Below are 56847 nucleotides of genomic sequence, written 5' to 3' on the forward strand. Positions count from 1 at the left end.
GATCATCTCGTTGATGTTGTCCTTCAGGTAGGACACCTCGCCGCGCGCCTCCACCTGGATCGAACGCGAGAGGTCGCCGCGCGTCACCGCCGTCGCCACTTCGCCGATCGCACGCATCTGGTTGGTGAGGTTTGCCGCCAGCTGGTTGACGTTCTCGGTCAAGTCCTTCCAGGTACCCGCCACGCCCGACACGTTCGCCTGGCCGCCGAGCTTGCCTTCGGTACCCACCTCGCGCGCCACACGGGTCACTTCCGATGCGAACGAGGACAACTGGTCCACCATCACGTTGATGGTGTCCTTCAGTTCGAGAATCTCGCCCTTCACGTCCACGGTGATCTTCTTGGACAGGTCGCCGCGCGCCACCGCGGTCGTCACCGCCGCGATGTTACGCACCTGGCCCGTCAGGTTCGAGGCCATGAAGTTCACGTTGTCGGTCAGGTCTTTCCAGGTGCCGCCGACGCCCGGCACATAGGCCTGGCCGCCCAGCTTGCCCTCGGTACCCACCTCACGCGCCACGCGGGTCACTTCCGATGCGAAGGAGGACAGCTGGTCCACCATGACGTTGATCGTGTTCTTCAGTTCGAGAATCTCGCCCTTCACGTCCACGGTGATCTTCTTGGACAGGTCGCCGTTCGCCACCGCCGTCGTCACTTCCGCGATGTTACGCACCTGGCCCGTCAGGTTGCCCGCCATCGAGTTCACGCCGTCGGTGAGGTCCTTCCAGGTGCCCGCGACGCCGGGCACGTTCGCCTGGCCGCCGAGACGGCCTTCGGTACCCACCTCACGGGCGACGCGGGTCACCTCGGATGCGAAGGAGTTCAGCTGGTCGACCATGACGTTGATGGTGTTCTTCAGCTCGAGAATCTCGCCCTTCACGTCGACCGTGATTTTCTTGGACAGGTCGCCGTTCGCCACCGCGGTCGTCACGTCCGCGATGTTACGCACCTGGCCCGTGAGGTTACCCGCCATCGAGTTCACCGAGTCGGTCAAGTCCTTCCAGGTGCCCGCGACACCCTTCACCTGTGCCTGGCCGCCGAGCTTGCCTTCGGTACCCACCTCGCGCGCCACACGGGTCACTTCCGATGCGAACGAGGACAGCTGGTCGACCATGACGTTGATGGTGTTCTTCAGTTCGAGAATCTCGCCCTTCACGTCCACGGTGATCTTCTTCGACAGGTCGCCGTTCGCCACCGCGGTCGTCACCGCCGCGATGTTGCGCACCTGGCCGGTCAGGTTCGAGGCCATGAAGTTCACGTTGTCGGTCAAGTCCTTCCAGGTGCCGCCCACGCCCGGCACGTAGGCCTGGCCGCCCAGCTTGCCCTCGGTTCCGACTTCACGGGCGACCCGGGTCACCTCGGATGCGAAGGAGCGCAGCTGGTCCACCATGACGTTGATGGTGTCCTTCAGCTGCAGGATCTCGCCGCGCACGTCGACGGTGATCTTCTTGGAGAGGTCGCCGTTCGCCACCGCGGTCGTCACTTCCGCGATGTTACGCACCTGGGAGGTCAGGTTGCCCGCCATCGAGTTGACCGAGTCGGTCAGGTCCTTCCAGGTGCCTGCGACGCCCTTCACCTGGGCCTGGCCGCCGAGCTTGCCCTCGGTACCCACTTCGCGCGCCACGCGCGTCACTTCCGAGGAGAAGGAGGAGAGCTGCTCCACCATCGTGTTCGCGGTCATCGCCGCGCGCAGGTACTGGCCCTTCAGGGGGTGGCCGTCCACTTCCAGCGCCATGGTCTGCGACAGGTCGCCCTTCGCCACCGCGCCGATGACGCGCGCCATTTCCGTGGTCGGGCGCACCAGGTCGTCGATCAGGGTGTTGACCGAGCTGATGATCGTGTTCCAGCCGCCGACCACGCCCGGCACGTCGGCGCGCTGGGTCAGGTGGCCTTCGCGGCCGACCACGCGCGACACTTCGGTCACGGTCTCGACCATCTTCTGCTTGGTCTCGATGATGTCGTTGAGCGTGTCGGCGATCTTGCCCGACACGCCGGTCCAGTCGGAAGGCATGCGTACCGAGAAGTCACCCTTTTTCAGGGCCATCAGCGTGGCCAGCAGGAGTTTCACGTCCAGCTGTTCCGCCATGTCGGTCAGTGTGTTCATCGACGGTGGTTCCTCGTTTTGGATTGGGTGGTGCGGCGTTCTTGTCATCCTCGCCGCGGCGTATGCCTGGAGGCGAGCGTGTAGAAAACTGTTAAACAGAAAGTATTGAAAGATACTCTTGTGCGAAATCAAGTCAAGCTTGGTGGCGCCAGGATCTTGCACAGTTGAAATAAATATTGGACAAGCGCGCGGAGGTTAACGTAAAAAGGTCTTTCCAGTCGCACAGTTGATGTTGGCAAATAATTTACGTTGCGCACTTGCGACATGAAATTACCTGCCACAATTTCTTTGATATTGTTAAAATTGCCATAACGCATGCTTTTTTGGCCGGCTTGCACTAGCATATACAGGTCATCATCCCGGAAAGAAGCGAGCACGTATGGTCGAGACTGCACAATTGGTGCAGCTGATGGAAACCCCGGATTCTGGTGGCTGGAGCCAGGTCTTGTTCGGGCTGGCGCGCCAGCTCGGTTTCGATCAGGTGCTGTATGGCATGGTCGGCTCGCGCCATGCCCAGTTCGAACGCGCTTTCCTGCGCAGCAATTACTCGCCCGCGTGGCGCGAGCGTTACGACGCCGAGCGCCTGGCCTATGTCGACCCCACGGTCGGTCATTGCCTGGCCAGCACGCTGCCGATCGTCTGGGAGCCGGCCATCTTCGACGGGCCGGAGGGGAGTGCGCTCTACGAGGAAGCCTGCGCCCATGGCATCCGTACCGGCGTCACGCTGCCGGTACATGGGCCCAACGGCGAGTTCGGGGTGCTCAGTTTTGCTTCGGATGCGCCGGCCGGCAGGGAATTTTCACGCCATATTGCGCATGTGATGCCGGCCTTGACCCTGGTGCGCGATTACGCCTTCGCGTCCGCCGTGCGCTTCCTGGGCGGGGCCAGCCAGGCCGCCAACGCGGAGGCCCTGCCGCGCCTGACCCGGCGCGAGCTGGAAGTGCTCAACTGGGTCATGGCGGGCAAGTCGTCCTGGGAAATTTCAAAGATCACCAATTGCTCTGAGGCGACCGTCAACTTCCACCTGGCCAATGTGCGCCAGAAATTCAATGTCAACACCCGCCAACAGGCGGTGGTGAAGGCGATCGCGCTCGGGCTGATCAGCCCTGAAGATCGCCATCGTTGAGCTTGCCGTTGACGTAGAGCTTCAGCAGGATCGCGACCGGGGCCGGAATCGCCAGCCCGGTCTCGAAGCGGCTACCGCTGGACTGGGTCACGCCGAAGCGGCCCCAGAACTTTTCCTGGCTCTCACGCTTGCTGATGCGGAACTGTCGCAGGTCCACGTGCGTCGCACGCGGTGGTTGCGGCATCACGGCCGGTGGCATGGTCGGGCGGCCAAGCATGGATTCGCTCACGAAATCGTTCGGCATGGTGCGGTCTCCTCGTTGTTCAGTAGCAAAGCTTTAGTATTCCACCGTCGTTTCCCCCAGCCCACCTAGCAGTCCTGCTAGTTCCGTTTCTGCCCGGATTGCATGACGCTTTATGCGATTCGCATACTTTTTCATCAAAACACAGGGAGAACGAAATGGCACTGCAAATCAACATCGCAGCACGACGCGAATTCAAGTCCCGCGATTTGTGGGAAATGCATACCCTTCGCGCCAAAGTCTTCCAGGGCCGCTTGGGCTGGGAAGTGCCAGTCCTGTCCGGCATGGAGATCGACGGCTATGACGCGCTCGAGCCGCATTACATGATGATGCGCGAGCCCGGTGGTGGCGTCCTGCGTGGCTGCTGGCGCCTGCTGCCGACCGAAGGGCCCTACATGCTCAAGGATTCGTTCGCCCAGTTGCTGCACGGCCAGCCGGCGCCTTGCGACGAGCACATCTGGGAACTGTCGCGTTTCGCCATCGAAACCGAGGGCTGTAACCACTTCGGTTTCTCGGAAATCACGATGGAATCGATCGCGGCGATCATCCGCTACGGCCACGAACAGGGCATCGAACGCTACGTGACGGTGACCACCACCGCGATCGAACGCCTGCTGCGCCGCGCCGGCGTCGTCACCGAGCGCCTTGGGCCGCCACTAGTGATCGGCATCGAGACCGCGGTTGCGTTGTATGTCGACATCGAGCCGACCTGCCGGGTGTTGTTCGATACGCGGCTGGCGAGCTGATGCCGGCAGGGGCTGCGGCGTCGATCGTAGGGTGGGCACGCCGTGCCCACGCGTTACGCACGGCGCCGCAGTCCGAAGCGGGGAGGTGTCGCCCGCAAGGCATGCGACGGACAGTGCGTCGGCCAAGCTTGGCGTTTCGGGCGACAGGTCAAGGTCGACGCAGGAAGGACGCGCCCGTAACGCGTGGGCACGGTGTGCCCACCCTACGTCGGCGCTGCGGGTCCGGGTCGGGTTCGCGGCTTCGCGGACCCGACTCGCTTACTTCAACTGCCTGAGCAGGAAGGAATAGGTCAGCGCCCACATGCGCGCCTGCTGGGCGTTGTTGGCCGCGCCGGCGTGGCCGCCCTCGGTGTTCTCCCAGTACAGCACGTCGTGGCCCTGTTCCTGCATCAGCGCCGCCATCTTGCGCGCGTGGCCCGGGTGCACGCGGTCGTCGCGGGTCGAGGTGGTGAACAGCACGCGCGGGTAGTGCCTGTCCTTGAACACGTTGTGGTAGGGCGAGTACTTGCCGATGTATTCCCACTGCTGCGGGTCGTCCGGGTCGCCGTATTCGCCCATCCACGAGGCGCCCGCCAGCAACTGGTGGTAGCGGCGCATGTCGAGCAGCGGCACCTGGCAGACCACGGCGTTGAACAGGTCCGGACGCTGGGTCATCACCGCGCCGACCAGCAGCCCGCCGTTGCTGCCGCCCATGATGCCGAGGTGGCGCGGGCTGGTGAGCTTGCGCTTGATGAGATCCTGGGCCACGGCGATGAAGTCGTCATAGGCCTTCTGGCGGTGTTCCTTCAATGCCGCCTGGTGCCAGCGCGGCCCGAATTCGCCGCCGCCGCGGATGTTCGCCAGCACGTAGACGCCGCCCTGGTCGAGCCAGGCGTTGCCGATCATGCCGCTGTAGGAGGGCTTGAGCGAGACCTCGAAGCCGCCATAGCCGTACAGCACGGTCGGGTTCTTGCCGTCCATCTTCGCCTTGCGCGGCATGACGACGAAGTAAGGGACCAGGGTGCCGTCCTTCGATTTCGCCTCGAACTGCTCGACCTTGTAGGGGCTGGCGTCGAAGTAGGCCGGCATGGCCTTCACGCGTTCGCGCTTGTCGTTGCCGACCTGGCCCAGGTAGAGCGTGCTGGGATGGAGGAAGTCGGTCACGGTCAGGAAGTACTGGTCGGAGTCGATGTCGTCCAGGGCCGCCACGGCCAGGGTGCCGATGCCGGGGGCCTCGACCTCGCGCCGCTGCCAGGCGCCGTCCACGCGGCGCAGCTCGACCACGCGGTTCTTGACCTTGTCGAGGACGGTGAGCAGCAGGGCATTCTTCGTGACCGCAACACCGTCGAGCGAGGTGGTGGCGCTGGGCGTGAACAGCGCCTCGAAGCCGCGCTCGCCGCGCATGAAGGCGTCGAAGTCGATGGCCAGCAGGCTGCCCTGCGGCCAGGTGCGTCCGCCGGCCTGCCAGTCCGAGCGCAGTTCGACCAGCAGCTGGTCGCGTACCGCGTAGGCGTTGGCGTCCAGCGGCTTGTCGATCCTGATGAGTTTGCCGCCCTCGCGCAGGAACAGCTCGCTGGTATAGAAATCGATCTGGCGTTCCACGAACTCGCGTTCGAAGCCCGGCGTCAGGTCCCTGTGCGCCGAGGCCGACAGGTCGGTGGGCCGCGCCTCGAACACGGTGCGCGCGTCGGCCAGCGGCTGGCCGCGCTTCCATTCCTTGACGATGCGCGGGTAGCCCGAGGTGGTCATCGAACCGGCGCCGAAGTCGGTCGCGACGAAAATGGTGTCGCGGTCGATCCAGCCGGTGCCGCTCTTGGCTTCGGGCAGGGCGAAGCCGTTGGCGACGAAAGCGCGCTCCTTCAGGTCGAATTCGCGCACCACCCTGGCGTCGCCGCCGCCGCGCGAGAGCGACACCAGGCAGCGGTCGCCCTTCGGCTCCAGGCAGGACACGCCGGCCCAGACCCAGTTCTCGCCTTCGCTGCGCGCCAGCTCGTCGAGGTCGATCACGGTCTCCCAGGCTGGCGCCTCCTTGCGGTATTCGGCCAGCGTGGTGCGGCGCCAGACGCCGCGCACATGGCGGGCGTCGCGCCAGAAGTTGTAGAGGTAGTCGCCGTGCTTGCTGGCGTAGGGGATGCGGTCCCTGGCCTCGAAGATGGTCTGCAGGCGCGCACGCAGGGCCTCATGGGCGGCGCCGCCCAGTTCGCGCTCGGTGACATCGTTGTGCTGGCGCACCCAGGCCAGCGGCCTGTCGCCGCCGACGTCCTCGAGCCACTGGTGCGGATCGGGCGGCGCGCCTGGCGCCCCTGTTTGAGCCTGTGCCGGGGCGGCGCCGAGCGCCGCCAGACCGAGTACCACCTTTGCCACCATTTTGCGCATTCTTTTGTATTTACTGTTGAGCGCCCCATGGCGCGTTGATCGCGTATATTACCAATTATTCAAGCGAACCCATCCTGCACGTCACGGGCGATGACTCTCTCGATTACACGCAGCATCGGCGCGGCTTTCGGCGCGCGCGGCACGCGCGGCACCACGCGCCTGGTGCTGTGGGGCGCCGGGATCTGGCTCGCGCTGCTGGTCGGCGCGCTGCTGCACATGGTCGCCAGCCGCAATGTCGAGGAAGAGGCGCAGCGCCGCTTCGAGTCGCGCGCCCGCGCCGCCCAGGAGCGCCTCGCCGGCGCCATCAAGTCGTATTCCGAAGTCACGCGGGCCCTGGTTGCGCTGTTTTCCTCCAGCAAAACGCCGGTGACGCGGCTGCAGTTCCACAACTACGTCAGGCTGCTCGACCTGAAGACCCAGTATCCGGCGATCGAGGCCGTGTCGTATTCGCAGCACGTGCAGGACAGCGAGCGCGAGGCTTTCGTGGCCTCGGTGCGTGCCGACCGCAGCCTCGATCCACTCGGTTATCCCGCCTTCGACATCCGGCCGCCGGGGCGGCGGCCGAGCTACAGCGTGCTGACCTACATCGAGCCGCCCGAGAGGCTGCACGAGAAGTTCGGAATGGACATCACCGCCGTCGCGCCGGTTGCGGCGGCGATGGCGCAGGCGCGCGACACCGGCGCCATCAGCGCGTCCGGCAATCCGATCCGGGTCGAGGCGCCGGTGCCGCATATCGCCCTGGGCATGCGCGCCCCGGTCTACCGTGGCGACACGGCACCCGAGAGCGTCGAGGAAAGGCGCGCAGCCTACGTCGGCGCGGTCGGCATCGCGTTCTCGGTGCCGGAGCTGGTCGAGCGCGCGCTGGCCGCCGAGGAGGGGCCGGCGCTGTCGCTGTCCCTGTTCGCGGCCGCGCCCGCCTCCCCGCCGACGCTGGCGCTGGCCGCCGGCGACCGCCTGCTGTACGGCGACGACGGCGTGCGCACCGCGCCCCCGGCTGAGGCGCTTTTCAGCGAGGTGCTGCCGGTCGACTTCAGCGGCTCCTTGTGGAAGGCCCACTTCAGCGCCAGCAGGCGCGCGCTGTATTCGCCGTTCGACCGCTGGCTACCCCTGCTGGCGCTGGTTATCGGCTTCATCGGCACGCTGCTGGTGTACAGCCTGTTCCTTTCGCTGTACTGGTCCCGCCGCAGCGCGATCGACCAGCGCACCCTGCTCGATACGGTCCTCGACAATCTCGACGCCTTTGTGTACATGAAGGACCGCGACCGCCGTTACCGCTATGTCAACGCCAAGATGGCGCTGGCGCTGGGCCAGAGCGCCGAGCGCATCGTCGGCCGCGTCGACTGCGAGGTGATGCCGCCCGGGCAGGCCGACAGCGCCTGGGAGCGCGAGCGCGCCGTCTTCGACGGTACGCGGCGCGCGAGCCAGGTCGAAGTCAGGCTGCACGACGGCAGCACGCGCCAGCTATGGGAAGTGAAGGTGCCGGTGCGCCTGGACGGCGACGTCGGCGGCGTGCTGTGCGTGGCCACCGACGTTACCGAACTGCACCAGCTCAAGGCCCAGGCCGACGCCGCCAACCAGGCCAAGAGCGACTTCCTGTCGAACATGAGCCACGAGATCCGCACGCCGATGAACAGCATCATCGGCATGACCCACCTGGCCATGAAGACCGCACTCGACCCCAAGCAGCGCGATTACCTGGACAAGATCTGGCACTCGGGGCAGCACCTGCTGGGCATCATCGACCACATCCTCGATTTCTCGAAGATCGAGGCCGGCCGGCTGGAACTGGAATTGCTCGACTTCCGGCTCGACGCCCTGATGCACAACCTCGAGAACCAGCTCGGCGACGCGGCCGCCGCCAAGGGCCTGCGGCTGGTGTTCGACATCGCGCCCGAACTGGCGCGCCCGCTGCGCGGCGACCCCTTGCGCCTGGAGCAGGTGCTGCTCAATTTCACCGGCAACGCCATCAAGTTTTCCGAGCGCGGCAGCATCGTGATCCGCGCGCGCGCCGTGCGCGCCTTCGGCCACGAGACCGTGGTGCGCTTCGAAGTCCAGGACCGCGGCATCGGCATCGCGCCCGAGGAGCTGGGACGGCTCTTCACGTCCTTCCACCAGGCCGACCCCTCGACCACGCGGCGTTACGGCGGCACCGGACTGGGCCTGGTGATCAGCAAGCAGCTGGCCGAGCTGATGGGCGGCGAGGTCGGTGTCGAGAGCGTCCAGGGGGAGGGCAGCACCTTCTGGTTCACGGCGCGCCTCGGACAGGGAGGGCGCGAATCGCGGCGCGCTACGTCCCAGGCGCCGGCGCGCGCCACGCCGGCGGCCCCGGCGCGTCTGGACGGCCGGGCCATCCTCCTGGTCGAGGACAATGTCTTCAGCCAGCAGGTCGGACGCGAACTGCTGGAGCAGGCGGGGGCCGGCGTGGCGGTGGCGAACAACGGCCAGGAAGCGCTCGAAGCCCTGCGCCGCCAGGCCTTCGATTGCGTGCTGATGGACGTGCAGATGCCGGTGATGGACGGCTTCGAGGCCACGCGCCGCATCCGGGCCGACGCCCGCTTGCGCGACACCGTGGTGATCGCCATGACGGCCAACGCCGGCGTCGAGGACCAGGCGCGCTGCATGGCGGCGGGCATGAACGACTTCCTGACCAAGCCGGTCGCGCCCCAGCACCTGGCGGCGGCGATTGCGCGCGCGATCCGGCGCGGCCCGGCGGCCCGGGACGACGCCGAGCGCGGGAGGGCCGAATCGCAGCATGGCAGCATGCCGGAGCAGGCCGTCGAAGACGCCGCCGGGCAGGATGCCGTTCCACCCGCAGCGCTGCCGCTTCCCGCCGCCAGCCCCTCACCCCCGGCCCCGACGGCGGCGCCGGGCGGGCCCGCGCCGCTGCTCGATATCGGCGTGCTGGCCAGCACCTTCGGCGACAACCCGGACAAGATGCGTAAATATGCCTTCATGTTCCTCGACAACGCACGCGAGGGCCTGGCCGAGATCGACATCGCCCTGGTATCGGGCGACCTGGCGCGCGCCGGCGCCGTGGCGCACCGCCTGAAGTCCGCGGCGCGCGCGGTCGGCGCGATGGGTTTCGGCGACGTCTGCGACGAGCTCGAGCAACAACAGCAGCGTGGCGCCCTGGCCCAGGGGCGGGCGCTGGCGGCGCGCCTGCGCAGCCTGTTCGCGCGCCTGGAGCGCCAGGTGTCGACCGAACTTGGCGCCCGCGCCACGGATACGCGTTGAACGGCCCGCTGCCTTTCCCCGCCAGTCCAAAAAGAGTATCCTGTGGCGCCGAGCCGCCCAACCATATTTCGATCTCTCCACCGATGTCCTCCACCATTACGCCCGGCCTGCTGATCCTGCATGGCAACCAGATGGAAATGCTGCGCGAAGCCGTCTTCGACTGGCTGCGCAACCATCCGCTCGGACCCCTCGAGCAGGAGACCATCCTGGTGCAGTCGAACGGCTTTGCCGAGTGGCTGAAGATCGCACTGGCGCAGGACCTCGGGGTGTGCGCGGCCACGCGCGTGGCCCTGCCGGCGCGCTTCCTGTGGGAAGCCTACCGCGCCATGCTCGGGCGCGAGCGGGTGCCGCCGCGTTCGCCTTTCGACAAGGATCCGCTGACCTGGCGCCTGATGCGCCTGCTGCCCGCGCTGCTGAAAGAACCGGTGTTCGCGCCGCTGACCCATTTCCTCGGCGACGGCTGCCCGGAGCGCCGCCTGCAGCTGGCCGAGCGCCTGGCCGACTTGTACGACCAGTACCAGGTCTACCGCGCCGACTGGCTGACCGACTGGGAAATCGGGCGCAACCAGTTGCGCCGCGCCGGCGGCGAGCCGCTGCCGCTGGCACAGGACCAGTGCTGGCAGGCGCGCCTGTGGCGCTGCATCCACGAGAGCATCCCGCCGATGCAGCGCGGCACCGGGCGCGCCGCGATCCACGAGGTGTTCGTCGCCAAGATCCTGTCCGGCGCGCCGCCCGTCTCGCGCCTGCCGCGCCGCGTGGTCCTGTTCGGCATGTCGGCCCTGCCTTACCAGACCCTGCAGGCGATCGCCGCGCTGTCGCGCCACACGCAGGTGCTGCTGGCGGTGCCGAACCCCTGCCAGTTCTACTGGGGCGACATCATCGAAGGACGCGAACTCCTGAAGGCTGCGCACAAGCGCCAGCCGGAACGCGGCGGCGTCGACCTGGCCTCCCTGCCGATCGAGGAACTGCACGCGCACAGCCACCCGCTGCTGGCGAGCTGGGGACGCCAGGGACGCGATTTCGTGCGCATGCTCGACGAATTCGACAACGAGGAAGGACGCCCCGAGACCGCCGGGACCACCAAGCTGCGCATCGACCTGTTCTCCGATGGGGAAGGGGAGACCCTGCTGCAGCAGGTGCAGGCCGCGGTGCGCGACCTGCTGCCGCTGTCCGAGCATCCGCAAGTACCGCCGGCGCCCGACGACCGCTCGATCGAGTTCCACATCACCCACAGCACCCAGCGCGAAGTCGAGGTGCTGCACGACCAGCTGCTGTCCTGGTTCGAACGGGACCCGACGCTGCGCCCGCGCGACGTGGTGGTGATGGTGCCCGACATCGACACCTTCTCGGCCCCGATCCACGCGGTGTTCGACCAGCACCGCAGGAACGACCCGCGCTACATTCCCTTCGAGATCGGCGACACCCGCGACCGCAGCGTCAATCCGCTGCTGGTGGCGCTCGAGTGGCTGCTGCGCCTGCCGCAGCAGCGCTGCCGCCAGAGCGAGGTGCGCGACCTGCTCGACGTGCCGGCGGTGGCCGCGCGCTTCGGCATCATGGAGGACGACCTGCCCACCCTCGGCCACTGGATCGAAGGGGCGGGGGTGCGCTGGGGCCTGGACCGCGAGCACCGCGCGGGCCTCGGCCTGGGCGCCGCTGGCGAGCAGAATGCCTGGATCTTCGGCGTGCGGCGCATGCTGCTGGGTTACGCCAGCGGCGCAGGAAGCCGTTTCGGCGACATCGAGCCCTATGCCGAGGTGGGCGGGCTGGACGCCGCCCTGGCCGGCTCGCTGGCCCAGCTGGTCGAAAGCCTGCTCGAGTGGCGCGCGCGCCTGGCGCAGTCGCTAACCCCAAGCGAATGGGGCGCCGAGGCCCGGGTCCTGCTGGCCACCTTCTTCGACGGCCGCGACGAGAAGGACCGCCTGACCCTGTCGCAGCTGAACGAAGGCCTGCAATGCTGGCTCGAGATGGTGGAGGCGGGCGGCTTCGACGAGCCGGTGCCGCTGGCCGTGCTGCGCGAAGCCTGGCTGGGCCAGATCGACCAGCCGACCCTGAACCACCAGTTCGTCTCCGGCGGCGTCACCTTCTGCACCCTGATGCCGATGCGCGCCGTGCCTTTCCGCGTGGTCTGCCTGCTCGGCATGAACGACGGCGACTTCCCGCGCCGCTCGCCCCAGGCCGACTTCGACCTGCTGGCCCTGCCCGGCATGCACCGCCCGGGCGACCGCTCGCGCCGCGACGACGACCGCTACCTGATGCTGGAAGCCCTGCTGGCCGCGCGCGACAAGCTCTACCTGAGCTGGGTCGGGCGCAACGTGCGCGACAACAGCGAGCAGCCGCCTTCGGTGCTGGTGGCCCAGCTGCGCGACTACCTGCGCGCCGGCTGGCAGCTCGACCTGCGCGACATCACCCTCGAACACGCGCTGCAGCCCTTCAGCCGCCGCTACTTCGAGGAAGGCGGCCTGCTGACCTATGCGCGCGAATGGCGCGCCGCCCACGGCATGGAGGAGGGCGAGGCCAACGACGCCCTGCCGCCCTACGAGCTGGAACCGGACTTCCGCCTGAAACTGGCGGACCTGGCGAGCTTCCTGAAGCAGCCGGCGCGCTACTTCTTCCGCCGCCGCCTGGCCGTGATGTTCGGCGAGGCCGAGGTGATCGGCGAGGACGAGGAACCCTTCGCCCTGGACGCGCTCGAGCGCTATTTTCTGGAAGACAGCCTGCTCGACGACGGCGGCAAGCCGGAGGAGATAGACGAGGTGCGCGCCACCCTGAATGCCCGTGCCGAACGCCTGGCGCGCGAGGGGGTGCTGCCGATCGGCCTGGTGGGCCGGCAGTGGCAGAAGGAACTGGTCGACGGCCTGGTGCCGGTGCGTACCGCCTGGCTGAAGCTCGGCGCGCGCTTTCCGCGGGCCGCGCCCAAGCTGGCGGTCAGCCTCGAGCTCGACGGCCTGCAGCTGGACGACTGGATCGACCGCCTGCGCAGCAATGGCGAGCAGACCGCCTGGCTGATGCAGATTTCCTCGAAAGTGCTGGACAAGGCAGGCAAGCCGCGCGGCGACAAGCTGGTCAATCCCTGGCTTCGCCAGCTCGCCGCGAGCGCCGCGGAAGCGAACGTGACCGGCTACCTGGTCGCGCGCGACGCCGTGGTGACGATGGCGCCGCTCGACAGCGCGCAGGCGTACGACGAATTGGCGAACCTGGTGCGCCTGTGGCGCCGCAACCTGGACGCGCCGCTGGCGCTGGCCTGCAAGACCGCGCTGGCCCAGCTGAAGGAAGACGGCGACCCGCGCACGGTGTACGAGGGCGGCTTCGAGCTCTCGGGCGAGGTCGACGATCCGTGTCTCGCGCGCCTGTGGCCCGACTTCGCCGCCCTGACGGCAAGCGGCGAATGGCCTGCGCTGGCCGAACAACTGTACGGGGGGCTGGCGAACTGGCTGGAACAGCAGGTCCAGGTCACGAAGCTCGATGGAGAAGAAGCATGAGCCAGCTGCTCGATGCCCTGACTTTCCCGCTGCACGGTTCGCGCCTGATCGAGGCCAGCGCCGGTACCGGCAAGACCTGGACCATCGCCGCGCTCTACCTGCGCCTGGTGCTGGCCCACGGCGGCGACGCCGCTTTCGTGCGGCCCCTGCTGCCGAACGAGATCCTGGTGATGACCTTCACCCGCGCCGCCACGCGCGAACTGTCGAACCGGGTGCGCGAGCGCCTGGTGCAGGCCGCCGCCTACTTCCGCGGCGAGCTGGACCTCGACGATCCCTACCTGGAAGCGCTGGCCGACAGCTACGATGGCGAGTCCGAACGCTTCGTCGCCGCCCACCGCCTGGTGCTGGCCGCCGAGGCGATGGACGAGGCGGCGATCTTCACCATCGACGCCTGGTGCCAGCGCATGCTGCGCGAGCACGCCTTCGATAGCGGCAGCCTGTTCGACGAGGAACTGGTCAGCGACGAGCGCGCGCTATTCGAGGATGCCGCGCACGACTACTGGCGCCAGCACGTTTATCCGTTGAGCAGCCATGCGCTGGCGGCCGTGCTCGACACCTGGCGCGACGTCGGGGCCCTGAAGTCGGCGGTGCGCGACCTGGTGCAGCGCACCACGGTGCTGGGCGCGCCCGACCCCGAGCCGCTGGCCGCCCTGGTGGCGCGCGTGCAGCGCGCACAGCAGGCGGAACTGGCGCGCCTGAAGGAAGGATGGTTCGAGCGCGCCAACGAGATGGAGCGCTGGATCGCCGGCCAGCGCGCGTTGAATGCCAAGTGCTTCAACGGCAACAAGATGCGAGCCGATTCGCTCGTGAAGTGGTTCGAGGCCTTGCGCGCCTGGGCCCAGGACCCGGCGATGCTCAGGCCCGACGTGACCGACACCGCGTGGAAGCGCCTGACGCCGGACGGCATCGCGGACGCCTTCAGCAAGGACTTCAGCGCCGAGGTGCCGGCCTGCTTCGACGCCACGGCGGCGCTGCGCGAGGCGCTCGACGCGATCGATCCGCTGTCCCACGCGCTGCTGCGCCACGCCGCCGGCCATATTGCCGCGCGCATGACGGAACTGAAGCAGCGCACCCGCCAGTTCGGCTTTGCCGACATGCTCGCGCGCCTGAAGGAGGCACTGGAAGGCCCGAACGGCGAAGCCCTGCGCCGGCGCATCGTCACGCAATACCCGGTGGCCCTGATCGACGAATTCCAGGACACCTCGCCCGACCAGTACCGCATCTTCGACCTGCTGTACCGCGTGGCCGACAACGACCCGAATGGGGGCCTGTTCCTGATCGGCGACCCGAAGCAGTCGATCTACGGTTTCCGCGGCGCCGACATCCACAGCTACCTGGCCGCGCGCCGCGCCACCGAGGGCCGCCACTACCAGCTCGGCACCAACTACCGGTCGACAAGCGCGCTGGTGGACGCGGTGAACCGCCTGTTCCAGCACGCCGAGGGCCATGGCGCGCATCCGGGCTACGCCGCCGGCGCCTTCCGCTTCCGCAAGGGCGAGGTCAATCCGTTGCCTTTCGAGGCGGTGAAGGCGGCCGGCCGCAAGGCCGAGCTGGTCGGCGTCGACGGGCCCTACCAGGCGCTGGCCATGTGCGCGACCGACCGCGAAGACCTCAAGATGGACGAGTACCGCGAGTTCTTCGCCGGGCACTGCGCCGAGCACATCGTCAAGCTGCTGAACGACGAGCATGTCGGCTTCAGGAGCGAAGACGGCCGCTTCACGCGTCTGATGCCGGCCGATATCGCGATCCTGGTGCGCGACCGGCGCGAGGCGGCGGCGATCCGCCATGCCCTGATGCGCCGGCGCGTGGCCAGCGTCTACCTGTCGGACAAGGACTCGGTGGTCGAGAGCGAGGAAGCGCGCGACGTGCTGCGCTGGCTGCACGCGGTCGCGAATCCCCTCGACGGCCAGCTCGCGCGCGCCGCGCTGGCCACGCGCACGGCCGGCCTGCCGCTGGCGGAACTGGCGAAGCTCTCCAGCGACGAGACGGCCTGGGAAGAACGTGTCGAGCAGCTCAAGACCCTGCACCATTGCTGGCAGCGCCAGGGCGTGCTGGCCATGCTGCGCCGCTTCATCCACGAACTCGGCCTGCCGGCGCGCCTGCTGCGCGAGCCGGGCGGCGAGCGGCGCCTGACCAACCTGCTGCACCTGGCCGAACTGCTGCAGGAGGCATCCGGCCAGCTCGACGGCGAGCAGGCCCTGATCCGCTGGTTCGCCGAACAGGTCGAAGGCCTGGGCGAGGGCGGCGACGAGCGTGTGCTGCGCCTGGAATCCGACGCCGAACTGGTCAAGGTCATCACCGTGCACAAGTCCAAGGGCCTGGAGTACCCGCTGGTCTACCTGCCGTTTGCCGTCACCGCGCGCAAGACCGACAAGCGCAACCGCACCTTCTTCGAATACGTCGACGAGGAGGGCGGACGCAAGATCGACCTGGCCCTGTCCGACGAGGCGCTGCAGGCGGTGGACCGCGCGCGCCTGGAGGAAGACCTGCGCCTGCTCTACGTGGCCCTGACGCGCGCGCGCCACTTCCTGTGGCTGGGCGTGGCCGCCATTGCCGCGGGCAAGAAGGGCGAGAACCGCCTGCACGAGTCCGCCCTGGGCTACCTGCTCGGCGGCGGCAGCCCGATCGCCTGCGACGCCCTGCACGAGCACCTGGGCAAGCTGCGCGGCGACTGCGCCAGCATCGAACTGCACGTCCTCGATCCGCTCGACGGCTGCACGGTGCTCGACCGGGTCGAGACCCGCGCCCCGCTGGTCGAGCCGGCGCCGTTCGACGCCCACTTCGAACGCAACTGGTCGGTCGGCTCCTTCACCTCGATCACCCGCCACACCACGACGGCGCCCACGCCCCAGCGCGCGGCCGAGGAAATCCTGCTGGAAGAGGAAGAGGTCGCCGCCTCTGCCCCCGCCTCCGCGCCCCGTGGCGAGGACGCCCCCTGGCACCGCTTCCCGCGCGGCTCGGTGCCCGGCAACTTCCTGCACGAGCAGCTCGAATGGATGGGCCAGGAAGGCTTCGATATCGTCGACGACCCGCATTTCGATGCGCGCCTGAGCCAGCGCATCGAGCGCGCCGGCTGGGGCAATCGCCTGGACGACGCGCTGGCCTGGCTGAAGACGATCGTCACCACGCGCCTGCCGCCCCTTGGCGCGAGTCTGTCCGAGATCGTGTCGGGGAGCGCCGCGCCCCTGCCCGAAATGGAATTCTGGTTCCCGAGCGAAGGCCTGGCCGTGGGCGAACTCGATCGCCTGTGCCGGCGCCGCCTGCTCGGCAATACGCCGCGCCCGACGCTGCCCGAGCGCGAACTGCACGGCATGCTCAAGGGCTTCGCCGACCTGGTGTTCGAACACGAAGGCCGCTACTGGGTGCTCGACTACAAGTCGAACGCGCTCGGCAATGCCGACGCCGCCTACACCCGGCGCGCGATGGAGGAGGGCATGGCCGCGCACCGCTACGACATCCAGGGCGCGATCTACATGCTGGCGCTGCACCGCCTGCTCAAGAGCCGCCTGGGCGAATCCTACGACCCGGCGCAGCAACTGGGCGGCGCCATCTTCCTGTTCCTGCGCGGGATCGCGAACACCACGACCCACGGCTGCTGCCTGCTCGAACCCGATCTCGAGCTGCTGGGTGGCCTGGACCGGCTGCTCGCCAAGGAAACTCTCGTATGAAGCAACAAGTGAAACAAGAAGCACAAGCCGACGCCCGGCCTGACGCTTTATGGGACGAAGTCGCGCGCCTGACCGAGGCGGGCGAGCTGCGCCGCCTGTCCGGCGCCTTTGCCCGTTTCGTCGCGTCCTTGGGCGGCGCCTCGCCGGCCATGCTGCTGGCGGCCACGGTCCTGTCCGAGCTGGAAGGGCACGGCCACAGCTGCCTGCAATTGAGCGACCTCGCCGGCGACCCGGCGGCCCTGCTCGGCTGGAGCCAGGAGCAGTGGAAGGGCCTGGCCGCCACCGTCGCGCCCCTCCCCAGGACCGCGAAGGCCTGGGCCACCCAGCTGGCCGCCTGCGAACAGGTCTGGCGCGTGGGCGACTTCGACTACGGCGAGCCGCTGGTGTTCGACGGCGAACGCCTCTACCTGCGCCGCTACTGGCGCGACGAGACCGTGGTGGCCGACAGCATCCGCGCCCGCGCGGCCGCCACCCGGCCCGTCGAAACGGCCAAGGTCCGCTCCTGGCTCGACCTGCTGTTCTTCTCCCAGCGCGCCAGCGAAAAGCCGGACTGGCAGAAGCTGGCCTGCGCCGTGGCCCTGCGCGGCTCGGTGGCGATCATCACCGGCGGCCCCGGCACCGGCAAGACCTATACGGTGGCGCGCCTGCTGGCGCTGCTGTTCGCCACCGCGCCCGATGCCGCGCGCCAGCGCATCGCCCTGGCCGCGCCGACCGGCAAGGCGGCCGCCCGCCTGAAACAGTCGATCGACAAGGCCCTGACCGAACTGGCCGAGCGCGTCGGCGAAGCGCTGCCGCTGCGCCAGCTCACCGAGCGCATGGGCGCCGCCCGCACCCTGCACAGCCTGCTGGGCGCGCGTCCCGACAGCCGCGCCTTTGCCCACCATGCCGGCAATCCCCTGGATGTGGACGTGCTGATCGTCGACGAAGCCTCGATGGTGCACCTGGAGATGATGGCCTGCCTGCTCGACGCGCTGCCGCCGGGCGCGACCCTGGTCCTGCTGGGCGACAAGGACCAGCTGGCCTCGGTGGAGGCGGGCGCCGTGCTGGGCGACCTCTGCCACAACGCCCAGGCCGGCGGCTACAGCGCGGAGACGGCCGAGTACGTGCGCGTCGCCAGTGGCGAAGAAGTTCCAGGCGAATTCCTCGGCGCAGCCGGCCCGCTGGCCCAGCAGACCGTCATGCTGCGCCACAGCCGCCGCTTCGGCGGCCCGATCGGCCAGCTCGCGCTTGCCGTGAACGCGGGCGACGCCGCGCGCGCCGAGGAGGTGCTGCACGGGCCGGACGAGGCCGTGCGCTGGATCGAGCACGCCCACCAGCACCAGGTGGTCAACCTGGCTTTGGCCGGCTACCAGCCTTACCTGGAAGTGCTGCGCGCGGGGCCCGATGGCGCCGCGCACGAGGACTGGGTGCGCGCCGTGCTGCAGCACTTCGAGGCCTTCCGCATCCTGTGCGCGGTGCGCGAAGGGGAGTGGGGCGTGTCGGGACTGAACACCGCGATCGAGCAGCGCCTGGAAGCGGCCGGCCTGCTGCGCCGCAGCGGCGAGTGGTACGTCGGGCGGCCTGTGATGGTGACGCGCAACGACTACGGCACGGGCGTGTTCAACGGCGACATCGGCCTGACGCTGGCCGACCCGGCGCGGCCCGGTTCGCTGCGCGTCTACTTCCTGGAAGGGGACAAGGTGCGCTCCGTCCTGGCCACGCGCCTGCGCAACGTCGAAACCGCGTATGCGATGACCGTGCATAAATCGCAGGGTTCGGAGTTCCGGCACACGGTGCTGGTGCTACCCGAGGACCGGCACGGCATCCTGACGCGCGAGCTGGTGTACACCGGCATCACACGCGCCAGCGCGGAGTTCACGCTGGTGTCGCCGGCGGGGGCGGTGCTGGCCGACGCCGTCGGGCGGCGCACGCATCGGGCGAGTGGCCTGCGCAGCCTGATCGAGCGTTAAGCTGCGCCGCGCCTTGTCGGCAGGTGCGGGTGCGCCGCCAGGCGGGCGCCCGACCATGCCCACTGCAGCTCAGTTGCGAAGGAAAAGCAACAACAGCGAGCCGTAAAACACGAGCGGGGTGACCCCAAGCAGGCCCAGGCCGAGCAGTGCGGGGGCATTGAGCTTGCCTGCGGGAGCACGACGTTTTGCCGAACGGTTGATGTTAGCGTACTTCATGATGTCCTCCTCGAGTGCGTATGCCCAAGCGGCGTTGACAGAGAAGGTAGCAAGCGGCGTGCCATTAAAAGAATCTGGTTTAAAACCAGAGACTTAGGAATTCGAGACAGGGCTGGCCAAAGAAGACTGTAAAGTTTTCAGTCGCAGATTGTAAAGTTTTCGATTCAGGCTGCTGGGCTGCGAGTGTGGAGTCGACGCCGGCGCCGCCGGCGAGCACCGTCCTGGCGAGATGCCGGGAGGCCAACGCATTGGGCAAGTGGATTGCATCGCCTGGCCGAACAGTAGAGAGCGCTTGCTGGAGGATGCGGACGAACCGTTTACGCACGCTGGACTCGGCCTGCCTGCAGCCTGCGACAGCCATCCTGATCTGGTCTTTCGACGGGCAAGTCCAGACGGTCACCGTGTACGCGATGACCGTCCATCGTTCAGCGAGCCGGAGCCACCCGCCACACGGTGTTCGACAGGTCGTCCGCGACGATGAGGGCCCCGCGCGGGTCGACGGTGACGCCGACCGGCCGTCCGCGCGTCTTGCCGTCGTCATCGCGGAAGCCGGTCACGAAGTCGACCGGCTCGCCGGCGGGACGCCCGTTGGCGAAGGGCACGAAGATCACCTTGTAGCCCACGGGTTGGGCGCGGTTCCAGCTTCCGTGCTCGCCGACAAAGGCCCCGTTGGCATACGCCGCGCCCATGGCCGGCACCGAGAAGGACACGCCAAGCGCCGCGACGTGCGAGCCCAGGCTGTAATCCGGCTTGATGGCGGCGGCGACCTTTTTCGGATCCTGCGGCTTGACGCGCGGATCGACGTTCTGGCCCCAGTAGCTGTACGGCCAGCCGTAGAAGCCGCCTTCGCGCACCGAGGTCAGGTAGTCCGGCACCAGGTCCGGCCCCAGTTCGTCGCGTTCGTTGACCACGGCCCACAACTGCTTCGTTTCGGGGTGCATGGCCAGCGCCGTCGGGTTGCGCAGGCCGGTTGCGTACGGCTTGTGGGCGCCGGTGGCGGCGTCGATCTGCCACACCATGGCCCGGTCGACTTCGGCTTCCATGCCGCGCTCGGTGATGTTGCTGTTCGAGCCGATGCCGACGTACAGTAAGCGGCCGTCGGGGCTGGCCGTCATCGCCTTGGTCCAGTGGTGGTTGATCTCGGATGGCAGCTTCGCGATGCTGGTCGGCGGTCCGCCGGCCCTGGTCTGGCCTTCCTGGTAGTCGAAGCTGACCAGCTCGTCCTGGTTGGCGACATACAGCTTGTTATTGGCAAACGCCAGGCCATACGGAGCGTTCAGGTTGTCCGCGAACACCGTCTTGAGTTCGTACTGGCCGTCGCCGTCGGCATCGCGCAGCAGGGTCAGGCGATTGCCGCTCTTGGCCTTGGTCGTGCCTTTCGCCTTGATATAGCCGGCGATCACGTCTTTCGGCTTGAGTTTCGCCGCGTTGCCGCCGCGGCCTTCCGCGACCAGGATATCGCCATTCGGCAGGACCAGGGTCTGGCGCGGAATCTGCAGATCGGTCGCGATCGCTGTGATGGTAAAACCTTTTGGCACGACCGGTTTGCGATCGCCCCATTCCGCCGGCTCGGCAATCTTCATGCTGGGTAGCAGGCCGCGTTCCGGTTCCGGCAGTGTGGGATCGGGCCCGCGCGCCTGCGTGCTGGCGCCTTTCTCGCCGCATGCCGCCAACAGCAGCGCCGCGCTCAACAAGGTCACGAGTTTCAATGGTTTCATTTCGCCGCTCCCGGACGCGTATGCAATCCCACCCAGGTGCTGGCGCAGGCCAGCACGGTAACGATGACCGACAAGACCAGGCCGGATGGCATGGAAGCCCAGGCGTCCTTTGCATGTTCGAAGGCGTTGACCAGTCCGAGCACGAAGGTCACCAACAACAGGAGGAAGTAGGTCAGGGGATGTCCCGCCTTGCGCTGTGCCCGAAGCAGATTGATCAAGGCAGCAAGCAGGGCCAAGCCGCAAAACAGCAGGCCGCCGGCGATGAGCCAGGAAGCGAAATTATTCCACTGGATCTGGTAGGAATTGTAATAGGCGATGTCACTCAATAGTGCGCCCAGAAACAGGGGAACGGTCCCGGCAAGCAGCGTGGTGTGCAGCGAACCCGGATGGCTTCGATAGGCCGGACTGGCCGTCGCTGAAGAAGACATGGCATTCGTCCTTGTTAGTGGTTTTTCTTGGCATGATCATATCGGCAATGAAATAGTCCTGTCGCATAATTGATCCGGGCTTATAACGTTGTAGCAATCAGGAAATTGCAATACTATCCAGAACCTTGGGGTGCCAGGCACCCATTGTTCCCTGTAAGGACCTGATCGCATGAAAACTCTCCCCTCGAAGCTCCTGCTGGCCGCCTGCCTCTCATCGGCCTTCCTGGCCCCGGCCCATGCCGTCAAGGCCGCGCCCAGCGCGCCGCAAGCCGGTCTGAAGGTGGACTTCCAGAAGTTCACCCTGCCAAACGGACTCGAGGTGATCTTCCACATCGACCGCTCCGACCCGGTCGTGGCCGTGAACCTGACCGCGCACGTGGGATCGTCCCGCGAAAAAGCCGGCCGTACCGGCTTCGCCCACCTGTTCGAACACCTGCTGTTCCTGGAATCGGAAAACCTGGGCAAGGGCGGCCTGGACAAGATGACCGCGCGCATCGGCGGCTCTGGCGCCAACGGCTCGACCTCGCAGGACCGCACCAACTACCTGCAGACGGTGCCGAAGGACGCGCTGGAAAAGATGATCTGGGCCGAAGCGGACAAGCTCGGCTGGTTCATCAACACCGTCACCGATCCGGTGCTGGCGAAGGAAAAACAGGTCGTCAAGAACGAGAAGCGCCAGGGCGTGGACAACGCACCCTATGGGCACACCCGCTACGTCATCAACAAGGCCCTGTACCCGGAAAACCATCCCTACAACTGGCAGGTGATCGGCTCGCTCGAAGACCTGCAGAACGCGACCCTGGACGACGTCAAGGAGTTCTACCGCCTGTGGTACGTGCCGAACAACGTCACCCTGGTGATCGCGGGCGACTTCGATCCAGCCCAGGCGCGCAAGTGGGTCGAGAAGTATTTCGGCGAGATCAGGCGCGGCAAGCCGGTGGAGGCGATGGCCAAGCGTCCCGGCGTGGTGAAGCAGACCGTCAGGCTGGCCCACGAGGACAATTTCGCCAAGCTGCCCGAGTTGACCATGGCCTGGCCCACCGTGGAGGACCTGCATCCGGATTCGTACGCCCTCGAAGTGCTGGCCGAATACCTGTCCGAGACCAAGCGCGCGCCGTTCTACCAAGTGCTGGTGGAAGAGGGCAAGCTGGCCCCGGCCGTCCAGATGGGCAACCAGACCGCCGAACTGGCCGGCCAGTTCATGCTGAAAGTGCGCGCCTTCGAAGGCAAGCCGCTCGACGAGGTGGCGGTCGGAATCGACAAGGCCTTCGCCAGGTTCGAGAAGGAAGGCATCTCCGAGCGCGACCTGAACCGCATCAAGGCGGGCCTCGAGACGCGCTTCTATAACTCCATGTCCAGCGTGCTCGGCAAGTCGGCCCTGCTCGCCGAATACAACTACCTGACCGGCAATCCGGGCCAGATCGAGGACGGCATCAGGAAGACACTCGCCGTCACCCCGGCCGACGTGCGCCGCGTGTACGACACCTATATCAAGGGCAAGCCCTATGTCGCGACCAGTTTCGTCCCGAAAGGCAAGCTGGCGCTGGCCCTGAGCGGTTCAAGCAAGGCCGACGTCGTCGAAGAGAAGGTGGTGCAGGGCGCCGAGCACGCGGTCGACCCGACTGCGAATGCCGAGTACACGCGGACCCCGTCGAAGTTTGACCGCAGCAAGGAGCCGCCTTACGGCGCGGCGCCGGTCGTGAAGGTGCCGCAGGTCTGGGACACGAAGCTGGCCAACGGCATGCGCGTGGTCGGCATCGAAAACAGGGAAGTGCCGCTGGTGCAGTTCGACATCGCGATCGATGGCGGCCTGCTGCTCGACAAGCCGGAAAAGGTGGGCGTCGCCAACCTGATGGCGCGCCTGATGACCCAGGGCACCGCGAAGAAGACGCCGGAAGAGCTGGAGGAAGCGATCCAGCAACTGGGTGCGACGGTCAATGTCTCGGCACGCATGGAAGACGTGCGCATCAGCGTGACGACCCTGGCCCGCAATTACGGGGCGACCCTGGACCTGGTCGAGGAAATCCTGTTGCAGCCGCGCTGGGACGAAAAGGAGTTCGCGCTCATCAAGCAAAGCGTGCTGAGCCAGATTCGCCAGCAGGAAGCCGAGCCGAACGCGCTGGCCGCCATCCACTTTGGCAAGCTCGTCTACGGCAAGGACGATCCGCGTTCGCGCAACATCCTGGGCACGACGGAAAGCGTGAACGCGATCACCATCGACGACCTGAAGGACTACTACCGCGCCAACCTGTCGCCATCGGTCGCCCGCATGCATGTGGTCGGCGCCTTGCCGAAGGCCGCGATTGCGAGTTCGCTGAGCAAGCTGAGCCGCGACTGGAAGGCGCATCCGGTCAAGCTGCCGGCGGCGGTGACGGCGGGCGGCCAGGCGCCTGCCAGGGTCTATTTCGTCGACGTGCCGGATGCCAAGCAGTCGGTGCTGCGCATCGGCTACCGCGCGCTGGCGGCGACCGATCCGGACTTCTACCCGGCCACCGTCAGCAACTACATCCTGGGCGGCGGCGGCTTCGCCTCGCGCCTGACCCAGCAGTTGCGCGAAGGGAAGGGCTACACCTACGGCATCAACTCCTCGTTTGCCGGCAGCGAGAGCGCCGGGACCTTCACCATCGCCAGCGGCGTGCGCAGCAACGTCACGCTCGAGTCGACCCAACTGGTGAAACAGGTCCTGCAGGACTATCCTGCGACCTATACAAAGGCCGACCTGGAAACGACCAGGAACTTCCTCGTCAAGAGTAATGCGCGCGCTTTCGAGACGGCAGCGGCCAAGCTGGGCATGCTCGACAACATCAGCAAGTACGGCTGGCGCGCGGACTACGTCAAGCAGCGCGAAGAGGTCGTCAAGGCGATGACGCTGCCGCGGGTGCAGGCCCTGTCGCAGAAGTATCTCGATCCGTCGAAGATGGTGTGGCTGGTGGTGGGGGATGCGAAGACGCAGTTGCCGCGGATGCAGGAGCTGGGATTCGATGAGCCGGTGCTGATCGCCAGGTAATATCGTATCGTCGACGGCGCGATCCTTTCCGGTGTCACGCCGTCGATTGTCTTTCTTGTATCTGGCTGTGCTATATTTTTGTGAATTATTTTTTATGAAAGAGCTCACAATGAAGTTGACCTTCCTGGTACGTGCGTCGAGCGTCGCCGCATTCCTTCTGGTCTTTCTGCCCGCACACGCCCAGATTCGTACGGATAAGGGCACCGATGTGTCGCAGAGCTGTGATCAGGGACTGACCATTCCGGCCCCCTATGGCGAGTCGGACTTGAAAGGCAATGCCAAATACCCGGCATACTGCAAGTGCTTCATGAGCAAGTTCGAGGTGCGCGCCATGAAAGCGGCGAAATACATGCAGGCCAATCCGGGCAAGGCGCCGCCGGGAACGCTGGAACAGTCGAATGCCGAGGAACTCGAGATGCGTAATTCCTGCCGCAAGCAACTCGGTTTGCCGCAGGTGGTGCTTCCGAAGTAATCCGGCGCTCTGCCGACAAGGAATTGAAACTACCCGCCCGTTTTCGGGAACAGAAGCTGACGCCATAACGACGGTTCTATCGCTGCGGCAGCGTAGATCCCGGAATCGAAGGCGCCGGGGATGCCAGGGCCGAAGATATCCTGTCCGGCCAGAAGTAAACCCGGCACCGGCGTCTGTACCCGAAGCGTCCGTCCCGCAAGGTGGTCTGTGCCCGGTTCAAGACCATAGATAGCCCCGGCCGGGGCACGGACATAGCGCCATTGCGTCACCGGTGTCGCCAGTTCATGAAACCGGATCATCGGCGCCAGTTGCGGGAAATGCCGGCTGAATTGCGCCAGCATGCGCGTTTCGATGCTTGCCTTCAAGGCCACATACTCCGGCGCCCGCGAAGGGGCGCCCCTCTTCATCCATTGCGCGAACAAGGCGCCGTCGACCATCGCCAGCACCTCAGCGGTGGGGCCGCCTTCATATGCCGGGTCCTTCAGCGACTGGAAGGACACGAACAGGGTAGGGGCGTCCTCGTCCTGTGGCGCTTTCCAGACCCGGCCGATGTCGTTACTCTCATGGATCCAGACATTGGCCGAGCTGGCGCCGGCGCCGGCGATGTCGCCCTCGAAGCCAAGGAACAGCAGCAGGTAGGACAGGCCCGGACGAAGCGCCCGTATGTCCCGTTGCCAGTCCGGCGCGATGCCTCCATCAAGAAGATCGACCAGGCTGGCCGCGCTCATGGCTGCAATGATATGGCCGGCACGTTCCTCCTTGCGCGTTCCGTCCTGTTCATAGACCACTCCCGCCGCGCGGCCGTGCTCGAACAGGATACGGCTTGCATTGGCGCCGACCCGCAGTTCGCCGCCCGCCGCCTCGACCAGGGGCAGCAGCGTTTCGGCGAAACGGGCCGGTCCACCCACAGGATAGTTGGCGCCGCAACTATAGGCGCCGGTAGCGATCGCGTGCTCCACGAAGGGAGCCCGGTCCGGCGGCATGCCATACACGGGCCAGCGGGCGCCCAGGATGGCCCTGAGCTGCTCGTTCGAGATGTTCGACAGTGCGTCGCCAAGCGTCGGGCGCATCAGGCGTGCGATGCCTGCGCCGCCGATCAGGTGCAGGCAAAATGCGGCCCAGGGGGGCAGCGAATGCATGGCGAGCAGGGAAACGGCTTTCCTGCGTGCCTTGTTGCAGGCCGCGAACCAGTGGTCGATTTCCGGGGCGTGGTCGGGAAACTGCTCGAGCAAGGCCTTGCGGTAGGCGGACTCCGGGTGAGGGATGCCGAACTCGCGTCCAGGCAGGCGCACGATGTCGTAGGGGTTGGCCAGCGGGGCAAGTTCGACCTGGCCCGCGCTCAACCAGTCGAGCAGATGCCCGAATACGGCCATCATGCGCCGGAACCGCTGATCGGAATCGACGTCGCAATCCGCACCGGCGATGTAGTGCACGCCCGTTGCGAACGTCCATGCGCCGCGCTGGAACGTTTGCGTCTGGCCCCCGGGTATCCGATGCTGCTCGAGCAGCAGCACCCGCCGCCCGAGCTTTCCCAGCGCCCCTGCTGCGGCAAGACCGCTGATGCCCGAGCCAATGACGATGGCATCCCACATGCTATCCCCCATGCCGCCACAGGCGGCTCGGCTTCACCTCGTTCCGCTGACCCTCGGGTTGTGGACCGATGACCCATCGGCGCAACGCCAGATAGGCGTATGCAGTTCGAGTGCCGATGCATGCCATAAGTTGCGAGATGTTGGCCTGCTTCTGGAACAAGCTTATTTCTGCCTGTAATCGAAGTGTTGTTATAGTAGGCGCTTCAGGCCGGCATCGCCGAAACCTTGCTTAAAACTTTTATGACTGCCATCTCATGACGCTGGATCGACCCTGGTACTTCGGCTGGAACATCGTCGCCGCCGCCACCCTCCTGACCACCCTGACCGTCGGCATGCGCCTCGGCATCGGCCCCTTCTTCCTGCCCATGGTCGAGGACCTCGGCTTTTCCCGCAGCCTGCTGGCCTCGATCATCGCCATCGGCATGCTGTGCTACGGCCTGGCGATGCCGCTGGCGGGCTACCTGGTCGGGCGTTACGGCACCCGCTTCGTGCTGCTGCTCGGCACCGCCATCGTCTTCATCTCGATTGCCTGGACGGTCAACGCACGCACGCCTGTCAGCTTCCTGCTCGCCTTCGGCGTGCTGATGTCGATTGGTCTCGGCTTCACCAGCCCGGTCGCGCTCACGCCCATCATCAGCCGCTGGTTCACGCGCCAGCGCGGCATGGCGCTGTTCTTCCTGTCGACCGGTTCCATGGCCGGCATGGCGATCCTGACGCCGGTGCTGGCCTCGGCCATCCATGCGGTCGGCTGGCAGTCGACACTGGTCGGCTTCGCGATCATCTTCGCCGTGGTGACGATTCCGGCGGCCCTGTTCTGCATGCGCGAGGGGGCGCCGGCGCACACCGACCTGCTGCCGGAGCAGGTCAGCGCCCAGGCGGCGAGCGGCAAGCCGGCGCCGGTCAGCCTCTCGTTCGGGGAAGCGGTGCGGACCTCGCCGTTCTGGAAGATCGTGATCGGCCTGTTCGCCTGCGGCTTCAGCATGAACCTGCTCGGCACCCATGGCGTGCCGATGCTGATGGACCACGGCTTCGATGCGATGACGAGCTCCTACGGCATCGGCCTGATCGGCCTGGTGGCGATCCTCGGCACGCTGGTGCTGGGCCGCCTGTCCGACCGCCTGCCGCGCCGTAATATCCTCGGCACCATCTACTTAGTGCGCGGCCTCGGCTTCTTCGCGCTGCTGCTGGTCGGCACCCACTGGGAACTGTATATTGCCGCGGCCATCGGCGGCATGGTCTGGGCCGGGAGCATCGCCACTTCCTCGGCCATGCTGGCCGATATCTACGGCGTGCGCCTGGTCGGCGTCATGTACGGCACCGCCTACCTGGGCCACCAGGTCGGCGCCATGCTCAGCTCCTGGCTGGGCGGCTGGGGCTTCGAGCACTTCGGCACGCATTGGGTCGCCTTCGGCAGCTCCGGCGTACTGCTGGTGATCGCGGCCTTCGTGTCGCTGCGCCTGCCCCTGAAGGGCTTCACGCTGATGGCGGCGCCCGTCCCCGTGGGCAGGTAAGACGCAGTGGGGTGCGGGCCGAGGCAGGGCACGCCTCATGTCCGCCGGGCCAAACAAAAAGGGACTGCCGTGTTCGCGGGAGTCCCTTGTTCTTTCGGGTTCCAGCGCCCGCTGCGGGGCGCGAACCGGATCAGTTGCGGCGCTTGCGCGTCACCACCGCCTTTTTCTTCTTCGGCGCCACGACCACTTTCGACTTGCTGCGCGACGAAGCCTTGGCCTTCAGCTTCACGCGGCCGGCGCTGGCCTTGATGCGCGGTGCGCGGCTGCTCGCCTTGGCGACCGAGCGCGGTGCCCTTGCCACGACCGGGTCCTTGCCGTTGATGAAGCGGCGGATATTCAGCGCGTCCATGATGCGGGCCGACGAGGCGCCGGCGTTGAGCAGGACCATGGTCGCGTTCTTGCCGCCGGCCTTGATGCTCATGATCAGGCAGCGGCCCGCTTCCTGGATGTAGCCGGTCTTGGACAAGCCGATGTCCCAGCCCTTGGCGCCGACCAGGCGGTTGGTGTTGTGGAATTCGACTTCGCGGCTGTTGATGCTGATGAGGTTCTTGGCATCGGTGGTGCGGTCGGTGATTTCCTTGTACTTGCTGGCGGCATTGGCCATCTTGACCAGGTCGGCGGCGGTCGAGCGGTTGTTCGGCGACAGGCCGGTCGGCTCTTCGATCACGGTGTTGCTCATGCCCAGCGCGGCAATCTTGCGGCGCACGGCGACCTTGAACGCAGGCAGGCCGCCCGGGTAGGTGCGGGCCAGCGAGGCGGCGGCGCGGTTGTCGGAGGACATCAGGGCCAGTTGCAGCACGTCGCCGCGCGGGATGCTGGCGCCGACCGGTACGCGCGAGCTGCTGTGCTTGAGCGTGTCGACATCGCTGCGGTCGATCTCGATCAGTTCATTCATGTCCTGCTTCGCGTCCAGGATCACCATCGCGGTCATCAGCTTGGTCAGCGAGGCAATCGGGACGACGGCAGTCGGGTTCTTTTCCAGCAGAACCTTGCCGGTGTCGTCTTCCACCACCAGGACCGATTGCGATCCGAACGGCACCGCGAAGGCGGCAGCAGACGAAATCGACAACAGGACGGCAGCGAACAATTTTTTCATCATGGGTGTCGAAATGTGGAGTCGGGTCAGGGCCACGCTGCCGTTGCGGCAGCGACTTTCACGCGTCATGCGTAGGGCTTACCTAAGTGTTGAACGATAGCACTGGCATTTCCGGCTGTCTATGGCGCACAGGCAAAAACCGGACTCATGTATTGGAATTTTCCAAAAAAAAGACCCTGCGTTGTAGCAGGGCCTTTTTAGACTGGCAAGAAAGCTCTCCGGCCGTCAATACGCATATGTCGATGCGCTTATTTCGACTGGTAGATCTTGTCGAATTCGCCGCCGTCGTCGAAGTGCTTTTTCTGGGCGTTGCGCCAGCCGCCGAACAGCTCGTCCACCGAGAACAGGGTGATCGGCTTGTAGTTGGCGGCGTACTTCTTCATCACGGCTTCGTTACGCACGCGCAGGTAGTGCTTGGCGCCGATTTCCTGGCCAGCCGGCGAGTACAGGAAGTTCAGGTAAGCCGTGGCCGGCTTGCGCAGGTTGCGGCGGTCGACCACCTTGTCGACCACGGCCACCGGCGACTCTGCCAGGATCGAGGTTTGCGGGTAGACCACTTCGAAGTTGTTGCCGAACTCGGCGCGCACCATGCTCACTTCGTTTTCGAAGGTCACCAGGGCGTCGCCGATCTGGCGCTGGGTGAAGGTGGTGGTGGCGGCGCGGCCGCCGGCGTCGAGGATGGGCACGTTCTTGAAGATGCGGCCGACCAGGTCGCGCGCCTGGGCTTCGTTGCCGCCTTTCTTGAGCACCGAGCCCCAGGCCGCCAGGTAGGTGTAGCGGCCGTTGCCCGCGGTCTTAGGGTTCGGGATCACGACCTGCACGCCCGGCTTGGCCAGGTCGTCCCAGTTCTTGATGCCTTTCGGGTTGCCCTTGCGCACCAGGAACACCATGGTCGAGTAGTAGGGCGCCGCGTTGTTCGGGAACTTCTTGGCCCAGTCTTTCGCCACCAGGCCGCGGTCGGCCAGCATGTCGATGTCGTTGGCCTGGTTCATCGTCACGACCGAGGCTTCCAGGCCGTCTGCGACGGCGCGCGCCTGCTTGCTCGAGCCGCCGTGCGACTGCTTGATGGTGACGGTGTCGCCGGTGGCTTTCTTGTAGTCGGCGATGAAGGCCGGGTTGACGTCCTTGTACAATTCGCGCGCCACGTCGTAGGACACGTTCAGCAGCTCGACATTGGCGGCGCTTGCCGAGAGGGGCAGGGCGGCGCCGACGGCGAGCGCGAGGATCCAGCGGCGCAGGGGCAGGAAGGGTTGGTTCGGCATATGTTCTCGCTTTTTGTATGCTATGAAGACAGTGTGCATGTTCCTTAATTTCGGGGCAGAACGGAAGAATACTTTTGTCATATGCTTAGAAGCTGGCCGATGAACGGCTCCGGACCCGGCCCGGGTATGCATGGTGTCCGGCAGAGAACGGCGCTTTCGGTGTATAGTCCGGTCATGCGCTACCCCAACCGGATAGCGCGCTCGAGAGCAGCAGGAACAAGTCACGAATCACTGGGTCAGAAGTATGGGTATCGACATTCGCAAAGCAGCACCGGCCGACGCGCCTTCCGCCTGCGCCCTGTTGCGCCGCTCGATCGAGCAGGGCTGCGAGCAGGATCACCGCGGCCGTCCCGACGTCCTCGATGCCTGGCTCGGCAACAAGACGCCGGAGAATGTCGCCACCTGGTTCGCTTCCCCGACCAACCACGCCATTGTCGCCGAGCAGGACGGCCAGCTGCTGGGCCTGGCGCTGCTGACCCAGGCCGGCAAGCTCGCGCTGTGCTATGTCCAGCCCGACGCCCTGCGCCTCGGCGTCGGCCGCGCCCTGCTGGCGGCAATCGAAGAGCAGGCCCGCGCCTGGAGCATCCGCAAGCTTTTCCTGCACAGCCCCGAGAGCGCCGCGCTGTTCTTCGAGCGCCATGGCTATACCAATTCCGGCATGGACCAGTCCTGCTTCGGCCTCGATTGCAACCTGATGTGGAAGTCGCTGGAAGCCGATCCGGCTTGCGGCACGACTGCCCAGAGCAGGCGTTTTTGCAATTGCAACCAATAAGCAACAAGTAAGGGCTTTTTTGTGCGAAGTTGTTAAGTTATAGTACGCAACTTCGCATAGATGAGTACCTTATGTCTTCCCGCAGAGAATTCCTCCAACAAGGCATGCGCCTGTCCGCCCTCGGCGTGCTGGGCCCCACCTTGTCCAGCAATGTCCTCGCCGCGCCGCAGGCTGCGCCGGCCGACCTGACTCCCCCGCCCGACCTGTTCGACGCCCAGTTGCTCGACCTCGACTTCTGGGTCAAGCCGCGTACCCTGAGCGTGACCCGACCCGCCAGCGGCGAGAAGGCGAAAGTGCTGTACTGGAAGGATGGCGAGGTGATCGACTCGGCCTACCAGCAGCTCTGCCATCTGCTGCGCGACGTCAACGGCAAGGAAACCGCGCCGATCGATCCGAAGCTGCTGGAAATCCTCTGGAGCACCCAGGCCTTCATCGCCCGCTACGGCCTCGAGCAGCCGCTCGAGATCCTGTCGGGCTACCGCACCCCGGCCTCGAACGCGCGCCTGATCGAAGCCGGCGTGCCGGCCGCGCGCAAGTCGCTGCACATGACGGGCAAGGCCGCCGACATCCGGATTTCCAGCCTGACAGAGGAAGTCCTGGGCGGACTCGTGCGCAGCTTCCGTACGGGCGGAGTCGGGTATTATTATCGTTCCGGTCCCAAGGGCGGCTGGATCCATGCCGACACCGGGCTCAACCGTACCTGGAAAGGGTAAGTCCGAGGCGCGGTAGGGGCCGCCAACTTGCACGGGTTTTTGCTGTCGAAGGGCCGGGCCGGCAATGTACACGCCGGAACACCGAAATCAGCTCACGGAAGGAGAGAACGATGGCAACGATGAATGCACCCACGATGGATCGTCGGACCAGCCCCGAACGCCGCCTCGCCCTGCGCGAAGGCCGCCGTTCGGCCATGTCGGCACTCGATTACCTTGCAATGGCACTCCTGATCATTGGCGGCCTGAACTGGGCCATGGTCGGCCTGTTCGATGTCGACATCGTCGCCACCATCTTCGGCCCGGGCAGCCCGGCAACCCGCCTGGTCTACGTGGTGGTCGGCCTGGCTGCGCTGTACTCGATCTATACGACGGCGAAGATGGCCACGGCCAAGCGCCATTGAGCGGGAACGGACGGGCAGCTTGCGCATCGGCCTGATTTCCGATACCCACGGCCTGCTGCGTCCGGAAGCGCTGGACTTCCTGGCCGGCTGCGACCACATCGTCCACGGCGGCGACATCGGCAATCCGGGCATCCTCGAGCGCCTGGCCGAGCTCGCGCCCCTGACTGTCGTGCGCGGCAACAACGACCGCGAGGCCTGGGCCCGGGACCTGCCCGCGACCGCCTTGCTGCACTTCGGTCCGGTATCGCTGTACGCGATCCACGACCTGAAGGAGATCGACATCGACCCGGTCGGCGCCGGTGTGCGGGTGGTCGTGTCCGGCCACTCGCACCGGCCCGCCTGCAGCGAGCGGGCGGGCGTTCTCTACATCAATCCCGGCAGCGCGGGTCGGCGCCGCTTCAGTCTTCCCATCTCCTGTGGCGAGCTGGTGCTCGATGGCGCAGCCGTGCGGCCACGGATCGTGACCCTGGTGGCGCCGTAGCGCGCGTTGTCAGGGCCGCACGCCAGCGCCCGGTCCAAGCCGTGCGTCATCCGGCAGTCCTGTCGCTTACAATTGCTGACCTCACGAGAGGATCCTGACGAACGTCGGGTCCGTCCGTGCATCCTCCAGGGCCTGGCAGGGATCGGCCGCTGCGTCCGGCGTCCCCAGTGCAGGCTGTCTCTTGCCCTATGTTGAAAGTCCAGTAAGTGGAATGCTGTTCCAGCCATTCCCGTGCGTTCCATGATTCCACTCTCAGTTGAGCTTTTGTTCGAAAGCAGTCCCGACTGCGCCAAGGTCCTCGATCTCGACGGGAGACTCCAGTCGATGAACTACAACGGCCGCTGCGCCATGGAAATCGACGATTTCGACCGCGTCTGCGGCATGTCCTGGCCTGAACTGTGGCCAGACGAGGCGCATGCCGCGCTGCATGCGGCGCTGGCGAAAGCGCGTGGCGGAGAGCTCGGCCAGTTTGTCGCCTTTTGCCCGACCGCCAAGGGGACGCCGAAATGGTGGGATGTGCGGGTGACGCCGATCCATGACGGGCATGGACAGTTACAGGGCTTTCTTTCCGGATCGCGCGACATCACGGCCTTGCAGGAGCTGGTTGACGAGCGCCGGCGGGCGGAAATGTTTTCGGAAGGACAGAAGCGAGCGCTCGAACAGGCGGTCGCAGGCGCCCCGCTCGAGGACATGCTTTCGACCCTGGTCCTTACGGCGGAATCCTACGTTGCGGGGGCGATGCGCGCATCGGTGCTGCTCCTCGACGCTTCCGGCTCGCGGCTGCGTACGGGGGCGGCCCCATCGCTTCCCCAGGCGTACAACGATGCAGTCGACGGCACGGAGATCGGACCGGCGGTGGGGTGTTGCGGCACGGCCGCGCACTCGAAAGTGCCGGTTTTCGCAAGGGACATCGCAACGGATCCGTCGTGGGAGCCATTTCGCGAACTGGCCGCCACGCATGGACTGCGCTCGTGCTGGTCGCATCCCATCCTTTCCTCTAAAGGCGAGGTTCTCGGAACCTTTGCCTTTTATTATGGCCAAGTGTGGACACCCACTGAACTTGAAACGAAGGCGATGCAGGTGCTCGTGCATACGGCGGCCCTGGTGCTCGAGCGGCACCAGGAAGCGCAGGAGCGCCAGGCCGCCGAACGGGCCCTCTACGACGCCCGCATGCGCCTCGAGGCAACGCTCGCCGCCGGCGAAGTGGCCACATGGGTGTTCGACATCCCGCGCAGGCAGGTCACGGGCGACCGCAACTTCAGACGCTTCTTCCACCTTCCCGCCGCCAGCGGGAGCGTGGATCATGACGCGCTGTGCCGCGCCACGATTCACCCGGACGACGTCGATGCCGTCCATGAGCGCGTCCGCCATGCCATTGCCAGCGCCGAGCCTTTCGAGGCAACGTATCGCCTGCGTACGGACGATGGCGGGTATCGTCACGTCATCGCGCGCGGCAAGGTGCAATACAGCACCGAGGGCGTGCCCACGATCCTGCCGGGTGTCCTCCTCGATATCACCCGGCAGAAGCAGGCGGAAGAGGAAATCCGCCGTTTCGCCGCGCAGCTTGCCGAGACAACGGGCTCGAGGTTCTACGCCTGACGGGAAGCAGTACGCCCGCCGCGGCCAGGGTGCAAAGCATGATGTCGCGCCAGGTCGACCACATGGTCCACCTGATCGACGACCTGCTCGACGTGGCGCGCATCGACAGCGGCAAGATCGACCTGAAGACCGACAGGCTCGATCTCGGGCCTGTCGTGGCCAGCGCCGTGGAAGCGAGCCTGCCCCTGATCGACGCCGGGCATCATGTGCTGGAGCTGGCCCTGCCCGAGGAGGCGCTGGTGGTCGACGCCGACGCCACCCGCCTGGCGCAGGTCGTGAGCAACCTGCTGAGCAACGCCGCCAAATATACGCCGGCGCGCGGACGCATCCGCCTGGAGGTGCGGCGCGACGACCGCGACGTCCTGATTGCCGTCAGCGACACGGGAATCGGGATTCCAGCCCAGGCCCTGCAAACCATCTTCGAGATGTTCGTGCAGGTCGAGCGCAGCCTACCAAGGGCGCAGGGTGGACTCGGTATCGGACTGGCGCTGGTCAATCGCCTGGTGCAGATGCACGGCGGCGCGGTGACGGCGCAGAGCCCGGGCGAAGGCCAGGGCAGCACCTTCACGATCCGCCTGCCCCTGCTCGCCGATGCGCCCCGGATCGAACCATTCCCCGGCGAACGCCCGGCGAGCCTGGCGCAGCCGGGCGAGAAGCCCGTGAAGATCCTGGTCGTCGACGACAATGCGGACGCCGCGCAAAGCATGGCCGACCTGCTCCGCGCCCGCCGGCATGTCGTCGACGTCGCGAACGACGGCTACCAGGCCCTGGAGATGATCCAGGCGCTCGATCCCGAAGTCGTCTTCCTCGACATCGGCATGCCAGGCCTGGACGGCTACGAGGTCGCCAGCAGGGTGCGCAGGATGCCCGGCTACGCCCATCCGATGCTGGTCGCCCTGACCGGCTGGGGCGCCGAGCACGACCTGGCCAGGGCGAGGCGGGCGGGTTTCGATCACCACCTGACCAAGCCTGCCCATATCGATGCGGTCGAGCAGTTGCTGGCGAGCCTGCCGGAAATGGCCTGACCGGGGACCTTGCACACACGATCGCTCGGAAATGCCTTAGCATACGCCCTTACGTATTCCTAACGCATGTCATGACCGCTCCTACCGAAAATCCGCCGCGCTTCCGTCCCCGTCCCTGGATCCACCTCGAAACGCCGCAGGATGTCGAACTCTGGATCGACGAGCACAACCGGGCGATGCAGGAGCTGATCGGGCCACAGGAAACCGGCTACGGCATCTGCTTCACGCTGGCCGAAGGCGGCAACGTCTACATGCAGACGGCCGAGGACGCGGTCGTGCTCGACGTCGAGCCCGATGCAAGCTGGATCGCGCCCCTGATCGTCGCCGCCACGGGCGCCGAGCCGCCGCCTGGGCAGTACTGGCTGCTGCCGGCCGACAAGCTGGTCCAGCTCATCATTGGATTGTCGAGCCTGGTCGCCAGCACGACGCTGGTGGTCGGTCACCGCTTCGGCTCGCATGGCCGGCGGATGATGTACTAACTGAAGTAACGCTCCGAACCCCACGGTCAGAAATTTAACCCGTAGGGTGGGCGCCCTGTGCCCACCGATTTTGCAAACGTATGCTGAACCGGTGGGCACGGGGCGCCCACCCTACGACGCACCTGCCGCTGCCGGCCCGGCAGCTCCCGAACAGCCGTCAGAAATGGTGGTACATCCCCACCGAGAAGGTCCGCGTCTCGATCCCCGTCTGCGGCATCGCGCTGCCCGCCACCAGCGGCAAGGGGACGCTGTTGAGGATGATGGTCGAGGCGCCGAAGTTGCGTACCGAGCCCGCGCGCGCGTACAGCGCGGTGCGGCGCGACAGGTCGTAGTCCACACCCAGCATCAGGCCGAGGGCCGAGGAATCGGCCAGGCGTCCGGCATTGTCGCGCGCCCGTTCGGTGTCGCGGTAGACGGCCGAGGCGCGCCAGGTCAGGCGTCCGTCGGGCAGGATCGCGCCCAGCGTCACGAGCGAGGCCTCGCCGGCCTGCGCCGTCTTCGGCTTCATGCGCGCGTACGAGGTCGACAGCACCAGCTTGCCGTTGTCGAAGATCGCGCCGGCCGACGGGATGTCGGTGCGCACGCCCTGCAGGGGCAGGCCGGCGGTGACCAGCACCGGGCTGCTCCAGGTCTGGATCAGGCTTGCGGCCAGGTAGAAGGGGCCGCGGTTGTAGGAGACCACGCCGCCGCGCGTGCCGACCTTGGGCGCGTTGGCGCCCGAAGCATTGGCGGCGTAGATGAGCTGGGCCGACACCGGACCCAGGGCGCCTGGGGTGGCATAGGTGATCGACTTCGGTACCCGCACCGGGAGCGTGCCGGCGCCCGGACCGAGATCGGTGTTGGCGCCGACGCCGCGCGGCGTCTGCATGGCGCCGCCGCCGATCCAGGTGTAGACCGAGTTGGTGTTCACCAGCATGAAGGGATCGATCAGCAGCGGCAGCATCGCATTGATCTGGTTGCCGACGCGGACCGTGCCCCAGGTGCGCGAACGCAGGCCGATCCAGGATTCGCGGTTGAACAGGGCGCTGGCCTGCTGGGTGCCGTTGTCGGCATTGAAGCCGGCTTCGAGCTTGATCTCCGCCTTCAGGCCGCCGCCCAGGTCTTCCGAGGCGTACAGGCCCAGCTTGGAGCTGTAGATGCCGCCGCTTTGCGCCTGCCAGCGGCCGGGCGCGTGGTCGGTGGTCGCGTACATCGCGCCCATGTCCACGGTGCCGTAGATGCGCACGGCGTCGGCGCCGCGGGCGTACTCGGGCAACTGGGCCATGCGGGTCATCAGGTAAGGAACAGTCTGGGCAGTGGCGGGAGCGAAGACGGCGGCGAGGGCGGTGCAGAGCAGGGCATGGCGCAGCGGGCGCTGGCCAGGAGAGAGACTTGGCATTCGGATAAAGTTGGTGAAAATTGCAGACGTGAATTATCCCATAGAGGAAATTCATTCGCTTCTCAAAATGTATTTACTGAAACTATTGTTGTGTATGACCAACATATGTCAAGGTGGCGGCTGGCTGCGATTGCGCGAATAAGCAGGCGCCGTACTGCGTGGGCTCAAGAGCCAGTCCTTTAAAGGTGGGCTTCCCTGAAGCAATCGCAATAGCGTGGCACTATTATCTGCAGATTCCGTCCAAGTGGTACAGGAGGAATGTGCCATGTTGATGAACGAGGTGATAGCGCACTGCGCCAAGGGAAGTCCAGTCACGGTGATGACACGACTGGCGCTCCAGCATGCATTGGAGCCGGCTTGGCTCGACAAATTATTTAACGGCAAGCGCGGCAAGCAATATGAAAGGGAGTTGCTGTTCTCGACGACAGTAGACCTGATGTCGCTGGTAGCAGTTGGGTTACGTCCATCGCTGCATGCTGCTGCGCGAGAGTGCCCAGACTTAGGCGTGTCGGTGCAGGCACTGTACGACAAGATCAACCATACCGAGCCAAATCTGGTGCGTGCCCTGGTCACCGAAAGCGCAACGCGCCTGGACGCGGTGCTGGCGCCGATGATCATAGACGAGCCGCTCACAGTGCCGGGATACCGAGTACGGATCGTCGACGGCAGCCACCTGGCAGCGACCGAGAAGCGGCTCAAGCCATTGCGGGGTTTTGGCGGCGCACCTCTGCCGGGCCACTCCTTGGTCGTCTACGATCCGGACCGGAAACTGGTCATCGATATCGAGCCGTGCGAAGACGCTTATACACAGGAACGGGCGGTGATGACGTCGTTGCTCAAACGCGCCATGCCGGGCGAGCTATGGATCGCCGATCGCGCTTTTAGCACACGTGCCATCCTGGGCGAATGGAGCCGCCGCGGCTGCCATTTCATCGTGCGTGAGCACAGCAGCACGCCGAATCCAGCTACGCTCGGCGATCTGTCTTCTCAAGGGATTGTGGAAACGGGAGTCGTGTTCGAGCAGACAGTCGAGTTTGAGGGGGAAGCCGGGGAAACGATCGCGCTGCGGCGTATTGAACTGCGCCTGAACGGGGAGACCGACAGTGGAGAGAAAGTCATCCGGATCCTGACGAATCTGCCCAGCCAGGAATTCGAGGCTCCTGCAATAGCGCGTCTCTATCGGCAGCGCTGGAAAATCGAGACGCTGTTCCAACGCCTCGAATCTGTTTTGCACAGCGAAGTGAAGACGCTTGGTCATCCGCGCGCGGCCTTGCTCGCTTTCGGCATCGCCGTCATGGCCTACAACATCCTCAGCGTCATCCAGGCAGCCGTCTCGGCGGCGCATCATTTACGTGACAGCGGCATCGAGCTGTCGCCATTTTATGTCGCGCTCGAAGTGAGAAGCTGCTATGCAGGCATGATGCTGGCGACAACGGCAGACGCCTGGGCGCCTTACGATGCCATCGACGCCCCGCAGCTAAGCTGCCTCCTGCTGGAAATCGCCGTCCATGCACGGCTCAAGGCGCTGCGCAAGAACCCCAGTGCCCCCAAAAAACCGAAGGAGAAAACTACTGTGTCAGCTGCAGAAAAGCGCCGTCACGTATCGACGGCGCGTGTGCTCAAGGCAGGGTCCGTCAGCTGACACCTTTAAAGGACTGGCTCAAGAGCCCATCCTGCGAGAAACCAGGTTTTGTAGGGTGGCACTTGCGCCCACGCGGTCTTTCGTGTCCCGATTCACCTGGCCATCTCCAGCAACCGTCACCCCAAAACAAAAACAGCCCGCCAAAGCGGGCTGTTTTCGATTACGCGAACCGTCTTACATGTTCGGATAGTTCGGTCCGCCGCCGCCTTCCGGCGTGACCCAGACGATGTTCTGGGTCGGGTCCTTGATGTCGCAGGTCTTGCAGTGCACGCAGTTCTGGGCATTGATCTGCAGGCGGTCCTGGCCTTCGTCCGTCTTCACGAACTCGTACACGCCGGCAGGGCAGTAGCGCTGCTCGGGGCCGGCGTATTTGGCCAGGTTGACCTCGACCGGAATCGTCGGGTTCTTCAGCGTCAGGTGGATCGGCTGGTCTTCCGCGTGGTTCGTGTTCGAGATGAACACCGAGGACAGGCGATCAAACGTGAGCTTGCCGTCCGGCTTCGGATAGACGATGGGCTTGAAGTCCGAGGCAGGGCGCAGGCACTCGTGGTCGGCATGCTTGTGACGCAGCGTCCACGGGGCCTTGCCCTTGAACAGGATCTGGTCGATGCCGGTCATGATGGTGCCGAGATACAGGCCCTTGCTCATCCACGGCTTGAAGTTGCGCGCCACGTGCAGTTCCTCGTGCAGCCAGGACTGTTTGAAGGCTTCCGGGTAGCTGCTCAATTCGTCGTGCTGGCGGCCCGCCGCCAGCGCGGCAAAGGCCGATTCCGCGGCCAGCATGCCGGTCTTGATCGCGCCGTGGCTGCCCTTGATGCGCGACACGTTCAGGAAGCCGGCGTCGCAGCCGATCAGGGCGCCGCCCGGGAACACGGTCTTCGGCAGGGATTGCAAACCGCCGGCCGTGATGGCGCGCGCGCCATACGAGATGCGCTTGCCGCCTTCGAAGTAGCCGCGGATCGCCGGATGCGTCTTGTAACGCTGGAATTCCTCGTAGGGCGACAGGTAGGGGTTCTGGTAGGCCAGGCCGACCACGTAGCCGACCGCGACCTGGTTGTTCTCCAGGTGGTAGAGGAAAGAACCGCCATAGGTGTCCGAAGGCAGCGGCCAGCCGGCGGTGTGGATCACCAGGCCCGGCTTGTGCTTGGCCGGGTCGATTTCCCACAGTTCCTTGATGCCGATGCCGTAGGTCTGCGGGTCCTTGCCCTTGTTCAGGTCATACTTGGCGATCAGCTGCTTGCCCAGGTGGCCGCGCGAGCCTTCGGCGAAGAAGGTGTATTTCGCGTGCAGCTCCATGCCGAGCTGGAAGTCCGGGCCCGGCTGTCCGTCGCGTTTCACGCCCATGTTGCCGGTGGCGACACCCTTGACCGAGCCGTCCTCGTTGTACAGCACTTCGGCCGCCGGGAAGCCGGGGAAGACTTCCACGCCCAGGCTTTCCGCCTGCTGGCCCAGCCAGCGCACGACGTTCGCCAGCGAGACGATGTAGTTGCCGTGGTTGGTGAGCGACTTCGGCACCATGAACGACGGCGTCGCGTAGGACTTGGTCTCGGTCAGGAACAGGACCTGGTCTTCCGTGACCGGGGTATTCAGCGGCGCGCCGAGTTCCTTCCAGTTCGGGAACAGCTCGTTGATGGCGATCGGGTCCATGACCGCGCCCGACAGGATGTGGGCGCCCAGTTCGCCGCCTTTCTCGAGCACGCAGACCGAGACTTCCTGGCCTTTTTCGCTGGCGAGCTGCTTCAGACGAATCGCCGCCGACAGGCCGGCAGGCCCGCCGCCGACGATGACGACGTCGTACTCCATTGCTTCGCGCGGGCCGTATTGTTCGAGGATGTTGTTAGGCTCTGTCATGGTCTTCTAATGGGTTAAAAAAATTTAAGCACGAGTGTGCGGGTTTTTCAGGCCGTTTGCAACTTGACCCGGCATTTTAGGGCGAATATTAGATGTGGCAATCTAATACTGGCAATCTGTGACATGATTACGCCTTCGCAGTCATCCGTAGCGCAGCACACCAGTACAGGAGTCAATGTGGGCATCGAAGTCAATTACGAAGGGAAGATTGCCATGGTCACCGGGGCCTCGAGCGGCCTCGGGGCACGCTTCGCGAAAGCGCTGGCCGGCGCCGGCGCCCAGGTCGTGCTGGCCTCGCGCCGCATCGAGCGCCTGAAGGAATTGCGCGCCGAGATCGAGGCCGACGGCGGCGCCGCCCACGTGGTCGCGCTCGACGTGACCGACCTGGCGAGCATCAAGTCCGCCATCGCCCACGCCGAAACCGAGGCCGGCCCGATCGACATCCTGGTCAACAACTCGGGTGTGCAGAGCACCCAGCGCCTGCTCGACGTCACGGAGGACGATTACCAGTACATCATGGACACCAACCTGCGCGGCGCCTTCTTCGTCGCCCAGCAGGCCGCCAGGCGCATGATCCAGCGCGCCAAGGGCGACCCGCGCAAGCAGCACCGCATCGTCAACATCGCCTCGGTCGCGGGCCTGCGCGTGCTGCCGCAGATCGGCGTGTACTGCATGAGCAAGGCCGCCGTGGTCCAGATGACCAAGGCCATGGCGGTGGAGTGGGGCAAGTACGGCATCAACGTCAACGCCATCTGCCCCGGCTACATCTCGACCGAGATGAACGAGGAATACTTCGAGACCGAGCAGGGCAAGAAGCTGATCGAACTGCTGCCGCGCAAGCGCCCCGGCAAGCCCGAAGACCTCGACGGCCTGCTGCTCCTGCTCGCGGCCGACGAGGCGCACTTCATCAACGGCGCCATCATCACGGCCGACGACGGCATGACGGCGCAATAGCTCGTAATAGGCTGTAAGATGCGCCCCTTGCGGCAGGCGGCGCCGGCGACGGCGCCTTTTTTATTGTCTTCACCGAAGTGGCAACACTCGACAGCAGGATTATGAGCAACAGGAAGTTGGTACACACGATGCGGATGCCGGTCCGCTGGGGCGACATGGACGCGATGGGCCATGTCAACAATACGGTTTATTTTCGCTACATCGAAACGGCGCGCATCGCCTGGCTCGAACAGGTGGGTGCCTTGCCCGATCCGACCCGCACCGGGCCGGTCCTGATCAATGCCCAGTGCTCCTTCCTCAAGCAGCTGAAGTACCCGGCCGAGATCGAGGTCACGTCCTGGGTCGGCCCGCCGGGGCGCTCGAGTTTCGAGGTCACGCACGAGATCCGCCTGGTCGGCGCCGACGGCCAGGCCGGCGACCTGCACGCGCAAGGCGCGGCCAAGATCGTCTGGGTCGATTTCGCGGCCGAGAAATCGGTGCCGCTGCCGGATGAGATCCGGGGGCTGTTGCCGGCGGACTGAAAATTTCTTCACTGTGAATTTTGGAGAGATTTCTAGTAGGTAACCAGTGTTAACGTGTCAGACTTGCATTACTTGAAAAAACGGTCGCCACACTAACACTAGGGAAAACTCATGGCACGACTCTCCCGCTGCCCGGCGCAAGCCGCGGTGGCCATCTCCGCAATCGCGGTGCTCGCTGGCTGCGCCACTCAGGCGCCGCCGGTGGCACAGGTCGAAGCTCCTCATTCCACGGCCCAGCAAAAGCAGGCACAGCAGGCTGTCGCACAGGCCGCTGCGCGGCCCACGCTGAAACGCAAGATTGCCATCGGCCGTGTTTCGAACGAGACCAACTACGGCCGTTCGCTGCTGCGCGACGACGCCGGCGATCCGGTCGGCAAGCAGGTTTCCGACATGCTGGCCAAGGCCCTGACCGAATCCGGCGCCTACGTTGTCCTCGAGCGCACCGACATCGCGAAGGTGCAGCAGGAAGCCAATCTCACCGGCGCCAAGCAGGACCTGGTCGGCGTCGACGCCCTCATCATGGGTTCGCTCAGCGAATTCGGCCGCAAGACCGTCGGTCAGTCAGGTTTTGTCTCCAACAGCAAGAAACAGGTGGCATTCGCCAAGATCGACCTGCGCTTGGTCGACGTGAAGACGGGCCAGAGCTTTTTCGCCGCCTCGGGCGCCGGTGAGTCGTCGACCGAATCGGCTACGACCTTCGGCTTCGGCTCGCAGGCTTCCTACGACGGCACCCTGAATGATGCTTCGATCCGCCAGGCGATCTCGGAAGTCGTCAACCGTCTGAGCACCGAGCTGCAACGCCGGCCGTGGCAGACCTCGCTGATCGGCGCGGAGCAGGGCAAATACTTCATCGCCGGCGGCAAGTCGCAAGGCTTGGCGCCGGGCATGGTGTTCTCGGTGCAGACCATTGGCCAGAAGGTCAAGTCTCCGCAAACCGGTTTCGACATCACGCTGCCGGGCAAGGAAGTGGCGCAAATTCGGGTCGAGAGCCTGTTCGGCGACACCGACGTGAACGAAGGCGCCAGCGCCAGCGTCGTCAGTGGTTCGTTGCAGGGCCACGCGCTCGACCAGTTGACCGTCCGTGAGAAAGGAGCGCAGTAATGGGTAACGGCATGATTATCAAACGCGCGCTTGCCGCGCTGGCATTGGCCGCCCTGGCTGCCTGTGTCTCGTATCCGACCGAAAAGCAGGGCGTGGTCGACCAGCGGCCGCAGATCTCGTTCCGCATCGGCGATGCCGGCGATGATGCGCGCGTGCTTGTCGACGGCCTCGACATGGGCCGTGTGGGCGACTTTGCCGAAGGCAAGGCTGCACTGCGCGTCCTGCCGGGTACTCACCAGTTGACCGTGCAAGCCGGCCAGAAGGTGCTCGTCTCCGAGAAATTCTACATTGCCGACGGCGTGTCGCGCACTTTCAACCTGCATGGAACCGACCAATGAAGAAGATCATCATTCTTGCGGCGCTGCTGGGCCTGACCGCCTGCGCCACCAACCGTGGCCTCTACGACTGGGGCGGCTACGATGCCCTGCTGTACGAGTCGTACAAGGACCCGGCCGGCGTGCCGAAGAACATGCAGGCATTGGCCGCTCACATCGGCGCGCTGGAAAAAGGCGGTCAACGTGTCGCTCCAGGCTTGCATGCGGATCTGGGCACGATGCTGCTGCAGGCCGGCGACAAGGATGGCGCACTGTCCAACTTCCGCCGCGAACGCGAGCTGTGGCCGGAAAGCGCGGTCGTCATGGACGCCATGATCAAGAACCTCGAAGCGAAGAAGGGAGCCCAATCGTGAAACGCCTGCTGACCCTGATGACACTGGCGGCGGCTGCGCTGCTGACCGGTTGCGCCACGAACGTTGCCAAGACCGACCTGAGTGCCTTCGAGGCGGCCAAGCCGCGTTCGATTCTGGTGGTGCCGGCGGCGAACAAGTCGGTCGACGTCGACGCGCCCAACTACCTGCTGACGACGCTGACCGTGCCGCTGGCGGAGAAGGGCTTCTACGTGTTCCCGGTGCACACGGTGAAGACGGTGCTGGAACAGGAGGGGATGTACGAGGGCGACCAGATCCATCAGCAGCCGCCCGAGCAGCTTGCCCGCATGTTCGGCGCCGACGCGGTCCTGTATGTGACCATCAACCAGTGGGATGCGAAGTACGTGGTGCTGTCGACCAGCGTGACCGTGGACTTCGATTATCGGCTGGTCGGCAAGGATGGCACGGAGCTGTGGCGCGCCAACAAGCGCATGGTGTACAGCCCGCAGCAGCAGAACACCGGCCACCCGCTGGCGAACCTGATCGCGGCAGCCGTCTCCGCCGCGATCGAACGCGCCAAGCCGAACTACATGCCGCTCGCGCGCGGCGCCAACTACGACGTGTTCGTGCTCGGCCCGACCGCGATTCCGAACGGTCCCTATCTCACTGCAAAGTAAGTCCCCATCCCGTGCCGCCCACCCCGGCACGGGCAACCCCAGGCCCGGGGGACGACAGCCTTCAGCGCGCCACGCCGACCAGCTTGTGGACCAGTTCCGACGAGGTTGAGGCCGAAAACTTGCGCATCAGTTTGGCCCGGTGCATCTCCACCGTGCGCGGGCTGAGGTCGGTCTCGCGCGCGATCACCTTGCTGGTCTTGCCTTCCACCAGCAGCGCCGCGATCTCACGCTCGCGCGGGGTCAGCTCCGCCGTCACGGGGCGCTTTTCGCTCACGTCCTCGAAGGTCCAGACGCCTGCGCCGAGCGGCTCGGCGGCGTTCAGCGCGCGCCCGGTCACGTGGCACCAGAACAGCTCGCCGTCGCCGCGGCGCATGATGCGCTCATCGGAATAGCGTCCGCGCGCATTCATGATCGGCACGATGCGGTCCCCGGTGCGCAGGAATTCGTCCATCGTCGGGTAGAGCACCGCGAAGGACTGGCCGTCGAGCTGGCCGCGCTCGTAGCCGAACATCGCGGCCAGGGCCGCATTGCAGGACTGGATCACACGGTTCACCGAAATGCACATGCCGACCGGCGCATGCTGGAAAATCATTTCGTAATCAATGGCGTATGATGAATTCATCTGATGCAGGTCGACAGAATGCAAGGTAAAAGCGGGGGTGGCGCGGGCCGGTATTTCTACGGTATTGTGCTTTCGGAAAGCGTATTCTATGCTGGTTTCTGTACTCTGCAGTACATAAAGAGCGTTTGCTTAACTTATACAAGGGACGGGTATGAACAAAGTGTATCCTGACGCGAGATCGGCGCTGGCCGGTATCGTCCAAGACGGCCAGATGATCGCCGTCGGCGGCTTCGGCCTGTGCGGCATTCCCGAGGCGCTGATCGAAGCGCTGCGCGATTCGGGCGTGAAGAACCTCACCGCGATTTCGAACAACGCGGGCGTCGACGGCTTCGGCCTCGGCCAGCTGCTGGAAACCCGCCAGATCAGGAAGATGATCGCTTCCTACGTCGGCGAGAACAAGGAATTCGCACGCCAGTTCCTGGCCGGCGAACTCGAGCTCGAATTCACCCCGCAGGGCACGCTGGCCGAGAAGCTGCGCGCCGGCGGCGCCGGCATCCCGGCCTTCTTCACCAAGACCGGCTACGGCACCATCGTCGCCGAAGGCAAGGAAACCCGCGAGTTCGACGGCGAGCACTACGTCATGGAGCGCTCCCTGGTGCCCGACGTCTCGCTGGTGAAGGCATGGAAGGCCGACAAGGCCGGCAACCTGGTGTTCCGCAAGACCGCGCGCAACTTCAATCCGAACGTGGCCACGGCAGGCAAGGTCTGCATCGTGGAAGTCGAGGAACTGGTCGAGATCGGCGAGATCGATCCGGACCAGGTGCACACCCCGAGCATCTTCGTGCACCGCATCGTCCACAATCCGACGCCGGAAAAGCGCATCGAACAGCGCACCGTCCGTCCAAACTAAGACCCCATTCGGAGAACAACATGGCATGGACTCGTGATGAAATGGCCGCGCGCGCAGCGAAGGAGCTGCAGGACGGCTTTTATGTGAACCTGGGCATCGGCCTGCCGACCCTGGTCGCCAACTACGTCCCGAACGACATCGAGGTCTTCCTGCAGTCGGAAAACGGCCTGCTCGGCATCGGCCCCTTCCCGACCGAGGAAGAAGTCGACGCCGACCTGATCAACGCCGGCAAGCAGACCGTCACGGCATTGCCGGGCGCGGCCTACTTCAGCTCGGCCGATTCCTTCGGCATGATCCGCGGCGGCAAGATCAACCTCGCCATCCTGGGCGCGATGCAGGTCTCGGAACGCGGCGACCTGGCCAACTGGATGATCCCGGGCAAGATGGTGAAGGGCATGGGCGGCGCGATGGACCTGGTGGCCGGCGTCAAGCGCGTGGTCGTCGTGATGGAACACGTCGCCACCGCCAAGGACGGCTCCACCTCGCACAAGATCCTCAAGAAGTGCGACCTGCCGCTGACCGGCGTGGGCGTGGTCGATCGCATCATCACCGACCTGGGCGTGATCGACGTCACCGATACCGGCCTGAAGCTGGTGGAACTGGCGCCGGGCGTGAGCAAGGAACAGGTGCTGGCGGCCACGGGCGCGGAACTGGACGTGTCGGCGGTCTGAATCCCCGCCGGGCTGTAAAAGGAAAGGGCGCTGGAATCCAGCGCCCTTCGTCATTGCGGGGTCCCGCGAGGCATCAAAGCTGCCAAACGTACTGGACCGGAACCCAAGCCGCCTGCGCCTTGCCGTTCACGGTCGCCGGAGTGAAAGTGCACTTGGCGATCGCCACGCGGGCCGCTTCGTCGAGGGAGGCGTCGCCGCTCGACTGCACCACATTCGCCTGCGAAACCGAGCCGTCTGCCTCGACCCTGAAACGCAGCGAGACCGTCCCTTGTGCGCGCTTCGCCAGGGCCTCGGGCGTATATTCCGGCTTGGCACAGGTATCGAATCGCGCCAGCGCGCGGGTCGCGTTCGGGTTCCCGGCAACGGTGTCGTGTGCGGCCGCCGTTTCCTGGCTTGCGGTCGGCGTTTGCGCGCAGCCGGCGATGCAGGCCACGGCAAGGCCGAGCACGGGGATCGCGGCCTTCCAGCTCGATGCCTGCGTGTCGGGACGTACCAGTCGTTTGATGCGTTGCATGAGATCTCCTCCATTGGCCGCCTGGGCCAGGTCGTGGGTTGAAAACTGCCGTTTCTCCAGTTCGGAAAGCGCCTGGGCAAGGCGCCGTGGTTCGCCCAGGCTGCGTGCGGCCAGGTCGTCGGCGATGTGTTCGCGTTCGACCCGGATGCGATGCGAGATCCACCACACCGCCGGATGGTAGAACAGCAGGGACTCGATCGCGCCCTGCGCCAGGTTGACCAGGTAGTCGCAGCGCCTGACGTGCGCCAGTTCGTGGGCGAGCAGGGCTTCGAGCAGTTGGGCCGGCATGCCCGTCACCAGCACGGCCGGCACCAGCACCACCGGCTTGAGCCAGCCGGCCGTGACCGGGCTGGCCAGGCCCTCGACCACCCGCAGCCTGACCTGGCGCGCGATGCCAAAGCCGCGCGCCATGCTGGTCAGGCGTGCCTGCCACTGCGTATGCGTCGCCTGCGCGCGCGCGGCCTGCCTGACCCACAGCAGCCCGAGCGCCATACGCAGGGCGAGGGCCGCGACACAGAAGGCCCAGGCGCCGACGATCCAGGACAGGCTGTCCTGCAGCAGGGCGGTCCAGCCGGCTGCATGCGCCTCGCCGCGGCTCGCCAGCCATTGGCCCAGTGGCAGGGCGGGGGCGCCGGCGGCATCGCCGCCGTTCGACAGGCGCAGCACCAGGGCCGTGGCCGGCCAGAGCAGGCAGAGCAGCAGGGCGCTGCAGGCCACCAGGTAGCGCGATTCGGCGCGCGCATTACGCAGGGCCGTCAGCAGCACCGCCGTGGCGCAGCCGATCAGGGCGCCCTGCCAGAGGAAGTCCACCAGCACCCAGCCGAGCTGGGACACGAAAGCCTGGGCCGTCATTCCTTGTCCTCCTTCAGGAGTTTCTCGATCTCGGCGCGTTCCTTCTTCGAGATGCCGCTCTTCAGGGCGGCCAGCACCAGCGCCTTGGCCGAGCCGGCGAAGGCGCGCTGCATCAGGTCCTTCAGGAGGTTGGTCTGCAGCGAGTCCTGGGGCTGGGCCGGGGCATACACGTGTGAACGCTCGCTTTCGTCGCGGATCAACAGGCCTTTCGTATGCATGATCTGCATCAGCCGCAGCACCGTGGCGTAGGTGACGTCGGGACGGTTCTTCTGCATCGCCTCGTGCACCTGGCGTGCGGTGGCCGAGCCGAGCGGCCAGAGCACCTGCAGGAGATCGAGTTCAGCCGCTGTCGGCTTGGGGAGTTCGGACTTGGTCGACATGATGGTTTCCTTGACAAGCTTTCCGGGAACCAGAATAGCTTGTCTAGAAATTCTTGTCTACGTAATTCGTGCGCTTGCGAAAAGATTGTAGACATGGCTGTCTAGTTTGACCTATGCTCGGGTTTCCATTTGCTGAGGGGACCATATGCTGAAACAACTCGCCATCGTCGCCGCACTCGCGGCCCTGCCGCTGGGCGCAGCCGCCTCGCCGCTGCCTGCCTATCCTTTCGTGCACGTCAGCGCCGACGCCTCGGTCTACCGGGTGCCCGACATCGGCACGATCGACTTCGAGATCCTGGCCGCCGACGCCGATCCGGAACTGGCGCGCGCCACGGTCGAGACGAGGATCGGAGAGATTCGGGCGCTGCTGGAACAACAGGGCGTGCCGCCCGACGCCCTGGAGACGCGCGACGTGCGCAAGGAGCTGCGCAAGGGCGTTCCGGTCGAGACGCCGGTGTATGAGGTGCGCTCGGGCGTGCGGGTGAACATGCGCGACCTGTCGAAGTGGCGCGCGGTGGTGGTGCCGCTGCTCGACATGCCCAACCTGAACAGTTTCGCGACCACCTTCGATACCACCGAGCGTGACCAGGTCGAGGCCGAGCTGATGACGGACGCCCTGCGCGACGCGCGCCGCCGCGCGGAGCTGATCGCCAAAGGGGCGCGCCGCAAGCTTGGCGCCGTGACCGCCGTGACCCCCGGCGGGGTGAAGAACGTCGGCTACTCGATCGGCCTGCTGCGCGCGGACTTCATGGAGCGCCGCGGCAGCGCGGCCAGGGTCCAGGCCGGCGAATTCCTCGCCATCGAGGCCCTGAAGCTCGTGCAGCCCGTGGACGTGGTGTTCCGGCTGGAATGAGCACCTGACGCTCGGGCGCCGGGCGCTCAGGCGCTCAGCGCTTCAGCACATTCAGCACCGCCAGGCTCATCGCCTGCGCCGCCGTCTTGATCGACGGTTCCGGCACCGGTGCGTAGAAGGGCGAGTGGTTGAAGGCGACCGGCTTGCCGCCTTCGCGCGCCGCTTCCTGCACGTCCTTCGGGTCGTACACGCCGGTGAAGAAGAACACCGACGGGATGCCCTGGTTGACGAACTGGGAGAAGTCTTCGCTGGCGGTCATGGCCGGCATGCGACGGGCGTTGGCCTCGCCGAAGGCATCCTTGAAGACCGGTTCGAGCTTCTGCACCAGCGCCTCGCTGTTGACGATGGCCGCGCCGCCCGGGATCAGCTCGACCTGCGGTGCCGGCGCATTCGCCATCGCCGCCGAGGCCACGGCGATGCGCTTGACGCCGTCGAGCAGCTTGGCGCGCACCTGCGGGCTGTAGGAGCGGATGGTGCCGCGCACCTGCACGCTGTCCGGGATGATGTTGCCGACCGTGCCGCCGTTGATGGCGCCGATGGTCACCACGCCGAATTCCTTCGGGTCCTTCTCGCGGCTGATCACGGTCTGGACGTCGACCACGAAGCGCGCCGCGATCGCGATCGGGTCGATGGACTGGTCCGGCGCCGAGCCGTGGCCGCCGCGGCCCTTGAACACGATCTCGATCGCGTCCGAATTCGAGGAGACGGCGCCGACGTTATAGCCGACCGTGCCGTGGGCCAGCGGCCAGGAGTGCAGGGCGAAGGCATAGTCGGGCTTGGCCCAGCGCGTGAACAGGCCGTCGGCCAGCATCGCTTTCGCGCCCGATACCGTTTCCTCGGCCGGCTGGCCGACGAACATCAGGGTGCCGCTCCATTGCGACTTCAGGTTCACCAGCGTGCGCGCGGCGCCCAGCCAGGCCGACATGTGGATGTCGTGGCCGCAGCTGTGCGCGGTGAAGCTCTCGCGGCCATCGCTGCTGGCCTTGAACCTGCTGGCATACGGCAGGCCCGATTTTTCCTCCATCGGCAGGCCGTCGAGCTCGGTGCGCACCATCACGGTCGGGCCGGGACCGTTCTTGTAGATCGCGACCACGCCGGTCTTGCCAACCTTTTCCGTCACGGTAAAGCCGAGCTTGCGCATTTCCTCGGCCAGCTTGCCGGCGGTGCGTACTTCCTGGAAGGCCAGTTCGGGATGGGCGTGCAGGTCCCTGTAGACGCCGTCGAGCCAGGGATAGCTGGCGTTCACGCTGGCGGCGACCTGGGTCTTCAGGGAGGAGGGCTGCTGGGCCTGGGCGTTCAGGGCGAACAGGGAGAGGACAGCAAGGGCGGTATGGCGCAGTCGGATCAAGGCGTTTTCCTCATAATGGATGAGCGTAGGACCGGGGGTAATTTCTAAAATGATACATCTTCCGTGTACGGAACGAGCGGCCGCACTGCAAAGTCTACCGTGCCGCGTCCCCGGAAAAATGCCTTTAATATAAGTCGACCTGCTGCACCGCCGCACGCGGCGGCGTGCCACGACGGACCATCTCCCGGAAGGACCCGATACATGGACGACCCAATCGAAGCGAAAATCTCCCGGCGCGACCTGCTCAAGACAGGCGCGCTGGCGGCCACCGCGGCGGCAGTGCCGCTCGGCGCCGCAGCCCAGGCTCCTTCCTCGGGCGCCGACCCCGCCCCGGCCCCGGCCACGCCGCCGGTGAGCGCGAAGACCCGGCTGCGCGTGAACGGCCAGGTCCACGAACTGACCCTCGATACCCGCACCTCGCTGCTCGACGCCCTGCGCGAGCACCTGCACCTGACCGGCACCAAGAAGGGCTGCGACCAGGGCCAGTGCGGCGCCTGTACCGTCATCGTCGACGGCCGCCGCATCAATTCATGCCTGAGCCTGGCCATCATGCACGACGGCGGCGACATCACCACCATCGAAGGCCTGGGCCAGCCCGGCAGGCTGCACCCGATGCAGGCCGCCTTCGTGAAGCACGACGGCTACCAGTGCGGCTACTGCACCCCGGGGCAGATCTGTTCGGCGGTATCCGTGCTGGACGAGATCCGCCAGGGCGTGCCCAGCCATGTGACGGCCGACCTGAACCAGAAACCGCTGCTGTCCATCGACGAGATCCGCGAGCGCATGAGCGGCAACATCTGCCGCTGCGGCGCCTATTCCAACATCATCGAGGCGATCAGCGAGGTCGCGGGCTCGGGTGCAAACACGGGAGGCAAGGCATGAAGGCATTCACCTACCAGCGCGCCCGCACCCCGGCCGAAGCCGTGCAGGCTGCCGAGCGCACGCCCGGAGCGCGTTTCATCGCCGGCGGCACCAACCTGCTCGACCTGATGAAGCTCGAGATCGAAACGCCCCAGCACCTGATCGACGTGAACCACCTGGGCCTCAACAAGATCGAGGCGACGCCCCAGGGCGGGCTGCGCATCGGCGCCCAGGTCCTGAACGTCGACCTGGCCAGCGACGCCCGGGTGCGGCGCGACTACGGCGTGCTGTCGCGCGCCCTGCTGGCCGGCGCCTCGGCCCAGCTGCGCAACAAGGCGACCACCGCCGGCAACCTGCTGCAGCGCACCCGCTGCCCGTATTTCTACGACACGGCCCAGCCCTGCAACAAGCGCGTACCGGGCAGCGGCTGTTCGGCCATCGGCGGCTACAACCGCAACCACGCCATCGTCGGGCACAGCGAGGCCTGCATCGCCACCCATCCGAGCGACATGGCGGTGGCGATGCAGCTGCTCGATGCCGGCGTCGAGACCGTGCGCGGCGACGGCAGCACCCGCGTGATCCCGATCGCGGATTTCTACCGGCTGCCGGGCAACACGCCCCACATCGAGAACACGCTCGCGGCCGGCGAACTGATCACGGCCGTAACCCTGCCGCCGCCGCTGGGCGGCCGCCACTTCTACCGCAAGGTGCGCGACCGCGCCTCCTACGCCTTTGCCCTGGTGTCGGTGGCCGCCGTCGTGCAGCCCGACGGCAGCGGGCGCGTGGCGCTGGGCGGCGTGGCGCACAAACCCTGGCGCGTCCCGGCCGCGGAAAGCGCCATGCCCAGCGGCGCCAGCGCCGTCGTCGGCCGCCTGCTCGAAGGGGCGAAACCGACAGCCCAGAACGCATTCAAGGTCCCACTGGTCCAGCGTACGCTCGCATCCGTGCTGGCGGAAGGAAGGAAAGCCTGAGTCATGAAATTCACGACACCCGCCACCACCAATCCGATCGACCAGATGAAGGTCGTCGGCAAGCCGGTCGACCGCATCGACGGTCCCTTCAAGACCACCGGCACCGCACGCTACGCCTACGAGCAGCACGAGGCGGCGCCGAACGCCGCCTACGGCTACGTGGTCGGCGCCACCATCGCCAAGGGCCGCATCGCCGCGATCGACGTCGAGGCCGCGCGCCGCTCGCCGGGCGTGATCGCCATCGTCACTTTCGAGAACGCCGGCAAGCTCGGCAAGGGCAAGTACAACACCGCCAGGCTGCTGGCCGGGCCCGAGGTCGAACACTACCACCAGGCCGTGGCCGTGGTCGTCGCCGAAACCTTCGAGCAGGCGCGCGCCGCCGCGCCGCTGGTGCGCGTCGAGTACGTGCAGGAGCAGGGCCGCTACGACCTGGAAAAGGCCAAGGCCGGCGCCAGGTTGCCAACCACCGACGACAAGCCGGAAACCAGGTTCGGCAACTTCGCCGCCGGTTTCGCCAGCGCCCCCGTCAAGCTCGACGCCACCTACACCACGCCCGACCAGTCGCACGCGATGATGGAGCCGCACGCCTCGGTCGCGTCCTGGAGCGACGGTAAATTGACCCTGTGGACCTCGAACCAGATGATCCACTGGGGCACCCAGGACATGGCCAAGACGCTCGGCATCCCGGTCGAGAACGTGCGCCTGATCTCGCCCTACATCGGCGGCGGCTTCGGCGGCAAGCTGTTCCTGCGTTCCGAGGCCCTGCTGGCGGCGCTGGGCGCACGTGCGGCGAACCGTCCGGTGAAGGTGAACCTCACGCGTGCGCTGATGTTCAACAACACCACGCACCGCCCCGCGACCATCCAGCGCATCCGCATCGGCGCGACGCGCGAGGGTCGCATCACGGCGATCGCCCACGAGAGCTGGTCCGGCGACCTGCCGGGCGGCCAGCCCGAGACCGCGGTGCAGCAGACCCGCCTGCTGTATGCCGGCGCGCACCGCCTGACGCGCCTGAACCTGGCCGTGCTCGACCTGCCCGAGGCGAACGCGATGCGCGCGCCGGGCGAGGCGCCGGGCATGATGGCGCTCGAGATCGCGATCGACGAGATGGCGGAAAAGCTGAAGATGGACCCGGTGATGTTCCGCATCATCAACGACACCACCAGCGACCCCGAGAAACCGGGCCGCAAATTCTCGCAGCGCCGTTTTGTCGAGTGCATGCGCCAGGGCGCCGAGCGCTTCGGCTGGAACAGGCGCCAGGCCGAGCCGGGCAAGGTGCGCGACGGCCGCTGGTTGGTCGGCATGGGCGTGGCCTCGGCCTTCCGCAACAACCTGGTGATGAAGTCGGCGGCCCGCGTGCGCCTCGGCCGCGACGGCATGGTAACGGTAGAAACCGACATGACCGACATCGGCACCGGCAGCTACACCATCATCGCCCAGACGGCGGCCGAGATGATGGGCGTGCCGTTGGAGCGCGTGGTGGTGAAGCTGGGCGACTCGACCTTCCCGGTGTCCGCCGGTTCGGGCGGGCAGTGGGGCGGCAACAGCTCCACCGCCGGCGTCTACGCGGCCTGCGTCAAGCTGCGCGAGGCGGTGGCGGCAAAGGCCGGGCTGGATGCGGCGAGCGCCGAATTCGTCGATGGCGCGGTGCGCGCGGGCGGACGTTCGGTGCCGCTGGCGCAGGTGGCAGCCGGCGGCGAGATCGTCGGCGAGGACACGATGGAGTACGGCGACCTCGATAAAAAGTTCCAGCAGTCGACCTTCGGCGCCCACTTCGTGGAAGTCGGCGTCGACGTCGACACCTGCGAGGTGCGGGTGCGGCGCATGCTGGCGGTATGCGCGGCCGGGCGCATCCTGAACCCGAAGTCGGCGCGCAGCCAGGTGATTGGCGCGATGACCATGGGCGTGGGCGCGGCCCTCATGGAGGACCTGGTGGTCGACAAGCGGCGCGGCTTCTTCGTCAACCACGACCTGGCCGGCTACGAGGTGCCGGTGCACGCCGACATCCCGCACCAGGAAGTGGCCTTCCTCGACGAGACCGATCCCATCTCCTCGCCGATGAAGGCCAAGGGTGTCGGCGAGCTCGGGATCTGCGGCGTCGGCGCGGCGGTGGCGAACGCCATCTACAACGCGACCGGGGTGCGGATCCGCGATTATCCGATCACGCTGGACAAGCTGTTGACCAGGATGCCGCTGCGGGCGTGAGTGGCACGCTGCCGTAGGGTGGGCGCCCCGTGCCCACGCGTAAACGGTGAGCATTGTTGGCCTGCTTTTTGCGCCAACACGACGCAAAGGTCACGCGTGGGCACAGGGCGCCCACCCTACGAGCGTGTGAAAAGATCGCCATGGCAGCGTTGCATCGTCTCGCCGTGCCCTCGTACTGTCTTCGACAATGCGCCTTGCCCTGACGATTTTTTCACACGCTCTACGGGACTATCGGCTCTACAGGGAGCGCGAATTAAAAAGCCCCAACGAGCTGGACGGGAGTCCAGCCGGTTGGGGCGGTGTCACTGGCGCCGGTGCGGCGCCAGGGCAGGCGAAACGGATTAGTACTCGTAGGCGCCGATGTCGTGTGCGCCGCCGCGCGGACGCGCCACGCCGGCGAAGTCGAGCTTCGGGGCGCGGGTCGCGGTGCCCTTGTTGATGGCAGGCGAGGTGCTCTTCAGGCGGTAGTCGCCGGTGCCGTTCACCTGGTAGTTGACGAACTGCGGTTCGGCCGAGACGGTGCCGGTAACAGTGCCCTTGGCGAGGAATGCGCGGCCGGTGTTGAACACCAGGTTGTTGGCGTAGCGGTTGTTGGTGCCGACCTTGCCCATCTCGGTGATGCCGTAGCCGTTACGGTAGACGATGTTGTTGGCCACGTAGTTGTTGCTGGTGCCGGCAGCGGTGGCGCCGCTGTCGCCATGACCGATCACGATGCCCATCTTGTTGCCGAAGATGGTGTTGTTGACGAAGGTGTTCGACGTCGCGCCGTGCCAGCTGTTGATACCGACCGACGCCACGCCCGAGATGATGTTGTTCGAGACGGTGTTGTTCTGGTTGGTTACGTAAATACCCTGCACGGTGTTACAGCTCTGGGCAGCGACCCACTGGGCGCCGACGTTGCGCACCACGTTCGAATCGATGACCGCGCCGCCGCCCGGACCCCAGGCGTCGATCGCCGCGCCGCCGCTGCCGTTGCAGCCGCCGGTGACCTTCAGGTCGTGCACGAAGTTGTTCGAGATGATCTCGTGGCCGCCTTCAGCCAGGATGCCGATACGGCCGGTGCCGCTGATGTCGAAGCCGACGATGTCGACGTAGGCGCCCTTCGAGTTCCAGCCGAGGCCGGTGCCCGAGAAGACGATCTTCGCGCCCCATTTCACGTCCGACTGGAAGCGGATGCGGGCCGAGGCCGTGCCGCTCTTGGTGGTGCGGATGCCGGCGCTCGACAGCGAAGGCGCGGCGACGGTGTAGGTGCCGGGAGCGACGTGGATGACGTAGCCGGCGCGGGCCAGGGCGTCGGCGCGGGCGATGGTTTTCACCGGCTTGGCTTGCGTGCCCGGGTTCGAGTCCGAACCGGTCGGCGAGACGTACAGGTGGCCGGTGACGGTGGTCGCGCTCGAGAGCACGGGAGCGGTGGCGACGACCGGTTCGGCGGCGGCGGCGCTCGGAGCAGCCGAATCGTAGGCCGGCTCGACGAGCATTTCCTTGGCGGTCTGGGCGGAGGCGGTACCGGCCAGCAGGACCATGGCGCTGGCGCACAGGAGTTGGTTGATACGGACGTTTGCAACGAGAGGAGCGAATTTCATCAGAACTTACCCTAGCTAAATAGCGTGAAAGAGTAAGCTTTGAGGGGAGGAAACTTCCTAAGTTCAATGTTTTGAGGAAAAAATTTCCGCGCGTTATGAAGACGTACATACAGTTTCAAATCAGGAAAACAAAGGCGGATGCTGCGCAAACCCGGTCCGGGCATGCCAGTTGCCGAGGCCGGCGTCGAGGTGGCCGGCGGTGAAGCGGGGAGGAGAAGAGGCGCCGTAGACTCTAATGCCGTTCAGTGAAGCCGTAGTCGTGGGGCGGGCACCTCGTGCCCACGCGTTATGCAGGTGGCCGTCAGTCACATGCGGCGACATTTCGCCCGCAACGTGTGCAATGGAAGCGGGCCAGGATTGACCTTAGCGGGCAAGAAGTTCCTGGCGGCAGACGAAGGAAGCGCACGTAACGCGTGGGCACGGAGTGCCCACCCTACGATGCCTGCCCGAACCAAGCTCTTTCCAGCTTGACTGAACGGCATTACGCCGTGGACCCGGCGTGCGCGGGCCTGGCGCGGTCGGCGGCCCTGCAGGGCAGGGTGCTGGCGTCTCAGCAGCCGGCCAGCAGGCTCTCGAGCGTTTTCCAGTCCACCGGCTTGGTGAGGTGGTGATCGATGCCGCTGGTCCGGGAACGGACCCGGTCCACCTGTTGTCCCCAGCCGGTGAGGGCGATGATTTTCATGCCCGCAAAACGCGG

General features: G+C 66.0%; 46 protein-coding genes (2 of these 46 only partly in view). 29 read left to right on the forward strand and 17 right to left on the reverse strand.

What is annotated here, in order from left to right:
- Positions 1 to 2100, reverse strand: partial view of a response regulator gene (locus ACSUZJ_RS10425; protein ID WP_499415819.1) — the start only. Its footprint begins 2817 nt before the window's first position; the window shows 2100 of its 4917 coding nt (coding positions 1-2100); the start codon lies at positions 2098 to 2100; its stop codon lies beyond the left edge, outside the window.
- 379 nt (positions 2101 to 2479) lie between these two features.
- On the opposite strand from ACSUZJ_RS10425, the gene ACSUZJ_RS10430 reads away from it, so the two are divergent.
- Positions 2480 to 3226 (forward strand): helix-turn-helix transcriptional regulator, encoded by a 747-nt coding sequence (locus tag ACSUZJ_RS10430; protein WP_499415821.1) that lies wholly within the window; start codon positions 2480 to 2482, stop codon positions 3224 to 3226.
- On the opposite strand, the gene ACSUZJ_RS10435 is transcribed toward ACSUZJ_RS10430, so the two are convergent.
- Positions 3201 to 3425, reverse strand: coding sequence for a helix-turn-helix domain-containing protein (locus ACSUZJ_RS10435; protein ID WP_499416503.1), 225 nt, complete (start codon positions 3423 to 3425; stop codon positions 3201 to 3203). The two genes, ACSUZJ_RS10430 and ACSUZJ_RS10435, sit on opposite strands and share 26 nt — an antisense overlap.
- Before the next feature lie 200 nt (positions 3426 to 3625).
- Between ACSUZJ_RS10435 and ACSUZJ_RS10440 the strand changes: the two genes are divergently transcribed.
- Positions 3626 to 4213 carry an acyl-homoserine-lactone synthase gene (locus tag ACSUZJ_RS10440; RefSeq protein WP_499415823.1) on the forward strand — a complete coding sequence of 196 codons (588 nt, stop codon included), beginning with the start codon at positions 3626 to 3628 and terminating at the stop codon, positions 4211 to 4213.
- Between the two features lie 258 nt (positions 4214 to 4471).
- Here ACSUZJ_RS10440 and ACSUZJ_RS10445 read toward each other — a convergent pair whose 3' ends face one another.
- Positions 4472 to 6559, reverse strand: a complete 2088-nt coding sequence (locus tag ACSUZJ_RS10445) for a prolyl oligopeptidase family serine peptidase (protein WP_499415824.1) — start codon at positions 6557 to 6559, stop codon at positions 4472 to 4474.
- A gap of 99 nt (positions 6560 to 6658) precedes the next feature.
- Between ACSUZJ_RS10445 and ACSUZJ_RS10450 the strand changes: the two genes are divergently transcribed.
- The 4 genes from ACSUZJ_RS10450 (at position 6659) to recD (ending at position 18898) form a co-directional block, all read left to right on the forward strand.
- Positions 6659 to 9802 carry a CHASE domain-containing protein gene (locus ACSUZJ_RS10450; RefSeq protein WP_499415826.1) on the forward strand — a complete coding sequence of 1048 codons (3144 nt, stop codon included), beginning with the start codon at positions 6659 to 6661 and terminating at the stop codon, positions 9800 to 9802.
- An 83-nt stretch (positions 9803 to 9885) separates the two neighbouring features.
- Complete coding sequence (recC, locus tag ACSUZJ_RS10455; protein WP_499415828.1) at positions 9886 to 13281, forward strand: exodeoxyribonuclease V subunit gamma; 3396 nt, start codon at positions 9886 to 9888, stop codon at positions 13279 to 13281.
- Complete coding sequence (recB, locus tag ACSUZJ_RS10460) at positions 13278 to 16949, forward strand: exodeoxyribonuclease V subunit beta (protein ID WP_499415830.1); 3672 nt, start codon at positions 13278 to 13280, stop codon at positions 16947 to 16949. Before recC ends, recB begins: the two co-directional genes overlap by 4 nt.
- Positions 16946 to 18898, forward strand: coding sequence for an exodeoxyribonuclease V subunit alpha (recD, locus tag ACSUZJ_RS10465; RefSeq protein WP_499415832.1), 1953 nt, complete (start codon positions 16946 to 16948; stop codon positions 18896 to 18898). Before recB ends, recD begins: the two co-directional genes overlap by 4 nt.
- Positions 18899 to 18967: 69 nt before the next feature.
- Here the strand turns inward: recD and ACSUZJ_RS10470 are convergent, their stop codons facing one another.
- The 3 genes from ACSUZJ_RS10470 to ACSUZJ_RS10480 form a co-directional block, all read right to left on the reverse strand.
- Positions 18968 to 19114 (reverse strand): hypothetical protein, encoded by a 147-nt coding sequence (locus tag ACSUZJ_RS10470; RefSeq protein WP_499415834.1) that lies wholly within the window; start codon positions 19112 to 19114, stop codon positions 18968 to 18970.
- 425 nt (positions 19115 to 19539) lie between these two features.
- The gene (locus ACSUZJ_RS10475; protein WP_499415836.1) at positions 19540 to 20832 is read right to left on the reverse strand and encodes a PQQ-dependent sugar dehydrogenase; all 1293 of its coding nucleotides are present in this window, start codon (positions 20830 to 20832) and stop codon (positions 19540 to 19542) included.
- The gene (locus ACSUZJ_RS10480) at positions 20829 to 21260 is read right to left on the reverse strand and encodes a DUF2231 domain-containing protein (RefSeq protein WP_499415838.1); all 432 of its coding nucleotides are present in this window, start codon (positions 21258 to 21260) and stop codon (positions 20829 to 20831) included. Before ACSUZJ_RS10480 ends, ACSUZJ_RS10475 begins: the two co-directional genes overlap by 4 nt.
- A gap of 169 nt (positions 21261 to 21429) precedes the next feature.
- Here ACSUZJ_RS10480 and ACSUZJ_RS10485 point away from each other — a divergent pair, with 169 nt between their 5' ends.
- Positions 21430 to 24267, forward strand: a complete 2838-nt coding sequence (locus ACSUZJ_RS10485) for a M16 family metallopeptidase (RefSeq protein WP_499415840.1) — start codon at positions 21430 to 21432, stop codon at positions 24265 to 24267.
- 109 nt (positions 24268 to 24376) lie between these two features.
- Positions 24377 to 24739, forward strand: a complete 363-nt coding sequence (locus tag ACSUZJ_RS10490; RefSeq protein WP_499415842.1) for a hypothetical protein — start codon at positions 24377 to 24379, stop codon at positions 24737 to 24739.
- 29 nt (positions 24740 to 24768) lie between these two features.
- On the opposite strand, the gene ACSUZJ_RS10495 is transcribed toward ACSUZJ_RS10490, so the two are convergent.
- On the reverse strand, positions 24769 to 26331 hold the full coding sequence (locus ACSUZJ_RS10495) for a phytoene desaturase family protein (protein WP_499415844.1): 1563 nt from the start codon (positions 26329 to 26331) through the stop codon (positions 24769 to 24771).
- A gap of 254 nt (positions 26332 to 26585) precedes the next feature.
- On the opposite strand from ACSUZJ_RS10495, the gene ACSUZJ_RS10500 reads away from it, so the two are divergent.
- Positions 26586 to 27842, forward strand: a complete 1257-nt coding sequence (locus tag ACSUZJ_RS10500; RefSeq protein ID WP_499415846.1) for an MFS transporter — start codon at positions 26586 to 26588, stop codon at positions 27840 to 27842.
- Positions 27843 to 27972: 130 nt separating this feature from the next.
- Here ACSUZJ_RS10500 and ACSUZJ_RS10505 read toward each other — a convergent pair whose 3' ends face one another.
- A complete protein-coding gene (locus ACSUZJ_RS10505) occupies positions 27973 to 28941 on the reverse strand; it encodes a serine hydrolase (RefSeq protein WP_499415848.1) in 969 nt (322 codons plus the stop codon).
- Positions 28942 to 29186: 245 nt separating this feature from the next.
- Positions 29187 to 30200 (reverse strand): sulfate ABC transporter substrate-binding protein, encoded by a 1014-nt coding sequence (locus ACSUZJ_RS10510; protein ID WP_499415850.1) that lies wholly within the window; start codon positions 30198 to 30200, stop codon positions 29187 to 29189.
- Between the two features lie 244 nt (positions 30201 to 30444).
- Here ACSUZJ_RS10510 and ACSUZJ_RS10515 point away from each other — a divergent pair, with 244 nt between their 5' ends.
- The 7 genes from ACSUZJ_RS10515 to ACSUZJ_RS10545 all read left to right on the forward strand — a co-directional run bounded on the left by ACSUZJ_RS10515 (position 30445) and on the right by ACSUZJ_RS10545 (position 35670).
- A complete protein-coding gene (locus ACSUZJ_RS10515; protein ID WP_499415852.1) occupies positions 30445 to 30972 on the forward strand; it encodes a GNAT family N-acetyltransferase in 528 nt (175 codons plus the stop codon).
- Positions 30973 to 31043: 71 nt separating this feature from the next.
- Positions 31044 to 31685, forward strand: a complete 642-nt coding sequence (locus tag ACSUZJ_RS10520; protein WP_499415854.1) for a YcbK family protein — start codon at positions 31044 to 31046, stop codon at positions 31683 to 31685.
- A gap of 110 nt (positions 31686 to 31795) precedes the next feature.
- Positions 31796 to 32086 carry a DUF378 domain-containing protein gene (locus ACSUZJ_RS10525; protein WP_488690400.1) on the forward strand — a complete coding sequence of 97 codons (291 nt, stop codon included), beginning with the start codon at positions 31796 to 31798 and terminating at the stop codon, positions 32084 to 32086.
- A 19-nt stretch (positions 32087 to 32105) separates the two neighbouring features.
- On the forward strand, positions 32106 to 32567 hold the full coding sequence (locus ACSUZJ_RS10530; protein ID WP_499415856.1) for a metallophosphoesterase family protein: 462 nt from the start codon (positions 32106 to 32108) through the stop codon (positions 32565 to 32567).
- A 240-nt stretch (positions 32568 to 32807) separates the two neighbouring features.
- Positions 32808 to 34166 (forward strand): GAF domain-containing protein, encoded by a 1359-nt coding sequence (locus ACSUZJ_RS10535; RefSeq protein WP_499415858.1) that lies wholly within the window; start codon positions 32808 to 32810, stop codon positions 34164 to 34166.
- 38 nt (positions 34167 to 34204) lie between these two features.
- Positions 34205 to 35191: a hybrid sensor histidine kinase/response regulator gene (locus tag ACSUZJ_RS10540; RefSeq protein WP_499415860.1), complete on the forward strand. Its 987-nt coding sequence runs from the start codon at positions 34205 to 34207 to the stop codon at positions 35189 to 35191.
- A 71-nt stretch (positions 35192 to 35262) separates the two neighbouring features.
- The gene (locus ACSUZJ_RS10545; protein WP_499415862.1) at positions 35263 to 35670 is read left to right on the forward strand and encodes a hypothetical protein; all 408 of its coding nucleotides are present in this window, start codon (positions 35263 to 35265) and stop codon (positions 35668 to 35670) included.
- A 157-nt stretch (positions 35671 to 35827) separates the two neighbouring features.
- Here ACSUZJ_RS10545 and ACSUZJ_RS10550 read toward each other — a convergent pair whose 3' ends face one another.
- Positions 35828 to 37048 (reverse strand): porin, encoded by a 1221-nt coding sequence (locus tag ACSUZJ_RS10550; RefSeq protein WP_499415864.1) that lies wholly within the window; start codon positions 37046 to 37048, stop codon positions 35828 to 35830.
- 319 nt (positions 37049 to 37367) lie between these two features.
- On the opposite strand from ACSUZJ_RS10550, the gene ACSUZJ_RS10555 reads away from it, so the two are divergent.
- Complete coding sequence (locus ACSUZJ_RS10555; RefSeq protein ID WP_499416505.1) at positions 37368 to 38690, forward strand: IS4 family transposase; 1323 nt, start codon at positions 37368 to 37370, stop codon at positions 38688 to 38690.
- 174 nt (positions 38691 to 38864) lie between these two features.
- Here ACSUZJ_RS10555 and ACSUZJ_RS10560 read toward each other — a convergent pair whose 3' ends face one another.
- Complete coding sequence (locus tag ACSUZJ_RS10560) at positions 38865 to 40541, reverse strand: electron transfer flavoprotein-ubiquinone oxidoreductase (protein WP_499415866.1); 1677 nt, start codon at positions 40539 to 40541, stop codon at positions 38865 to 38867.
- Positions 40542 to 40718: 177 nt separating this feature from the next.
- Here ACSUZJ_RS10560 and ACSUZJ_RS10565 point away from each other — a divergent pair, with 177 nt between their 5' ends.
- The 6 genes from ACSUZJ_RS10565 to ACSUZJ_RS10590 all read left to right on the forward strand — a co-directional run bounded on the left by ACSUZJ_RS10565 (position 40719) and on the right by ACSUZJ_RS10590 (position 44440).
- A complete protein-coding gene (locus tag ACSUZJ_RS10565) occupies positions 40719 to 41495 on the forward strand; it encodes an SDR family oxidoreductase (protein ID WP_499415868.1) in 777 nt (258 codons plus the stop codon).
- 101 nt (positions 41496 to 41596) lie between these two features.
- Complete coding sequence (locus ACSUZJ_RS10570; RefSeq protein ID WP_499415871.1) at positions 41597 to 42016, forward strand: acyl-CoA thioesterase; 420 nt, start codon at positions 41597 to 41599, stop codon at positions 42014 to 42016.
- A 111-nt stretch (positions 42017 to 42127) separates the two neighbouring features.
- Positions 42128 to 43117 carry a CsgG/HfaB family protein gene (locus ACSUZJ_RS10575; protein ID WP_499415873.1) on the forward strand — a complete coding sequence of 330 codons (990 nt, stop codon included), beginning with the start codon at positions 42128 to 42130 and terminating at the stop codon, positions 43115 to 43117.
- On the forward strand, positions 43117 to 43455 hold the full coding sequence (locus tag ACSUZJ_RS10580) for a hypothetical protein (protein ID WP_499415875.1): 339 nt from the start codon (positions 43117 to 43119) through the stop codon (positions 43453 to 43455). The genes ACSUZJ_RS10575 and ACSUZJ_RS10580 overlap by 1 nt, the downstream gene beginning before the upstream one ends.
- On the forward strand, positions 43452 to 43805 hold the full coding sequence (locus ACSUZJ_RS10585; RefSeq protein ID WP_499415877.1) for a DUF4810 domain-containing protein: 354 nt from the start codon (positions 43452 to 43454) through the stop codon (positions 43803 to 43805). The genes ACSUZJ_RS10580 and ACSUZJ_RS10585 overlap by 4 nt, the downstream gene beginning before the upstream one ends.
- Complete coding sequence (locus ACSUZJ_RS10590) at positions 43802 to 44440, forward strand: DUF799 domain-containing protein (RefSeq protein ID WP_499415879.1); 639 nt, start codon at positions 43802 to 43804, stop codon at positions 44438 to 44440. The genes ACSUZJ_RS10585 and ACSUZJ_RS10590 overlap by 4 nt, the downstream gene beginning before the upstream one ends.
- Before the next feature lie 61 nt (positions 44441 to 44501).
- Here ACSUZJ_RS10590 and ACSUZJ_RS10595 read toward each other — a convergent pair whose 3' ends face one another.
- Entirely contained in the window at positions 44502 to 45062 is a 561-nt protein-coding gene (locus ACSUZJ_RS10595) for a LuxR C-terminal-related transcriptional regulator (protein WP_499415881.1), read from the reverse strand.
- 151 nt (positions 45063 to 45213) lie between these two features.
- Here ACSUZJ_RS10595 and ACSUZJ_RS10600 point away from each other — a divergent pair, with 151 nt between their 5' ends.
- Both ACSUZJ_RS10600 and ACSUZJ_RS10605 read left to right on the forward strand, forming a co-directional pair.
- Entirely contained in the window at positions 45214 to 45912 is a 699-nt protein-coding gene (locus ACSUZJ_RS10600) for a CoA transferase subunit A (RefSeq protein ID WP_499415883.1), read from the forward strand.
- Between the two features lie 20 nt (positions 45913 to 45932).
- A complete protein-coding gene (locus ACSUZJ_RS10605) occupies positions 45933 to 46583 on the forward strand; it encodes a 3-oxoacid CoA-transferase subunit B (protein ID WP_499415885.1) in 651 nt (216 codons plus the stop codon).
- 73 nt (positions 46584 to 46656) lie between these two features.
- Here ACSUZJ_RS10605 and ACSUZJ_RS10610 read toward each other — a convergent pair whose 3' ends face one another.
- Positions 46657 to 47949, reverse strand: coding sequence for a M56 family metallopeptidase (locus ACSUZJ_RS10610; protein ID WP_499415887.1), 1293 nt, complete (start codon positions 47947 to 47949; stop codon positions 46657 to 46659).
- A complete protein-coding gene (locus ACSUZJ_RS10615; RefSeq protein WP_499415889.1) occupies positions 47946 to 48329 on the reverse strand; it encodes a BlaI/MecI/CopY family transcriptional regulator in 384 nt (127 codons plus the stop codon). The genes ACSUZJ_RS10610 and ACSUZJ_RS10615 overlap by 4 nt, the downstream gene beginning before the upstream one ends.
- Positions 48330 to 48474: 145 nt before the next feature.
- Between ACSUZJ_RS10615 and ACSUZJ_RS10620 the strand changes: the two genes are divergently transcribed.
- The gene (locus tag ACSUZJ_RS10620) at positions 48475 to 49182 is read left to right on the forward strand and encodes an SIMPL domain-containing protein (RefSeq protein ID WP_499415891.1); all 708 of its coding nucleotides are present in this window, start codon (positions 48475 to 48477) and stop codon (positions 49180 to 49182) included.
- 34 nt (positions 49183 to 49216) lie between these two features.
- Here the strand turns inward: ACSUZJ_RS10620 and ACSUZJ_RS10625 are convergent, their stop codons facing one another.
- Entirely contained in the window at positions 49217 to 50527 is a 1311-nt protein-coding gene (locus tag ACSUZJ_RS10625; RefSeq protein ID WP_499416507.1) for an amidohydrolase, read from the reverse strand.
- A 204-nt stretch (positions 50528 to 50731) separates the two neighbouring features.
- Between ACSUZJ_RS10625 and paoA the strand changes: the two genes are divergently transcribed.
- The 3 genes from paoA to paoC are packed head-to-tail and all read left to right on the forward strand — an operon-like array spanning position 50732 to position 54567.
- Positions 50732 to 51412 carry an aldehyde dehydrogenase iron-sulfur subunit PaoA gene (gene paoA / locus ACSUZJ_RS10630; protein ID WP_499415893.1) on the forward strand — a complete coding sequence of 227 codons (681 nt, stop codon included), beginning with the start codon at positions 50732 to 50734 and terminating at the stop codon, positions 51410 to 51412.
- Complete coding sequence (locus tag ACSUZJ_RS10635) at positions 51409 to 52362, forward strand: FAD binding domain-containing protein (protein WP_499415895.1); 954 nt, start codon at positions 51409 to 51411, stop codon at positions 52360 to 52362. Before paoA ends, ACSUZJ_RS10635 begins: the two co-directional genes overlap by 4 nt.
- Before the next feature lie 3 nt (positions 52363 to 52365).
- Complete coding sequence (gene paoC / locus ACSUZJ_RS10640; protein ID WP_499415897.1) at positions 52366 to 54567, forward strand: aldehyde oxidoreductase molybdenum-binding subunit PaoC; 2202 nt, start codon at positions 52366 to 52368, stop codon at positions 54565 to 54567.
- A 341-nt stretch (positions 54568 to 54908) separates the two neighbouring features.
- On the opposite strand, the gene ACSUZJ_RS10645 is transcribed toward paoC, so the two are convergent.
- Both ACSUZJ_RS10645 and ACSUZJ_RS10650 read right to left on the reverse strand, forming a co-directional pair.
- Positions 54909 to 56150, reverse strand: coding sequence for a right-handed parallel beta-helix repeat-containing protein (locus ACSUZJ_RS10645; protein WP_499415899.1), 1242 nt, complete (start codon positions 56148 to 56150; stop codon positions 54909 to 54911).
- A 550-nt stretch (positions 56151 to 56700) separates the two neighbouring features.
- Positions 56701 to 56847: the final stretch of a PAS domain S-box protein gene (locus ACSUZJ_RS10650; protein ID WP_499415901.1), read on the reverse strand. It continues 2430 nt past the right edge of the window; only the last 147 of its 2577 coding nucleotides appear in the window; the start codon falls outside the window, past its right edge; the stop codon is at positions 56701 to 56703.

It is taken from the genome of Telluria sp. B2, from assembly GCF_051789535.1.
GTDB lineage: Bacteria > Pseudomonadota > Gammaproteobacteria > Burkholderiales > Burkholderiaceae_D > Telluria.

Excerpts from the sequence above, each read along its gene's own strand:
- ACSUZJ_RS10430 (WP_499415821.1), top strand. The coding sequence starts at position 2,480 with ATGGTCGAGACTGCACAATTGGTGCAGCTGATGGAAACCCCGGATTCT.
- ACSUZJ_RS10435 (WP_499416503.1), bottom strand. The coding sequence starts at position 3,425 with ATGCCACCGGCCGTGATGCCGCAACCACCGCGTGCGACGCACGTGGAC.
- ACSUZJ_RS10440 (WP_499415823.1), top strand. The coding sequence starts at position 3,626 with ATGGCACTGCAAATCAACATCGCAGCACGACGCGAATTCAAGTCCCGC.
- ACSUZJ_RS10445 (WP_499415824.1), bottom strand. The coding sequence starts at position 6,559 with ATGGTGGCAAAGGTGGTACTCGGTCTGGCGGCGCTCGGCGCCGCCCCG.
- ACSUZJ_RS10450 (WP_499415826.1), top strand. The coding sequence starts at position 6,659 with ATGACTCTCTCGATTACACGCAGCATCGGCGCGGCTTTCGGCGCGCGC.
- recC (WP_499415828.1), top strand. The coding sequence starts at position 9,886 with ATGTCCTCCACCATTACGCCCGGCCTGCTGATCCTGCATGGCAACCAG.
- recB (WP_499415830.1), top strand. The coding sequence starts at position 13,278 with ATGAGCCAGCTGCTCGATGCCCTGACTTTCCCGCTGCACGGTTCGCGC.
- recD (WP_499415832.1), top strand. The coding sequence starts at position 16,946 with ATGAAGCAACAAGTGAAACAAGAAGCACAAGCCGACGCCCGGCCTGAC.
- ACSUZJ_RS10470 (WP_499415834.1), bottom strand. The coding sequence starts at position 19,114 with ATGAAGTACGCTAACATCAACCGTTCGGCAAAACGTCGTGCTCCCGCA.
- ACSUZJ_RS10475 (WP_499415836.1), bottom strand. The coding sequence starts at position 20,832 with ATGAAACCATTGAAACTCGTGACCTTGTTGAGCGCGGCGCTGCTGTTG.
- ACSUZJ_RS10480 (WP_499415838.1), bottom strand. The coding sequence starts at position 21,260 with ATGTCTTCTTCAGCGACGGCCAGTCCGGCCTATCGAAGCCATCCGGGT.
- ACSUZJ_RS10485 (WP_499415840.1), top strand. The coding sequence starts at position 21,430 with ATGAAAACTCTCCCCTCGAAGCTCCTGCTGGCCGCCTGCCTCTCATCG.
- ACSUZJ_RS10490 (WP_499415842.1), top strand. The coding sequence starts at position 24,377 with ATGAAGTTGACCTTCCTGGTACGTGCGTCGAGCGTCGCCGCATTCCTT.
- ACSUZJ_RS10495 (WP_499415844.1), bottom strand. The coding sequence starts at position 26,331 with ATGTGGGATGCCATCGTCATTGGCTCGGGCATCAGCGGTCTTGCCGCA.
- ACSUZJ_RS10500 (WP_499415846.1), top strand. The coding sequence starts at position 26,586 with ATGACGCTGGATCGACCCTGGTACTTCGGCTGGAACATCGTCGCCGCC.
- ACSUZJ_RS10505 (WP_499415848.1), bottom strand. The coding sequence starts at position 28,941 with ATGATGAAAAAATTGTTCGCTGCCGTCCTGTTGTCGATTTCGTCTGCT.
- ACSUZJ_RS10510 (WP_499415850.1), bottom strand. The coding sequence starts at position 30,200 with ATGCCGAACCAACCCTTCCTGCCCCTGCGCCGCTGGATCCTCGCGCTC.
- ACSUZJ_RS10515 (WP_499415852.1), top strand. The coding sequence starts at position 30,445 with ATGGGTATCGACATTCGCAAAGCAGCACCGGCCGACGCGCCTTCCGCC.
- ACSUZJ_RS10520 (WP_499415854.1), top strand. The coding sequence starts at position 31,044 with ATGTCTTCCCGCAGAGAATTCCTCCAACAAGGCATGCGCCTGTCCGCC.
- ACSUZJ_RS10525 (WP_488690400.1), top strand. The coding sequence starts at position 31,796 with ATGGCAACGATGAATGCACCCACGATGGATCGTCGGACCAGCCCCGAA.
- ACSUZJ_RS10535 (WP_499415858.1), top strand. The coding sequence starts at position 32,808 with ATGATTCCACTCTCAGTTGAGCTTTTGTTCGAAAGCAGTCCCGACTGC.
- ACSUZJ_RS10540 (WP_499415860.1), top strand. The coding sequence starts at position 34,205 with ATGATGTCGCGCCAGGTCGACCACATGGTCCACCTGATCGACGACCTG.
- ACSUZJ_RS10545 (WP_499415862.1), top strand. The coding sequence starts at position 35,263 with ATGACCGCTCCTACCGAAAATCCGCCGCGCTTCCGTCCCCGTCCCTGG.
- ACSUZJ_RS10550 (WP_499415864.1), bottom strand. The coding sequence starts at position 37,048 with ATGCCAAGTCTCTCTCCTGGCCAGCGCCCGCTGCGCCATGCCCTGCTC.
- ACSUZJ_RS10555 (WP_499416505.1), top strand. The coding sequence starts at position 37,368 with ATGACACGACTGGCGCTCCAGCATGCATTGGAGCCGGCTTGGCTCGAC.
- ACSUZJ_RS10560 (WP_499415866.1), bottom strand. The coding sequence starts at position 40,541 with ATGACAGAGCCTAACAACATCCTCGAACAATACGGCCCGCGCGAAGCA.
- ACSUZJ_RS10570 (WP_499415871.1), top strand. The coding sequence starts at position 41,597 with ATGAGCAACAGGAAGTTGGTACACACGATGCGGATGCCGGTCCGCTGG.
- ACSUZJ_RS10575 (WP_499415873.1), top strand. The coding sequence starts at position 42,128 with ATGGCACGACTCTCCCGCTGCCCGGCGCAAGCCGCGGTGGCCATCTCC.
- ACSUZJ_RS10580 (WP_499415875.1), top strand. The coding sequence starts at position 43,117 with ATGGGTAACGGCATGATTATCAAACGCGCGCTTGCCGCGCTGGCATTG.
- ACSUZJ_RS10585 (WP_499415877.1), top strand. The coding sequence starts at position 43,452 with ATGAAGAAGATCATCATTCTTGCGGCGCTGCTGGGCCTGACCGCCTGC.
- ACSUZJ_RS10595 (WP_499415881.1), bottom strand. The coding sequence starts at position 45,062 with ATGAATTCATCATACGCCATTGATTACGAAATGATTTTCCAGCATGCG.
- ACSUZJ_RS10600 (WP_499415883.1), top strand. The coding sequence starts at position 45,214 with ATGAACAAAGTGTATCCTGACGCGAGATCGGCGCTGGCCGGTATCGTC.
- ACSUZJ_RS10605 (WP_499415885.1), top strand. The coding sequence starts at position 45,933 with ATGGCATGGACTCGTGATGAAATGGCCGCGCGCGCAGCGAAGGAGCTG.
- ACSUZJ_RS10610 (WP_499415887.1), bottom strand. The coding sequence starts at position 47,949 with ATGACGGCCCAGGCTTTCGTGTCCCAGCTCGGCTGGGTGCTGGTGGAC.
- ACSUZJ_RS10615 (WP_499415889.1), bottom strand. The coding sequence starts at position 48,329 with ATGTCGACCAAGTCCGAACTCCCCAAGCCGACAGCGGCTGAACTCGAT.
- ACSUZJ_RS10620 (WP_499415891.1), top strand. The coding sequence starts at position 48,475 with ATGCTGAAACAACTCGCCATCGTCGCCGCACTCGCGGCCCTGCCGCTG.
- paoA (WP_499415893.1), top strand. The coding sequence starts at position 50,732 with ATGGACGACCCAATCGAAGCGAAAATCTCCCGGCGCGACCTGCTCAAG.
- ACSUZJ_RS10635 (WP_499415895.1), top strand. The coding sequence starts at position 51,409 with ATGAAGGCATTCACCTACCAGCGCGCCCGCACCCCGGCCGAAGCCGTG.
- paoC (WP_499415897.1), top strand. The coding sequence starts at position 52,366 with ATGAAATTCACGACACCCGCCACCACCAATCCGATCGACCAGATGAAG.
- ACSUZJ_RS10645 (WP_499415899.1), bottom strand. The coding sequence starts at position 56,150 with ATGAAATTCGCTCCTCTCGTTGCAAACGTCCGTATCAACCAACTCCTG.